Annotated in this window: 57 protein-coding genes and 3 pseudogenes (1 of these 60 only partly in view); 17 read left to right on the top strand and 43 right to left on the bottom strand. The window is 62.4% G+C overall.

All coding sequences use genetic code 11. The annotated features are described in order from the left end of the window. From X726_RS150120 to X726_RS150210, 19 genes are all read right to left on the bottom strand, one after another. Window positions 1–159: the beginning of a DUF6882 domain-containing protein gene (locus tag X726_RS150120; RefSeq protein ID WP_023670980.1), read on the bottom strand. The gene continues 318 nt to the left of window position 1, outside the view; 159 of the gene's 477 nt are visible here — the first part of the coding sequence; its start codon is at window positions 157–159; its stop codon lies off the left edge, out of view. Between the two features lie 22 nt (window positions 160–181). Beyond that, the gene (gene glpK / locus X726_RS150125; RefSeq protein ID WP_023670979.1) at window positions 182–1675 is read right to left on the bottom strand and encodes a glycerol kinase GlpK; all 1494 of its coding nucleotides are present in this window, start codon (window positions 1673–1675) and stop codon (window positions 182–184) included. 89 nt (window positions 1676–1764) lie between these two features. Further along, the gene (locus X726_RS150130) at window positions 1765–3492 is read right to left on the bottom strand and encodes an ABC transporter substrate-binding protein (protein ID WP_023670978.1); all 1728 of its coding nucleotides are present in this window, start codon (window positions 3490–3492) and stop codon (window positions 1765–1767) included. A gap of 77 nt (window positions 3493–3569) precedes the next feature. Next, window positions 3570–3857 carry a DUF2160 domain-containing protein gene (locus X726_RS150135; RefSeq protein WP_023670977.1) on the bottom strand — a complete coding sequence of 96 codons (288 nt, stop codon included), beginning with the start codon at window positions 3855–3857 and terminating at the stop codon, window positions 3570–3572. 67 nt (window positions 3858–3924) lie between these two features. Then, entirely contained in the window at window positions 3925–4839 is a 915-nt protein-coding gene (locus tag X726_RS150140) for a carbohydrate ABC transporter permease (RefSeq protein ID WP_023670976.1), read from the bottom strand. A 1-nt stretch (window position 4840) separates the two neighbouring features. Beyond that, window positions 4841–5707 carry a sugar ABC transporter permease gene (locus X726_RS150145; protein WP_023670975.1) on the bottom strand — a complete coding sequence of 289 codons (867 nt, stop codon included), beginning with the start codon at window positions 5705–5707 and terminating at the stop codon, window positions 4841–4843. Next, entirely contained in the window at window positions 5708–6799 is a 1092-nt protein-coding gene (locus tag X726_RS150150; protein ID WP_023670974.1) for an ABC transporter ATP-binding protein, read from the bottom strand. A 14-nt stretch (window positions 6800–6813) separates the two neighbouring features. Continuing rightward, complete coding sequence (locus X726_RS150155; RefSeq protein ID WP_023670973.1) at window positions 6814–7893, bottom strand: ABC transporter ATP-binding protein; 1080 nt, start codon at window positions 7891–7893, stop codon at window positions 6814–6816. Between the two features lie 38 nt (window positions 7894–7931). Then, window positions 7932–9452 carry a glycerol-3-phosphate dehydrogenase gene (gene glpD, locus X726_RS150160; RefSeq protein WP_023670972.1) on the bottom strand — a complete coding sequence of 507 codons (1521 nt, stop codon included), beginning with the start codon at window positions 9450–9452 and terminating at the stop codon, window positions 7932–7934. Window positions 9453–9569: 117 nt separating this feature from the next. Next, the gene (locus X726_RS150165; protein ID WP_023670971.1) at window positions 9570–10337 is read right to left on the bottom strand and encodes a DeoR/GlpR family DNA-binding transcription regulator; all 768 of its coding nucleotides are present in this window, start codon (window positions 10335–10337) and stop codon (window positions 9570–9572) included. 115 nt (window positions 10338–10452) lie between these two features. Further along, entirely contained in the window at window positions 10453–10614 is a 162-nt protein-coding gene (locus X726_RS1000000170545) for a hypothetical protein (protein WP_156940659.1), read from the bottom strand. Continuing rightward, window positions 10611–10898 (bottom strand): hypothetical protein, encoded by a 288-nt coding sequence (locus tag X726_RS1000000170540; RefSeq protein ID WP_156940658.1) that lies wholly within the window; start codon window positions 10896–10898, stop codon window positions 10611–10613. The genes X726_RS1000000170545 and X726_RS1000000170540 overlap by 4 nt, the downstream gene beginning before the upstream one ends. A 14-nt stretch (window positions 10899–10912) precedes the next feature. After that, window positions 10913–12328: a pyridoxal-dependent decarboxylase gene (locus tag X726_RS150180; protein WP_023670968.1), complete on the bottom strand. Its 1416-nt coding sequence runs from the start codon at window positions 12326–12328 to the stop codon at window positions 10913–10915. An 89-nt stretch (window positions 12329–12417) separates the two neighbouring features. Then, a complete protein-coding gene (locus tag X726_RS150185) occupies window positions 12418–13149 on the bottom strand; it encodes a peptidase (protein WP_023670967.1) in 732 nt (243 codons plus the stop codon). A 32-nt stretch (window positions 13150–13181) separates the two neighbouring features. Beyond that, the gene (locus X726_RS150190; protein ID WP_023670966.1) at window positions 13182–13976 is read right to left on the bottom strand and encodes a transglutaminase family protein; all 795 of its coding nucleotides are present in this window, start codon (window positions 13974–13976) and stop codon (window positions 13182–13184) included. Window positions 13977–14061: 85 nt separating this feature from the next. Continuing rightward, on the bottom strand, window positions 14062–15003 hold the full coding sequence (locus tag X726_RS150195; protein ID WP_023670965.1) for an alpha-E domain-containing protein: 942 nt from the start codon (window positions 15001–15003) through the stop codon (window positions 14062–14064). A 123-nt stretch (window positions 15004–15126) separates the two neighbouring features. Next, window positions 15127–16539: a circularly permuted type 2 ATP-grasp protein gene (locus tag X726_RS150200; RefSeq protein WP_023670964.1), complete on the bottom strand. Its 1413-nt coding sequence runs from the start codon at window positions 16537–16539 to the stop codon at window positions 15127–15129. 273 nt (window positions 16540–16812) lie between these two features. Beyond that, window positions 16813–17049, bottom strand: coding sequence for an Lrp/AsnC family transcriptional regulator (locus X726_RS150205; RefSeq protein ID WP_023670963.1), 237 nt, complete (start codon window positions 17047–17049; stop codon window positions 16813–16815). A 68-nt stretch (window positions 17050–17117) separates the two neighbouring features. Continuing rightward, a complete protein-coding gene (locus X726_RS150210) occupies window positions 17118–17729 on the bottom strand; it encodes a DsbA family protein (protein ID WP_023670962.1) in 612 nt (203 codons plus the stop codon). 192 nt (window positions 17730–17921) lie between these two features. On the opposite strand from X726_RS150210, the gene X726_RS150215 reads away from it, so the two are divergent. Beyond that, window positions 17922–18344, top strand: coding sequence for a DUF4864 domain-containing protein (locus X726_RS150215; protein WP_023670961.1), 423 nt, complete (start codon window positions 17922–17924; stop codon window positions 18342–18344). Window positions 18345–18350: 6 nt separating this feature from the next. Here the strand turns inward: X726_RS150215 and tgt are convergent, their stop codons facing one another. From tgt to coaD, 7 genes are all read right to left on the bottom strand, one after another. Beyond that, window positions 18351–19481: a tRNA guanosine(34) transglycosylase Tgt gene (tgt, locus tag X726_RS150220; protein ID WP_023670960.1), complete on the bottom strand. Its 1131-nt coding sequence runs from the start codon at window positions 19479–19481 to the stop codon at window positions 18351–18353. Continuing rightward, window positions 19474–19743 (bottom strand): hypothetical protein, encoded by a 270-nt coding sequence (locus X726_RS150225; protein WP_023670959.1) that lies wholly within the window; start codon window positions 19741–19743, stop codon window positions 19474–19476. The genes tgt and X726_RS150225 overlap by 8 nt, the downstream gene beginning before the upstream one ends. Beyond that, the gene (queA, locus tag X726_RS150230; RefSeq protein ID WP_023670958.1) at window positions 19733–20821 is read right to left on the bottom strand and encodes a tRNA preQ1(34) S-adenosylmethionine ribosyltransferase-isomerase QueA; all 1089 of its coding nucleotides are present in this window, start codon (window positions 20819–20821) and stop codon (window positions 19733–19735) included. The genes X726_RS150225 and queA overlap by 11 nt, the downstream gene beginning before the upstream one ends. After that, window positions 20821–21270, bottom strand: coding sequence for a DMT family transporter (locus X726_RS150235; RefSeq protein ID WP_023670957.1), 450 nt, complete (start codon window positions 21268–21270; stop codon window positions 20821–20823). Before X726_RS150235 ends, queA begins: the two co-directional genes overlap by 1 nt. Window positions 21271–21282: 12 nt before the next feature. Next, complete coding sequence (locus X726_RS150240; protein ID WP_023670956.1) at window positions 21283–21795, bottom strand: peptidylprolyl isomerase; 513 nt, start codon at window positions 21793–21795, stop codon at window positions 21283–21285. Window positions 21796–21838: 43 nt separating this feature from the next. Then, on the bottom strand, window positions 21839–22333 hold the full coding sequence (locus tag X726_RS150245; RefSeq protein ID WP_245270985.1) for a peptidylprolyl isomerase: 495 nt from the start codon (window positions 22331–22333) through the stop codon (window positions 21839–21841). A 169-nt stretch (window positions 22334–22502) separates the two neighbouring features. Further along, window positions 22503–23003 carry a pantetheine-phosphate adenylyltransferase gene (gene coaD / locus X726_RS150250; protein WP_023670954.1) on the bottom strand — a complete coding sequence of 167 codons (501 nt, stop codon included), beginning with the start codon at window positions 23001–23003 and terminating at the stop codon, window positions 22503–22505. A 194-nt stretch (window positions 23004–23197) separates the two neighbouring features. On the opposite strand from coaD, the gene X726_RS1000000169185 reads away from it, so the two are divergent. Then, a complete protein-coding gene (locus tag X726_RS1000000169185; protein ID WP_023670953.1) occupies window positions 23198–23344 on the top strand; it encodes a hypothetical protein in 147 nt (48 codons plus the stop codon). A gap of 56 nt (window positions 23345–23400) precedes the next feature. Here the strand turns inward: X726_RS1000000169185 and gyrA are convergent. Together gyrA and X726_RS150255 are read right to left on the bottom strand one after the other, a co-directional pair. Beyond that, window positions 23401–26180 (bottom strand): annotated as a pseudogene (gene gyrA, locus X726_RS01000000167120) (DNA gyrase subunit A). A gap of 223 nt (window positions 26181–26403) precedes the next feature. Continuing rightward, the gene (locus X726_RS150255; RefSeq protein WP_023670952.1) at window positions 26404–27255 is read right to left on the bottom strand and encodes an AraC family transcriptional regulator; all 852 of its coding nucleotides are present in this window, start codon (window positions 27253–27255) and stop codon (window positions 26404–26406) included. A gap of 87 nt (window positions 27256–27342) precedes the next feature. On the opposite strand from X726_RS150255, the gene X726_RS150260 reads away from it, so the two are divergent. The 3 genes from X726_RS150260 to X726_RS150270 all read left to right on the top strand — a co-directional run bounded on the left by X726_RS150260 (window position 27343) and on the right by X726_RS150270 (window position 29026). Next, window positions 27343–27879 carry a hypothetical protein gene (locus X726_RS150260; protein ID WP_023670951.1) on the top strand — a complete coding sequence of 179 codons (537 nt, stop codon included), beginning with the start codon at window positions 27343–27345 and terminating at the stop codon, window positions 27877–27879. A 33-nt stretch (window positions 27880–27912) separates the two neighbouring features. Next, window positions 27913–28290, top strand: coding sequence for a VOC family protein (locus tag X726_RS150265; RefSeq protein ID WP_023670950.1), 378 nt, complete (start codon window positions 27913–27915; stop codon window positions 28288–28290). A gap of 106 nt (window positions 28291–28396) precedes the next feature. Next, the gene (locus X726_RS150270; protein ID WP_023670949.1) at window positions 28397–29026 is read left to right on the top strand and encodes a MarC family protein; all 630 of its coding nucleotides are present in this window, start codon (window positions 28397–28399) and stop codon (window positions 29024–29026) included. 27 nt (window positions 29027–29053) lie between these two features. Here the strand turns inward: X726_RS150270 and X726_RS1000000169180 are convergent. The 4 genes and pseudogenes from X726_RS1000000169180 to X726_RS150290 form a co-directional block, all read right to left on the bottom strand. Then, window positions 29054–29476, bottom strand: a pseudogene (locus X726_RS1000000169180) (OsmC family protein); the annotation flags it as partial. A gap of 23 nt (window positions 29477–29499) precedes the next feature. Continuing rightward, window positions 29500–29898 carry a DUF2306 domain-containing protein gene (locus X726_RS150280; RefSeq protein WP_023670947.1) on the bottom strand — a complete coding sequence of 133 codons (399 nt, stop codon included), beginning with the start codon at window positions 29896–29898 and terminating at the stop codon, window positions 29500–29502. Window positions 29899–29935: 37 nt separating this feature from the next. Further along, the gene (gene ssb / locus X726_RS150285; protein ID WP_023670946.1) at window positions 29936–30469 is read right to left on the bottom strand and encodes a single-stranded DNA-binding protein; all 534 of its coding nucleotides are present in this window, start codon (window positions 30467–30469) and stop codon (window positions 29936–29938) included. A gap of 210 nt (window positions 30470–30679) precedes the next feature. Further along, window positions 30680–31081, bottom strand: coding sequence for a hypothetical protein (locus X726_RS150290; protein WP_023670945.1), 402 nt, complete (start codon window positions 31079–31081; stop codon window positions 30680–30682). 132 nt (window positions 31082–31213) lie between these two features. Between X726_RS150290 and X726_RS150295 the strand changes: the two genes are divergently transcribed. The 8 genes from X726_RS150295 to X726_RS150325 all read left to right on the top strand — a co-directional run bounded on the left by X726_RS150295 (window position 31214) and on the right by X726_RS150325 (window position 39509). After that, a complete protein-coding gene (locus tag X726_RS150295; RefSeq protein ID WP_023670944.1) occupies window positions 31214–31528 on the top strand; it encodes a metalloregulator ArsR/SmtB family transcription factor in 315 nt (104 codons plus the stop codon). Beyond that, window positions 31525–31998: an SRPBCC domain-containing protein gene (locus X726_RS150300; RefSeq protein WP_023670943.1), complete on the top strand. Its 474-nt coding sequence runs from the start codon at window positions 31525–31527 to the stop codon at window positions 31996–31998. The genes X726_RS150295 and X726_RS150300 overlap by 4 nt, the downstream gene beginning before the upstream one ends. Window positions 31999–32027: 29 nt before the next feature. Next, window positions 32028–32636 carry an ATP-dependent Clp protease proteolytic subunit gene (locus X726_RS150305; RefSeq protein ID WP_023670942.1) on the top strand — a complete coding sequence of 203 codons (609 nt, stop codon included), beginning with the start codon at window positions 32028–32030 and terminating at the stop codon, window positions 32634–32636. A gap of 146 nt (window positions 32637–32782) precedes the next feature. Then, window positions 32783–33004: a hypothetical protein gene (locus X726_RS13315; RefSeq protein ID WP_032891865.1), complete on the top strand. Its 222-nt coding sequence runs from the start codon at window positions 32783–32785 to the stop codon at window positions 33002–33004. A gap of 784 nt (window positions 33005–33788) precedes the next feature. Beyond that, window positions 33789–36710 (top strand): excinuclease ABC subunit UvrA, encoded by a 2922-nt coding sequence (uvrA, locus tag X726_RS150310; RefSeq protein WP_023670940.1) that lies wholly within the window; start codon window positions 33789–33791, stop codon window positions 36708–36710. 34 nt (window positions 36711–36744) lie between these two features. Beyond that, entirely contained in the window at window positions 36745–37209 is a 465-nt protein-coding gene (locus X726_RS150315) for an N-acetyltransferase (RefSeq protein ID WP_023670939.1), read from the top strand. Window positions 37210–37237: 28 nt separating this feature from the next. Then, the gene (locus X726_RS150320) at window positions 37238–38041 is read left to right on the top strand and encodes a DUF72 domain-containing protein (protein ID WP_023670938.1); all 804 of its coding nucleotides are present in this window, start codon (window positions 37238–37240) and stop codon (window positions 38039–38041) included. A 322-nt stretch (window positions 38042–38363) separates the two neighbouring features. Next, the gene (locus tag X726_RS150325; protein ID WP_023670937.1) at window positions 38364–39509 is read left to right on the top strand and encodes a GGDEF domain-containing protein; all 1146 of its coding nucleotides are present in this window, start codon (window positions 38364–38366) and stop codon (window positions 39507–39509) included. Window positions 39510–39601: 92 nt separating this feature from the next. Here X726_RS150325 and X726_RS1000000169175 read toward each other — a convergent pair whose 3' ends face one another. The 6 genes from X726_RS1000000169175 to urtA all read right to left on the bottom strand — a co-directional run bounded on the left by X726_RS1000000169175 (window position 39602) and on the right by urtA (window position 46094). Next, window positions 39602–39778, bottom strand: a complete 177-nt coding sequence (locus X726_RS1000000169175; RefSeq protein WP_023670936.1) for a hypothetical protein — start codon at window positions 39776–39778, stop codon at window positions 39602–39604. 530 nt (window positions 39779–40308) lie between these two features. Continuing rightward, the gene (gene urtE, locus X726_RS150330) at window positions 40309–41004 is read right to left on the bottom strand and encodes an urea ABC transporter ATP-binding subunit UrtE (protein WP_023670935.1); all 696 of its coding nucleotides are present in this window, start codon (window positions 41002–41004) and stop codon (window positions 40309–40311) included. Between the two features lie 69 nt (window positions 41005–41073). Then, complete coding sequence (urtD, locus tag X726_RS150335) at window positions 41074–41820, bottom strand: urea ABC transporter ATP-binding protein UrtD (protein ID WP_023670934.1); 747 nt, start codon at window positions 41818–41820, stop codon at window positions 41074–41076. Between the two features lie 4 nt (window positions 41821–41824). Continuing rightward, window positions 41825–43057, bottom strand: coding sequence for an urea ABC transporter permease subunit UrtC (urtC, locus tag X726_RS150340; protein ID WP_023670933.1), 1233 nt, complete (start codon window positions 43055–43057; stop codon window positions 41825–41827). Continuing rightward, window positions 43054–44670 (bottom strand): urea ABC transporter permease subunit UrtB, encoded by a 1617-nt coding sequence (urtB, locus tag X726_RS150345; RefSeq protein WP_023670932.1) that lies wholly within the window; start codon window positions 44668–44670, stop codon window positions 43054–43056. The genes urtC and urtB overlap by 4 nt, the downstream gene beginning before the upstream one ends. A 113-nt stretch (window positions 44671–44783) precedes the next feature. Next, window positions 44784–46094 (bottom strand): urea ABC transporter substrate-binding protein, encoded by a 1311-nt coding sequence (gene urtA, locus X726_RS150350; protein ID WP_023670931.1) that lies wholly within the window; start codon window positions 46092–46094, stop codon window positions 44784–44786. Window positions 46095–46406: 312 nt separating this feature from the next. Here urtA and X726_RS150355 point away from each other — a divergent pair, with 312 nt between their 5' ends. Further along, on the top strand, window positions 46407–46802 hold the full coding sequence (locus tag X726_RS150355) for a hypothetical protein (protein ID WP_023670930.1): 396 nt from the start codon (window positions 46407–46409) through the stop codon (window positions 46800–46802). Window positions 46803–46919: 117 nt separating this feature from the next. After that, window positions 46920–48833, top strand: a complete 1914-nt coding sequence (locus X726_RS150360; RefSeq protein WP_023670929.1) for a PhoX family phosphatase — start codon at window positions 46920–46922, stop codon at window positions 48831–48833. A 65-nt stretch (window positions 48834–48898) separates the two neighbouring features. On the opposite strand, the gene X726_RS150365 is transcribed toward X726_RS150360, so the two are convergent. The 3 genes from X726_RS150365 to X726_RS150375 form a co-directional block, all read right to left on the bottom strand. Then, complete coding sequence (locus X726_RS150365; RefSeq protein WP_023670928.1) at window positions 48899–50470, bottom strand: GMC family oxidoreductase; 1572 nt, start codon at window positions 50468–50470, stop codon at window positions 48899–48901. 50 nt (window positions 50471–50520) lie between these two features. After that, window positions 50521–51045: a twin-arginine translocation pathway signal gene (locus X726_RS150370; protein WP_023670927.1), complete on the bottom strand. Its 525-nt coding sequence runs from the start codon at window positions 51043–51045 to the stop codon at window positions 50521–50523. An 81-nt stretch (window positions 51046–51126) separates the two neighbouring features. Then, window positions 51127–51522 carry a VOC family protein gene (locus tag X726_RS150375; RefSeq protein WP_023670926.1) on the bottom strand — a complete coding sequence of 132 codons (396 nt, stop codon included), beginning with the start codon at window positions 51520–51522 and terminating at the stop codon, window positions 51127–51129. Window positions 51523–51742: 220 nt separating this feature from the next. On the opposite strand from X726_RS150375, the gene X726_RS150380 reads away from it, so the two are divergent. Beyond that, window positions 51743–52045: a ribbon-helix-helix domain-containing protein gene (locus tag X726_RS150380; RefSeq protein ID WP_023670924.1), complete on the top strand. Its 303-nt coding sequence runs from the start codon at window positions 51743–51745 to the stop codon at window positions 52043–52045. A 5-nt stretch (window positions 52046–52050) separates the two neighbouring features. On the opposite strand, the gene X726_RS150385 is transcribed toward X726_RS150380, so the two are convergent. Both X726_RS150385 and X726_RS150390 read right to left on the bottom strand, forming a co-directional pair. Beyond that, window positions 52051–52761: a DeoD-type purine-nucleoside phosphorylase gene (locus X726_RS150385; RefSeq protein ID WP_023670923.1), complete on the bottom strand. Its 711-nt coding sequence runs from the start codon at window positions 52759–52761 to the stop codon at window positions 52051–52053. Window positions 52762–52845: 84 nt separating this feature from the next. Next, window positions 52846–55416, bottom strand: coding sequence for a PAS domain-containing sensor histidine kinase (locus X726_RS150390; RefSeq protein WP_023670922.1), 2571 nt, complete (start codon window positions 55414–55416; stop codon window positions 52846–52848). Between the two features lie 205 nt (window positions 55417–55621). Here X726_RS150390 and X726_RS0135560 point away from each other — a divergent pair. Beyond that, window positions 55622–56028: pseudogene (locus tag X726_RS0135560) on the top strand (flagellar biosynthetic protein FliO); the annotation flags it as partial.

The raw sequence follows: 56028 nt of genomic DNA, 5'->3' as shown, positions 1-56028 counted from the left end.
GGTGATGCCGTTGTCCGAGAACAGAAGCTTTCCTTCTGTCAGATCATAGTCATAGCGAGGCCAACTGCCGAGTCGGAACGCCTGCTGCAAGCGTGCATTCTTTGCATCCAATTGTTCGACAGCCTCGTCGCGCCAGGCGACATACCAGTGTGGATTCATCCCCTTCCCCCGCCACGATTTACTACCGTACGCTCAGCGTCCGGCGCACCGCATCGCGCCAGCCGGCCAGTTTTGCCGAACGCACCGTGGCATCCATGTCCGGCTTGAAGCGGCGCTCGAGCGCCCAGCTGTTGGCAAAATCCTTCGCCTTCGGCCACACGCCTGCTTTCGAGCCGGCAAGCCACGCCGCACCCAGCGCCGTCGTCTCCAGAATGGTCGGGCGATCGACCGGCGCATCGAGGATATCGGCCAGCCGCTGCATGGTCCAGTCGGAGGCCACCATGCCGCCGTCGACGCGAAGCACGGTTTTGGCCGACGCCCCCTTCCAGTCCTTGCGCATTGCGTCGAGGAGATCGCGCGTCTGGTAGGCGACGGATTCCAGCGCCGCGCGGGCGAACTCCGCCGGGCCAGAGTTGCGGGTCAGCCCGAAGATCGCGCCACGCGCCTCGGCGTCCCAATGCGGCGCGCCGAGACCGACGAAAGCCGGCACCAGATAGACGTTCTGCGTGGGGTCGGCGGTTGCCGCCAAAACGCCGCTATGCTCGGCCTTGCCGATCACCTTGATGCCGTCGCGCAGCCATTGCACGGCGGCACCCGCGATGAAGATCGAGCCTTCCAAGGCATAGGTAGTCTTGCCGTTCAGCCGATAGGCGATGGTGGTCAACAGCCGGTTCTTCGAGCGCACCAGATCGGCGCCGGTGTTGAGCAGCGCAAAGCAGCCGGTGCCATAGGTCGATTTCATCATGCCTGGCTCGAAACAGGCCTGGCCGATGGTCGCTGCGTGCTGATCGCCGGCCACGCCAAGGATTTTGATTTCGGCGCCAAACAGGCTTTTTTCCGTCACGCCGTAGTCGTCGGCGCAATCCTTGACCTCAGGCAGCATCGCCACCGGGATGCGCAGGATGGAGAGCAGCTCGTCGTCCCAGACATTTTTCTCGATGTTGTAGACCAGCGTGCGCGAGGCGTTGGTGGCATCTGTCGCATGCACCTTGCCGCCGGTCAGCCGCCAGATCAAAAAACTGTCGATGGTGCCGGCGAGCAGTTCGCCCTTTTCGGCGCGCTTTCTCGCACCGTTCACCTTGTCCAGCATCCAGGCGATCTTGGTGCCGGAGAAATAGGGATCGAGCAGCAGGCCGGTTTTTCTGGTGAACTTTTTCTCCAGGCCGTGTTTCTTCAGCTTCTGGCAGAGCGGCGCGGTGCGGCGGTCCTGCCAGACGATGGCATTGTGGATCGGCTTGCCGGTCGCCTTGTCCCAGATGACGACGGTTTCGCGCTGGTTGGTGATGCCGATCGCCGCCACATCCGAGGCCTCGCGGCCGGCGGCCTTCAGCGCGCCTTTGATCGTCGCGACGACGCTTGCCCAGATCTCTTCCGGATCATGCTCCACCCAGCCGGAGGCAGGATAATGCTGCGTGAATTCCTGCTGCTTGCTGCCGGCGACCTTCATCGCGCCGTCGAACAGGATCGCCCTGGTCGATGTCGTACCCTGGTCGATTGCAAGGATGTATCCGGTCATTAGTCCTCCCGGTAGCTCGCCTATACAAACAGGGGAGACGGCAAGATGCCGCCTCCCCGTTCACTATGATCCTGGCGCGTACGCCAAGATTACTTCTGCCAGCTCTTCACCAGTTCGTCGTAGTTGATGGTGATCGGCTTTTCCTTCTCGTTCTCGATCTTCAGCTGAGGCGCGAGATTGCCGTTCTTGACCGCGTCGGCGTTCCAGTAGGCGAGGTCATGCTCTTCGGCCATCTTCGGGCCGATATCGCCCTGGACGCCCGACTTCTCGATGCGGGTCATGACTTTTTCCTGCTCGGCGCAGAGCGAGTCCATGGCTTCCTGCGCCGTCTTGGCGCCGGACGAGGCATCGCCGATCGCCTGCCACCAGAGCTGTGCCAGCTTCGGATAATCGGGCACGTTGGTGCCGGTCGGCGACCACTGAACGCGGGCCGGCGAGCGGTAGAACTCGATCAGACCACCGAGCTTCGGCGCACGTTCGGTGAAGCTCTTGTCGTGGATCGTGCTTTCGCGGATGAAGGTCAAGCCGACATGGCTCTTCTTCACGTCGACCGTCTTCGAGGTCACGAACTGCGCGTAGAGCCAGGCGGCCTTGGCGCGGTCGGTCGGCGTCGACTTCATCAGCGTCCAGGAACCCACGTCCTGATAGCCGAGCTTCATGCCGTCCTTCCAGTAGACGCCATGCGGCGACGGGGCCATGCGCCACTTCGGCGTACCGTCGTCGTTCAGCACCGCCTTGGCGCCGGCGTCGACCATCGAAGCGGTGAAGGCGGTGTACCAGAATATCTGCTGCGCGACCGCACCCTGTGCCGGCACCGGGCCGGATTCGGAGAAGGTCATGCCCTGGGCTTCGGCCGGAGCGTAGGCCTTCAGCCAGTCGAGGTATTTCTGGATCGAGTAGACGGCAGCCGGGCCGTTGGTGTCGCCGCCGCGCGCCGTGCAGGAGCCGACCGGCTGTGATTTCTCGTTGACCTTGATGCCCCATTCGTCGACCGGCAGGCCGTTCGGCAGGCCCTTGTCGCCGTTGCCGGCCATCGACAGCCAGGCATCAGTGAACCGCCAGCCGAGCGACGGGTCCTTCTTGCCGTAGTCCATGTGGCCATAGACCTTCTTGCCGTCGATCTCGCGGCCGGTGAAGAACTCGGCGATGTCCTCATAGGCCGACCAGTTGACGGGAACGCCGAGGTCGTAGCCGTATTTCGCCTTGAAGTCGGCCTTGTTCTTCTCGTCGTTGAACCAGTCGTAACGGAACCAGTAGAGGTTGGCGAACTGCTGGTCGGGCAGCTGATAGAGCTTCTTGTCCGGCGCGGTTGTGAAGGAGGTGCCGATAAAATCCTTCAGGTCGAGGTTCGGATTGGTAACGTCCTTGCCCTCGCCCGCCATCCAGTCGGTCAGGTTGCGGACCTGCTGGTAGCGCCAGTGGGTGCCGATCAGGTCGGAATCGTTGACCCAGCCGTCATAGAGGTTCTGGCCGGTCTGCATCTGGGTCTGGATCTTCTCGACGACGTCGCCTTCCTGGATGACGTCATGCGTGATCTTGATGCCGGTGATGGCGGTAAAGGCGGGCGCCAGCACCTGCGATTCATACTGGTGGGTGGCGATGGTTTCGGACACGACCTTGATGTCCATGCCGGCGAAAGGCTTCGCGGCATCGATGAACCACTGCATTTCTGCTTCCTGGCCGGCGCGGTCGAGCGTCGACAGCGGGCCGATTTCCTTGTCCAGAAACGCCTTGGCCTCATCCATTCCGGCGTAGGCGTTGCCTACCCCGAGCAACAGGACAAGGGCAGTTGTTGATGTTAAAAATTGCCGTCGCATAGGTTTCCTCCACATTTAGGTTTCAAGTGCGATCTGGAACGGCCGCCGGCACGCGGTCGATCCAACAGTTTCCCCCTCTATACGTAGCGGAACACGCCGACGGCGTAGACCACGGAGAGAGCGAGAGCCCACCACAGGTTGGATCCGACAAGACCCAGCCAAGCGAGATGGATAAAGGCGCTGCCAAGCAGCGACAGAAAAAGACGGTCGCCGCGCGTCGTCTCGAAGCGCAGGATGCCGACGCGCGGATTGCCGCCCGGCGAGGCAAATTCCCAAAACGCCATGCCGCACAGCAGCAGAAGAATGGTGCCGAAGAACGCCGCCGTCGGCCACGTCCACGCCATCCAGGTGAGGTCGAGATTCATGGTGACACCCTCCCCAGGGCAAAGCCCTTGGTGGTGATGGTGAGGATGAACCCGTGCGTTTGTTTCATCACACCCTCCCCAGGGCGAAGCCCTTGGCGATGTAGTTGCGGACAAACCAGATGACGAGCGCGCCGGGGATCAGCGTCAGCACGCCGGCGGCAGCGAGCAGGCCCCAATCCATGCCGGCGGCCGAAACGGTGCGGGTCATGGTGGCGGCGATGGGCTTGGCATCGGTGGTCGTCAGCGTGCGAGCGATCAAAAGCTCGACCCATGAGAACATGAAGCAGAAGAAGCAGGCGACACCGATGCCACTGGCGATCAGCGGCATGAATATCCTGACGAAGAAGCGCGGGAAGGAGTAGCCGTCGATATAGGCTGTTTCGTCGATCTCTTTGGGCACGCCCGACATGAAGCCTTCGAGGATCCACACCGCCAGCGGCACGTTGAACAGGCAGTGCGCCAGCGCCACAGCGATGTGGGTGTCGATCAGGCCGAAAGCCGAATAGAGCTGGAAGAACGGCAGCGCGAACACTGCCGGCGGCGCCATGCGGTTGGTCAGCAGCCAGAAGAACAGATGCTTGTCGCCGAGGAAGCGGTAGCGCGAAAAGGCGTAGGCCGCCGGCAGCGCCGCAGCCACGGAAATCACCATGTTCATGACAACATAGGTGATCGAGTTGATGTAGCCCGAATACCAGGACGCATCGGTGAAGATAGTGACGTAGTTGGCGATCGTAGGCTGATGCGGATAGAGCGTCAGCGAGGAGACGATCTCGGCATTGGTCTTGAAGCTCATGTTGATGAGCCAGTAGATCGGCAGCAGAAGCACGATGATGTAGATCGTCGGCACGATCCACCACCAGCGCGATTCCTCGCCGCGCTTGCGCATCAGCCGGGCGACCTGATCCTGCGAAAGCGTGCTCGCCAATTTTCCCGAAGCGGTGGTTTCGCTCACTCTGTCGGCTCTTTCGTTGGCGCCGCTCATCTCAGCGCTCCGCGTCGTAGTTGGTCATCACGGTGTAGAACACCCACGACAACAACAGGATGATCAGGAAGTAGACCAGCGACATGGCGGCCGCCGGACCGAGGTCGAACTGGCCGAGCGCGGTCTTGACGAGGTCGATCGACAGGAAGGTGGTCGAGTTGCCGGGGCCGCCGCCGGTGACGACGAAGGGCTCGGTGTAGATCATGAAGCTATCCATGAAGCGCAACAGCACGGCGATCAAAAGCACACGCTGCATCTTCGGCAGCTGGATATAACGGAACACCGCCCAGCGCGAGGCGCCGTCGATCTTGGCCGCCTGGTAGAAGGCATCCGGGATCGAAACCAGGCCGGCATAGCAGAGCAGCACGACAAGGCTGGTCCAGTGCCAGACGTCCATGATGATGATGGTGACCCAGGCGTCGAACGGATCCTGAACGTAATTGTAGTCGATGCCGAGCGCGTTGACGTAGTAGCCGAGCAGGCCGATGTCGTTGCGGCCGAAGACCTGCCAGATGGTGCCGACGACGTTCCACGGAATGAGCAGCGGCAACGACATAAGCACCAGGCAGACCGGCACGCCCCAGCCCTTCTTCGGCATGTTGAGCGCGATGAATATGCCGAGCGGCACTTCGATGGCCAGGATGATGAAGGAGAAGATCAGGTTGCGCACCATGGCTTCCCAGAAGCGGCTGGACGACAGCAGTTCCTCGAACCACTGGGTGCCTGCCCAGAAGAAGACGTTGTTGCCGAAGGTGTCCTGCACCGAATAGTTGACGACCGTCATCAGCGGAATGACGGCCGAGAACGCCACCAGCACCAGCACCGGCAGCACCAGGAACCAGGCCTTGTTGTTCCAGGTCTTTTCCATCTATGCCCCCATCTCGACACGCCCCATCTCAACCAGCCAGGAATCGGCATAGATGTTGATGCCGGCCGGATCGAAGCGAACCTTTGGGTCGGCCGGCACGCTCTCGTCCTCGCCGATGACGGCAGCGATCTCGCGGCCTTCGAGGCTGGCGCGCACCACCTTGTGGCGGCCGAGATCCTCGACCTTGCTTATTTTAACCGCCATGCCCTCGCGGCCGAGCCTGACATATTCGGGGCGGATGCCGAGTTCGATCGCGCCGGCGTTCCCAGCGGCGGTCTTTGGCGCGCCGGGCAGCTCGATGCGCTGGCTGCCAATGGTCGCAGTCTTGCCGTCGATCGCCACCGGCATGACGTTCATCCCGGGCGAGCCGATGAAATAACCGACGAAAGTGTGGCGCGGGCGCTCGAACAATTCGGCCGGCGTGCCGATCTGGACGATACCGCCATCATACATAACGACGACCTGGTCGGCGAAGGTCAGCGCTTCAGTCTGGTCATGGGTGACATAGACCATGGTGTAGCCGAAGCGGCGGTGAAGTTGCTTCAATTGCGAGCGCAGCACCCACTTCATATGCGGATCGATGACCGTCAGCGGTTCGTCGAACAGGATGGCATTGACATCCGAGCGCACCAGGCCGCGGCCGAGCGAGATCTTCTGCTTCTGGTCGGCGGTCAGGCCCCTCGCCTTCTTCTTCGCCCACGACGCCAGGTCGATCATCTCCAACGTCTCGCGCACCTTGCGGTCGACATCGGCCTCCGGCACGCCGCGGTTGCGCAGCGGGAAGGCCAGATTGTCGTACACCGTCATGGTGTCGTAGATGACCGGGAATTGGAACACCTGCGCAATATTGCGCTCCTGCGTCGACAGATTGGTGACGTCCTTGCCGTTGAACAGCAACTCACCGTGCGAGGGTTGCAGAAGTCCCGAAATGATGTTGAGCAGCGTGGTCTTGCCGCAACCCGAGGGCCCAAGCAGCGCATAGGCGCCGCCATCCTCGAAAGTGTGGTGCACTTCCCGCAGCGCAAAATCGGCATCCTTCTGCGGGTTGGGCAGGTAGGAGTGCCTGACATGGTTGACGTCGATGCGCGCCATCTCTTTCTTCCCCTTCAGGCCGCAAGCTTCGGCGCGGCGACGGCGCTGCCGTTGCTGTCGAAGACCATGATGTGGCGCGGATCGATAAACACCTCGATCTCGGCGTCGGGCTCGAAATCGCGGATGCCGTGGGTCAGCATGACCCAGCGCGCATCGGCGAAATCGAGATGGATGAAGCTTTCCGAGCCGGTAATCTCGGTGATCGTCACCTTGGCGCGCACCGGCACGGCGGCAGCGTTGGGCCGCTCGAGCGACAGATGATGCGGCTGGAAGCCGATCGTGTAGTTGGCGTCGGAAATGCCGGCGAGTTCGGCCGGTACCGGCAGCTTGACGCCGCCCTCGAGAAGGAAATCGGGACCTTTCTTGGCCAGCACGATGGTGTTGAGCGGCGGATCGGCAAAGGTTTTCGCCGTCACCAGGTCGATCGGCTTGCGGAAGACGTCGATGGTCGGCCCGAATTGGGTGATCCGCCCCTCGGACAGCGTCGCCGTATTGCCGCCGAGCAGCAAGGCTTCATGCGGCTCGGTCGTGGCGTAGACGAAAATAGTGCCGGCGGCGGCAAATATCTTGGGCAGTTCGGCGCGCAGCTCCTCGCGCAATTTGTAGTCGAGGTTGGCGAGCGGCTCGTCGAGCAGCACCAGACTGGCATTCTTGACGATGGCGCGGGCCAGCGCCGTACGCTGCTGCTGGCCGCCGGACAGGCTGAGCGGCGTGCGGTCGAGATAGGGTGTGAGCTTCAAAAGCCCTGCCGCGTTGCGGACTTCCTTGTCGATCTTGGCCTGGTCGTTGCCGGCGACGCGCAACGGCGAGGCGATGTTCTCGTAGACGGTCATCGCGGGGTAGTTGATGAACTGCTGATAGACCATGGCGATCTTGCGCTGCTGCACCGGCATGCCGGTGACATTCTGGCCGTCGAACCAGACTGAACCGGTGGTCGGCACGTCGAGTCCGGCCATCAGCCGCATCAGGCTGGTCTTGCCCGACAGTGTCGGCCCGAGCAAAACGTTGAGCGAGCCGTGCTGAAGCGTCAGCGACACGTCGCGGATATGCTCCACCGCGCCGACCATCTTCGTCACGTTTCTCAGTTCCAGCATGATGCCTCCTCCCAGGCTTTGTGCATCAATCGCCTTCCCTATTCCGCTGCCGCGACATGGCGCCGGCTTATGCCGCGCATGAATTCGTCAAGCGCCGAGGCCTGTTCGCGGCTGAGATGCAGACCGCGCTTGGTGCGACGCCACAATACATCTTCGGCGGTCAGCGCCCATTCGTTTTCGCAGAGGTAGCGTACCTCGGCCTCATAGAGATCGGCGCCGAAATTGCGGCCGAGATCGGCGTTCGACCTGGCGAGGCCGAGCAACACTTGCGCGCGCGTGCCGTAAAGCCTGGTCAACCGACGCGCCAGGCGCTGGTCGAGGAAAGGATAGGCGCTCTTCAGCTTCGCCACCTGGGCGTCGAAACCGGTGGCCGGGAAATCGCCGCCTGGTAAGGGCGCGTTCGCCGTCCACGGCTTGCCGCGCTTGCCGAGAAAACCTTCGACCTTTTCCAGCATCGATTCCGACAACCGGCGGTAGGTGGTGATCTTGCCGCCGAAAGCGTTGACGATCGGCGCCTTGCCCCCGCCGCCATCGGCTTTCAGCACATAGTCGCGGGTCGCTTCCTGCGCCTTCGAAGCACCGTCGTCATAGAGCGGGCGCACGGCAGAATAGGTCCAGACGATATCGGGACGCGTCACGGCTTCAGCAAAATATTCGCTCGCCGCCGCGCAGAGATAGTCGATCTCGGTGTCGCTGATCTTCACGTCATGCGGATCGCCGGGATAGTCGCGATCGGTGGTGCCGATCAGCGTAAATTCTTCCTCGTAAGGGATGGCGAAGATGATGCGCCCGTCCTTGTTCTGGAAGAAATAGGCGCGCGGATCATCGAACTTCTTTTTGATAACGATATGACTGCCCTGCACCAGGCGCACATTGTGCACGTCGTTCTGGCCCACGGTGGTCGACAGGACGTGGTCGACCCACGGACCGGCGGCATTGACCAGCAGCCGGGCCTTGACCTCCTCGGCCTCTCCCGTCTGCACGTCTTCCACGCGGATCGCCCACAGATCGCCTTCGCGCCGCGCCCCGACGACTTTCGTGCGGGTGCGGATGGTGGCGCCGCGGTCGGCTGCGTCACGCGCGTTCAACACCACCAGCCGGGCATCGTTGACCCAGCCGTCCGAGTACTCGAAGGCCTTGTGAAATAGCGGCTTCAGAGGCTTGCCGGCCGGATCCTTGGACATGTCCAGTGTCCGGGTAGCCGGCAGCAATTTGCGGCCACCAATATGATCGTAGAGGAACAGGCCGAGCCGGATCAGCCAGGCCGGGCGCAGGCCCTTGGCATAGGGCAGCACGAAGCGCATCGGCCAGATGATGTGCGGCGCGTTCTTCCACAGAACCTCGCGCTCCATCAGCGCCTCGCGCACAAGCCGGAACTCGTAGAATTCGAGGTAGCGCAGGCCACCATGGATCAGCTTGGTCGAACCGGAGGAGGTTCCGCTGGCGAGGTCGTTCATCTCGGCGAGAAATACCGAAAAGCCCCGCCCAACGGCGTCGCGGGCGATGCCGCAGCCATTGATGCCGCCACCGATGACGAAGATGTCACGGACTGCGTCCACAAATCCCTCCCGCGATTTCGCATTGCAGCATTTTTGAGTTGTTACGAAACCGTATCGGGATTATTTCGAAATAAGAACGAATGTCAAACGAAATGTAACGGGACCGTGATCGATAGCCTAGCCGAGCGACGTTTCGATCAATTGAACCTCCGCTTCCTCGCAGATCTTACGCACCGACGGGATGTCGCAACGGTCGGTGATGAAGGTGTTGACTTGCGAGAGATGGCCGATGCGAACCGGCGCGGTGCGTTCGAACTTGGTCTGGTCGGAGACCAGGATGACATGCCTGGCATTGGCGATAATGGCTTGCGCCACTTTCACTTCGCGAAAGTCGAAATCGAGCAACGCGCCGTCATGGTCGATGGCCGAGGCGCCGATCACTGCATAGTCGACCTTGAACTGCCTGATGAAATCGACCGCGGCCTCGCCGACAACGCCGCCGTCGGAGCCACGCACGACGCCGCCGGCGATTACCACCTCGATCGAAGGATAGATGCGCATCCTGTTGGCAACATTGATATTATTGGTGATGACCATCAGCCCGGTATGGTCGAGCAGCGCCTTGCTGACCGACTCGGTCGTGGTGCCGATGTTGATGAACAGGGAGGCGTTGTCGGGTATCAGCCTGGCCGCCGCGCGGCCGATGGCCTCCTTCTCGTCGGCGGCAATCTTGCGGCGCGCCTCATACTCCATGTTCTCGATGCCGGACGGGAACAGGGCCCCGCCATGGATGCGCGTCAGCAGCCGCTGGTCGCAGAGATCGTTGAGGTCCTTGCGGATGGTCTGTGGCGTCACGTTGAAATGCGTGGCGAGGTCATCGACCAGCACACGGCCATGGTCCTTCGCCATCTGGATGATCTCGGCATGGCGCGGCGACAAATACACTGAGAACCTCCCGTTTTCGTTTTTCTTGTTTGTAGCTGAAAACGAAAGCAATGAAAAGGGAGACGCCGGCTAATGAAATATCGATGATTGCAAAGGCGAACCGGGCAGATACGGCTCAGACCCGCTCCGCCACCTTGCGGGTGACAGCCGCGACTTTACCTGGCGAGCGGATCATCAGGAAATTGCCGGACCAGTATCCCGGGATTCGCCAAGTGCCTTTGATCTCGGTTGCATCACCGTTGATGATGCCGCTGTAGTGAATCGGGTGCGCCTTCAATTCGGCCTTGTCGTATGTCTTGGTAAAGGAGACGGCGTTGCCCTCTCGCTGCCCTGCAGGCTTGCGTATCTTGCCGTGCTGGTCGCCGCCGGTTCGTGGGTCATCCCCGTCAAGCTGGTTGCCGTCTCGATCAGCGTTGCAACGAAGGAAACCGGCGGCAGTTCGCGCGGATAGAAATAGCGCCCGCTCCAGACGCCCGTCAGATTCTGGCTAACCCCTTCAGCCCTTCCGGCCATATGCTTGCTCGCAAGTCCTTGCTGGCTTGCCCCGGCGGCGGCAACCACCCGGGCAATCCCTGTCAGTCCTTCGGGGATCTTGCACACTCGCAGATGACAGTGAAGGCGGTATCGACATCGGCCGCGGTTGTCTCGAACTGGCCTGCCTGGAAGCGGATGGCGACCCGCCCATCGACACGCGTCTGCGTCAGGTAGATACGGCCGTCATTGTTGATGGCGTCGACCAGACGCAGATTGTGCTCGTCGCAGTCAGCGCCGGATGCGGCGCGATGCCGGAACGAGAACAGCGACAGCATCGGCTGGCTGGCGAGCTCGAAATCCTCCTCCTCGGCCAGGCGCGCTGCTATGCCTTCGCTCCAGGCGACGTGATTGCGGATCATGGTGCGCAGCGCCTCGAGGCCATGGGCGCGCAGCAGGAACCACAGCTTCAGCGCCCGGAAGCGACGGCCGAGAGGCACCGACCATTCGGAGTAGTTGATGATGCCGTCATGGCCGCGAGTTTTCAGATAGTCCGGCTTGATCGCCAGCGTGCGCACGAGATCCTCCGGCTGACGGACGAACTGGATCGAGCAGTCGAATTGCGCGCCCAGCCATTTGTGCGGGTTGAAGACGATCGAGTCCGCGCCCTCGACACCGGTCCAGAAATGCCGGTATTCCGGACAGATCATCGCCGATCCGGCCCAGGCGGCGTCGATATGCAGATAGAGCCCCTGGCGTTTGGCCACCGCGGCCACTTCAGCGATGTCGTCGGTGCCGCCGGTGCTGGTGCCGCCGACGCAAGCGATGATGCCGGCCGGCAAAAGGCCGGCCGCGCGGTCGGCAACAATCGCCGCTTCCAAAGCCGCGGTATCCATGGCGCGGTAGGTGCCGGCGACGGGAATGCGGACGAGGTTTTCCTCGCCAATGCCGGCGACCCAGATGGCGCGGTCGATCGAGGTGTGCACCTGGTCGGAGGAATAGACGCGCAGCCTGCCCTGCGCGGAAAGGCCCTTCTTGTTGCCCTGCCAGTCGAGTGCGCGCTCGCGCATGGTCAACACGGCGGCCAGCGTCGCCGATGATGCGGAGTCCTGGATCACACCGGAAAAGCCTTCGGGCAGGCCGAGCGCCTGGCGCATCCAGTCGACGATGCGCGTCTCAAGCTCTGTCGCCGCCGGCGAAGTCTGCCACAGCATGCACTGCGCGGCCATCGCAGAGACCAGATATTCGGCAACCACCGAGACGGGTGCTGCATTGGCCGGGAAATAAGCAAAGAAACGCGGATGCTGCCAATGCGTCATGCCGGGCACGATCTTGGCTTCGAAATCGGCGAAGATCGTCTCCATCGATTCCGCAGCCTCCGGCGGAGAAGCTTCGATGCTCCTGAAGATCTCGCCCGGCGCTATGGCAGGTCGCACGGGCCGATCGCGAAGGCCGGCGCGGTAATCAGCGCCCCATTCGGCGGCGCGCCTCGACCAGTCGCGGAATTGCTCGTTGTCCATGGATCCTCCCGACGCGCCGATCAGCCAGCCGTTTGAATTTTGATTAACATGTTAAATAGAGACAGGCAACCGCGACGAAGGTTCCCGCGCTACCCCGGAAAATCCGGCAGGCTGGCAAAGGCCGTCTTCAACGCGTTCGACCAGCCCTCGGAAATAGCACGATAATATCGATCGTCCTGGCCGATGCGCTTTTTCAAACCCACCGTGAACGTGTCCTCCTCCAGGAACAGCAGGTCGAGAGGCAGGCCGACGGACAGGTTCGATTTCAGCGTCGAATCGAACGATACCAGCAAGAGCTTGACCGTTTCAGCCAGGCTCATCGTCCTTTCATAGGCACGGATGATGATCGGCTTGCCGTATTTGGTCTCGCCGATCTGGAAGAACGGCGTGTCGTCGGTCGATTCGATGAAATTGCCCTCGGGATAGATCATGAACAGCCGTGGCGGGCTGCCCTTGATCTGGCCGCCGAGGATGAAGGAGGCGTTGAAATAGGAATCCGCCCTTTCGCCGGCAGGCGACGAGCTGGCGATGACTTCCTTGACGGTGTCGCCGACCAGCCGCACCGTCTGGTACATGGATGGGGTCTCGAGCAGCGTCGCGTGGCGTTCCGCCACCGCCTTGGTGCGCTCGTCGAGCAGGCTGACCACGGCCTGCGTCGTAGCCAGATTGCCGGCCGACATCAGTACGATGACGCGCTCGCCTGGCTCTTCCCAGACATGCATCTTCTTGAAAGTGGAGATCGAATCCATCCCTGCATTGGTGCGCGTGTCCGACATGAACACGAGCCCACGATCGATCTTGAGGCCGACGCAATAAGTCATGGAATCTCTTCAGGCAGCAATCTTGCCGGAGACTACTGCTCTACCGTGACGGTGACTGCAAGCTGTTCCTCCGCCTGTCCCAGTCGAATTCCCGACACCGGCGAGGCGTCGCGATAATCACGGCCGGTGGCTACCCTGACATAGCGTTCATCGGGGGAAATGCCGTTGGCGGCGTCGAAGGCGACCCAGCCGAGACCCTGAACATGGGCTTCGGCCCAGGCATGGCTTGCCGCCTGCTCGATGGCCGCATCCATCATCAGATAGCCACTGACATAGCGGGCCGGAAAACCCATGACGCGGGCTGCGGTGACAAAGATGTGGCTGTGATCCTGGCAAACGCCGGTCTTCAGCGCCAATGCCTCTTCCGCCGGGGTCGTCACGCTGGTGGTGCCCGGCGTGTAGGCGACGCGCTCGACGATCAGCGCCATCAGCCGATGCAGCCTTTCGATGTCGGTACCTTTGCCGACCGCCGCGGCAAGCTCGCTTATGCCCTCGCCGGGGATGGTCAAAGCTGTCTCCTGGCTGAACAGCCACAGTGGCGCAAAGCCGTGATGCGGACCCGAGACGCCCGCTGTGTCGCGGGTGACAACCTCGCCGGAGGCCTCGACGGTGATGAAGTCGCGCTCGCCCTCGACGCTCAACAGCCTGTTATCGTTGCCGAAATGGTCGTTAAAGCGGACTTCCTCGCGCGCGCCCTCGATCTTCAGCGCCCAGGACAGCACGGTCTGCGTCGGGCCACTGACCGGTAACAGGCGTAGCCGCTGCAACAGATAGTGCACCGGCGCGTCGTAGCGGTATTCGGTACGGTGGGTGATCTTGAGCCGCATGCCTATTTTCCGTTTGTAAGCATGATCTTATCCGAAAACCGGGTCTCACTTGTCGCTAGCGCGGTCCTCCGGTTCGCGATCATGCTCAATTGAACCGGTAATCTTGTGCGATCTCTTCGCCAAGCTTGGTGTTGTCTTGAATGAACCTGGCCAGGAATTCGTGCAGGCCGGTGTCGAATATGTCCTTGATCGACCCTGCCTGCAGCATCGCCTGTGTCCTGTCGACGGTGGCGTGGCAGGCATGACGGTCGCCATAATCGTCGCCGAGGAACTTCAGATGCTCGGCGAGAAAACGATAACAGAAGGTCAGCGAGCGCGGCATGCGCACATTGAGGATCAGATAGTCGGCAATGTTGGTCGGTTTGTAGTCGGCCTCATAGACCCAGCGATAGGAACGGTGCGCCGACACCGAGCGCAGGATCGATTCCCACTGGTAGTTGTCGAGGCTCGAGCCGACCCAGGAGATCGACGGCAGCAGCACGTAGTATTTCACGTCGAGGATGCGTGCCGTGTTGTCGGCCCGCTCGACATAGGTGCCGAGTTGCGAGAAGTCGAAGATCTCGTTGCGCAGCATGGTGCCGTAAAACGAGCCCCGGATCAGCGCCGTCTCGCGCTTGATGGCGTCGAGCACACTCGGCAGGTCGCGCTCGTCGATCGGCTTTGCCAGCATGCGCTTCAGTGCCATCCAGGCTTCGTTGATGCTCTCCCACGTCTCGCGCGTCAGCGCGGTGCGCACCATGCGGGCATTGTTGCGAGCGGTCTCGATCGCCGACATCGTGCTCGACGGGTTCGAGGTGTCGCGCAGCAGGAAGTCGGCGACATTGGCGGCGGTATAGTCCTTGTATTTCTGCGTGAAGGTGACGTCGGAGCCGGCGCTGAGCAGCACCGAATTCCACTCTTCCGACGCGCTCTGGGTGCGGGTCAGCGCCATGCGAAGGCCGGCATCGACCAGACGCGCCATGTTTTCCGCCCGCTCGATATAGCGGTTCATCCAGTAGAGCCCGTTGGCGGTGCGGCCGAGAAGCATGGCAAGGCCCTTCGGGTTAGTGAGTAGGGATTAGTGAGTAGGGATTAGTAAACATTTGAATCTCTGTGGAATACGGCATTTCTTGTCCCTCTACTGCCTACTGCCTACTGCCCTATTCCCTACCTAATCGTCCAACACCCACGTATCCTTCGTCCCGCCGCCTTGCGAGGAATTCACGACCAACGACCCCTCCTTCAGCGCCACCCGCGTCAAGCCGCCGGGCACGATCTGAATACGGTCCGACACCAGCACATAGGGTCGCAAGTCGACATGGCGCGGCGACAGGCCTTTTTCTGTCAGGATCGGGCAGGTCGACAGCGCCAGCGTCGGCTGGGCGATGTAGTTGGAGGGCTTCGCCTGCAGCTTCTTGGCGAAATCCTGGCATTCCTTCTTGGTCGCAGCCGGGCCGACCAGCATGCCGTAGCCGCCGGAGCCGTGCACTTCCTTGATGACCAACTCATGGATGTGTTCGAGCACGTATTTCAGGCTGTCGGGCTCCGAGCAGCGCCAGGTCGGGATGTTGCCGAGGATGGCCTTGCGGCCGGTGTAGAACTCGACGATGTCGGGCATGTAGGAATAAATCGCCTTGTCGTCGGCGATGCCGGTTCCCGGCGCGTTGGCGATGGTGATGTTGCCGGCGCGGTAGACGTCCATGATGCCGGGCACGCCAAGGGCCGAGTCCGGCCGGAAGGTCAGCGGATCGAGGAAGGAATCGTCGACGCGCCGGTAAAGCACGTCGATCTGCTTGTAGCCTTCGGTCGTGCGCATAGCAACGTGGCCGTCTACAACGCGCAGATCCTGGCCTTCGACCAGTTGCACGCCCATCTGGTCGGCGAGGAAGGCATGTTCGAAATAGGCGGAGTTGAAGCTGCCCGGCGTCAGCACGGCAATAGTCGGTGCGCCCTTGGTGCTTTGCGGCCGCACTGCCGCCAGCGACTGGCGCAGCAATTGCGGATAATTCTCCACCGGCCGCACCTTGATCTGCTGGAACAGCTCGGGAAAGAGCTGCATCATCGTCTCGCGGTTCTCCAGCATGTAGGAGACCCCCGACGGCGTGCGCGCATTGTCCTCCAGCACGTAGAACTCGTTCTCCGAGATCCGGACGATATCGACGCCGATAATGTGGGTGTAGACGCCGGCCGGTGGCCGCACTCCGATCATTTCCGGCAGGAACGCCTCGTTCCTGGCGATCAGCTCCCTCGGCACGCGGCCGGCGCGCAGGATTTCCTGGCGGTGGTAAATGTCGTCGAGGAAAGCGTTCAGCGCCTGCACGCGCTGCTCGATGCCTTGCGTCAGCCTTCGCCATTCATTGCCGGAGATGATGCGCGGCACGATGTCGAAGGGGATCAGCCGCTCGGAGGCTTCCTGCTCGCCATAGACGGCGAAGGTAATGCCGGTCTTGCGGAAGACGCGCTCGGCGTCCTGCATCTTTTCGGTAAGCCTGGCCGGGTCCTGCTCCTTCAGCCAGCGGTCGTAAGCCGTATACGGTTGTCTAAGCCCGGAAACTTCCGGAAGCATTTCATCGAACGCTGCCAATCGCATACTCCCCTGTGACGCCATTTCACTGGCGTCGCGGGAGAAAATCAAGCGCAATCGGTGATTTGGAGGATATCGGCGATCAGTATGTTTCGACTGCCCAAAATTCGGGCAGTCGGAACGGGACCTTAATCAGGCTCTGCCTTGTCGCCGGGCAAGTGCCTGATGCGGCCATAGCAGTTCACCGTTTCATGGAAACGGCGACCTGCCATGGCTTTTTGCTTTGCCGCAATTCCGGACGGAAAACCGCTTCACACTTTTCCTGGAATTGCTTTAGAATGCGCGGAAAGTGACGACCGTGAAGGTGTCCTTGATTCCGGGAATAATCTGCACTTTCTCGTTGACGAAGTGGCCGACATCTTCCTCGTCGTCGACGTAGAATTTGGCAAGCAAGTCGTAATTGCCGGCGGTCGAGTAGATCTCCGAGGCGATTTCGGCATCGGCGAGCGCGCTGGCGACCTCATAGGACTTGCCCAGATCGCACTTTATCTGCATGAAAAACGTCTTCATTGCCGGTCCCGATCAAGCTTCAGCACTCAAGCGGCCCTTGTGGCAGACTGCCGCCCGGCTTTCAAGCATCAGGCGGAGCGGGCCTTGGCGACGGCTTGTCTCAGTTCGGACACGGGCATGCCGCGCCGGTACAGGTTGCCGCCGATGACCAGGGCTGGCGTGCCGCGCAGCTTGAAAGCCGTCGCCTGGGCTTCGGTGCGGACAAGCGCAGCGTCGATGTCGGGTTCACGGATGGCGAGGTCGGCACGCACCATCGCCACATCGACACCGACGGAAGAAAGGATGTCGTTGGTGCGGCGTTCCGAAAGGCCGCGCTGGTTGGTCATCAGCGCATCGACCGCCGCGGCATAGTGTTCGCCGCTCAGCAGCGTCACCCGCGCCGCGTCGCGCGACACGTCGCCGAAGATCGGCCAGTCCTTCATCACAAGCCGAATGCCGCTGTCCTCGTCCATTAACTTCTTCAGCTCAACGAAAACGAGTTTGCAGATCGGGCACTGATAGTCGACGAATTCGGCGATGGTGACGTCGCCATCGGGGTTGCCGAGCCCTGGAATGGCGGGATCGAAGGCGACTTCCGTGACGGTCGGCCCAGTGCTTGCCCAGGCGGGCAAGGGAGCCAAAACTGCAAGACTTGCCGCGCCTTTCAGCAAAAGGCGCCGGTCGATCGGCTGCTTGAACATGGTCGTCCCCTGGTTGCGCGAACGGGTCCCCACCCGTCCCTACGATGCGCGCCTCGCGTTAAAGGAGGCTTAAGCATGATCTTGTGGCACTTGCGTGGCAAATATTGCGGTTGCTGAAACCGTGAGGCTCCGCCAAGCGTATGGTATGATGCGTCCTGGGACAGGTTTTGTTGAGGACAATGGAGACAGGCCATGCGCCGCATCGCATTCGCAGTCGTTTCATTGCTGTTCGCGTTGTTCGTCTCGGCAGCCCTTGCCGGTGATGCGGAAGTCAAGGCCGGCCAGGCCGTCATCGATGGTCAGTTGAAGGCACTCATCGCCAATGATGGCGCCAAGGCGTACAGTTTCGCCGCTCCGAATGTGAAGCGCATCTTTCCGACCGTCGACACCTTCATGAACATGGTGACCAACGGCTATCCGCCGGTGCGCCAGCCGCAGAGCTATTCCTTCGGCAAGGTCGAGCAGATGGGGCCAACTTCGCTAATCCAGCAAGTGCTGATCGTTGGGCCCGACGGCAAGGACTATGAGGCGGTCTACACGCTGGAACAGCAGCCCGACGGCAGCTTTCAAATCACCGGCTGCAGCTTGCGCGCAGCGAATTCGCTCAGCACCTAGATGTGCTTATAGCACCGGAATATCGCCCCTCGCCCATCCCTCTGAAATGTCTGATGTGCGCGCCTCGAAGGCCTTTGCCTCGATCGCGGCGCGAATGTCCTGCATCAGCTTCTGATAGTAAGACAGGTTGTTCCAGGTCAGAAGCATCGCGCCCAGCGCCTCCTGCGAGCGCACGAGATGATGCAGATAGGCGCGTGAATAGTCGCGTGCCGCCGGGCAGTCACTCTCCTCGTCCAGCGGCCGCGGATCGTCCGCATGGCGGGCATTCCTGAGATTGACCTTGCCGCGCGTGGTATAGGCCAGGCCATGGCGGCCGGCGCGGGTCGGCATCACGCAGTCGAACATGTCGATGCCGCGCGCCACCGATTTCACGATGTCGTCCGGCGTGCCGACGCCCATGAGATATCGAGGCTTGTTGTCAGGCAATTCCGGACAGGTGATCTCCAGCATATTCAGCATCACCGCTTGCGGCTCGCCGACGGCCAGGCCGCCGACGGCATAGCCCTTCAGCTCCATCGCGCTCAGCGCCTGCGCCGAGCGCACCCTGAGTGCTGCGTTGTCGCCACCCTGGACGATGCCGAACATGGCCTTGCCGGGCTGGTCGCCGAACGCTGTCTTGCAGCGCTCGGCCCAGCGCAGCGACAGCTCCATCGCGCGCTCGATCTGCTTGAGGTCGGCCGGCAGCGCTGTGCATTCGTCGAGCTGCATCTGGATGTCGGAATCGAGCAGGCCCTGGATCTCGATCGAGCGCTCCGGCGACATCTCGTAGGCAGCGCCGTCAATGTGCGAGCGAAAGGTGACGCCCTTCTCGGTCAATTTTCTGAGCTTCGACAGCGACATGACCTGAAAACCGCCACTGTCGGTCAGGATCGGCTGCGGCCAGCGGGCGAATTCATGCAACCCACCAAGCCGCGCCACGCGCTCGGCGCCGGGGCGCAGCATCAGATGATAGGTATTGCCCAGGATGATGTCGGCGCCGACGCCGCGCACCTGGTCCATATACATGGCCTTGACCGTGCCGCCGGTGCCGACCGGCATGAAGGCCGGCGTGCGGATTTCGCCGCGCGGCATGTCGATGACACCGCGCCGCGCCTTGCCGTCGGTGGCGAGAATCTTGAAGGTGAATGTCTCAGCCATTGAATTCCCTGTCATGGACAGGCGCGCCTGGCGCCTGCCTGTCGAGCGACTGCCGGTATTGGATGCAGCCGCGCATGAATTTCGGCCATGGCGGCACAGCAATCGATGGATCGGTCTTTTCCGGCAGCAGGTCCCACAGGTTGGGATGATGCCAGCATAAATCATGGCCGGTAGAATCTCGGTGCTGGCGAATGCCGGCACGCAATTTCTTCACTTCGGCGATCAGGCTTTCGCGATCAAAGGCCTGCAGGTCATCGTCCATCGCTCATCTCCGCTCGATAAAGCAGGCTTGCATCTCCGTAGGAATAGAACCTGTAATCGTTCCCGATGGCATGAGCATAGGCCGCACGCATCGTATCTAGGCCGCTGAAGGCCGAAACCAGCATGAACAGCGTCGAACGCGGCAGATGGAAATTGGTCATCAGCAGGTCGGCGGTCTTGAACCGATAGCCCGGCGTGATGAAGATGTCGGTCGGGCCGGACCAGGCGGTCAGCGAGCCATCAGGCCGTGCCGCGCTCTCCAGCAGGCGCAGCGAGGTCGTGCCGACAGCGATGATGCGCCCGCCCCGCGCCTTGGCGCCATTCAGAGCGTCGGCTGTTGCTTCGCTGACCGAGCCGGTCTCGGCATGCATCTTGTGGTCAGCGGTGTCGTCCGCCTTGACCGGCAGGAAGGTGCCGGCGCCGACATGCAAGGTGACGAAGCGGCGTTCGATGCCTTTTGCATCCAGCGCGGCAAACAGCTCCGGCGTAAAATGCAGGCCTGCGGTGGGGGCAGCGACTGCGCCCTCCTCCTTGGCATAGATTGTCTGGTAATCCGTCAGGTCGCGTGCGTCGTCGTCGCGCTTGGAGGCGATATAGGGGGGCAGCGGGATGTGGCCGACGGCGCGCAGCGCTTCGTCGAGAAATGGGCCGGAGAGGTCGAAGCCGAGCAACGCCTCGCCGGCGTCGCCCTTCTCGATCACCGTGGCGTCGAGTTGGCCGAGAAAACAGGAATTGCCGTCATGGCCGAAATGGATGCGGTCGCCGGCGGCGATGCGCTTGCCCGGCCGCATGAAGGCCAGCCAGCGGTCCGGCGCCATGCGCATATGCAGCGTGGCGTCGACCTGCGCCTGCGCTTCGCCGCGCCGCCTGATGCCTCTCAACTGGGCAGGAATGACCTTGGTGTCGTTGAAGACCAGCACGTCGCCGGCATTGAGCAAGGACGGCAGGTCGCCAACCGTGCGGTCCGAAAGCGCCTCGCCCGGCCTGACCACCAGCATTCTAGCACTGTCGCGCGGCTCGGCCGGGCGAAGCGCGATACGCTCCTCCGGCAAGTCGAAGTCGAAGAGGTCGACGCGCATCAGTAGAGCCGAACGAGCAGCGCTCCGGCCAAGAGCAGCACCGCGCCGGCGATGCGGCCGAGCGAAATCTCGCGCACCGCCACGCCGAGGAAGCCGACGCGGTCGATCAGCATGCCGGCCAGCAACTGGCCGGCAACCAGGAACGCCATCAGCGCAGCTGCACCAATGCGCGGCGTAAGAATGGTCGAGAGCGTGACATAGAAACCGCCGAGCATGCCGCCGGCGATGAACAGCCAGGGCGCCGGCGCCTTCCAGTCGAGCGAGATGTCCTGCAGCCGCACAACGGCGACGGAGATGATGCCGAGCACAACCGCACCCGACAGGAACGAAAACGCAGCAGCCGCGACCGGGAGCCCCAGGCCGCGCGCCAGCTGCGAGTTGATCGGCGCCTGGACGGCGATGAAGGCGCCTGACAGGATGCCGAGCAGCGACCAGACCACGCCCATCATCTTCGTTTGTCCTTACCTGACGTCGGCCGCGACCTTCAGCGACACTATCTTGTCGGGATCGACCACCGGCTCGCCGCGCTTGATCTTGTCGACATTGTCCATGCCTTCGATGACCTGGCCCCAGACCGTGTACTGGCGGTTGAGGAAGGCGGCATCGTCGAAGCAGATGAAGAACTGCGAATTGGCGGAGTTCGGGTTCTGCGAACGGGCCATCGAGCAGGTGCCGCGACCATGGTTGGCGTTGGAGAATTCAGCCTTCAGGTCCGGCTTTTCCGAGCCGCCCATGCCCGCGCGGGAGGGGGCAAAAGTGGGCTTGGTCGAATTGCCGAACTTCACGTCGCCGGTCTGCGCCATGAAGCCTTCGATGACGCGGTGGAAGACCACGCCATCATAGGCGCCTTCACGCGCCAGTTCCTTGATGCGGGCGACGTGGCCGGGAGCCAGGTCGGGAAACAGTTCGATGACGACCTTGCCCTTGGTCGTTTCCAGGATGAGCGCGTTTTCGCGGTCCTTGATCTCAGCCATGTCGTATATCCTTTATCTCAGAAAACAGATTGATTTGATTGGTTTACTTGTCGGCGGCGATGCGTACCTTGATCATGCGGTCGGGCTCGCTGACCGTGCCGTTGTCGGCCTCGTCACCCTTCTTGATCTTGTCCACCAGTTCGATGCCGCTGACGACATTGCCGACGATGGTGTACTGGCCATCGAGGTTCGGCGCCGGCGCGAACATGATGAAGAACTGCGAATTGGCGGAGTTCGGGTCCTGCGAGCGGGCCATGCCGAGCGTGCCGCGCTTGAAATGTTCGCTCTGCGAGAATTCGGCCGGCAGGTCGGGCAGGTCTGAACCGCCGGTGCCGACGGCCTCGGGGCTGAACCCCTTCTTCATGTTGCCGAACTTGACGTCGCCGGTCTGCGCCATAAAGCCGTTGATGACCCGGTGGAATGCGACATCGTTATAAGCGCCTTCACGCACCAGCTTCTTGATCTGCGCGACATGCTTGGGTGCCAGGTCGGGGCGTAGCGCGATGGTGACGTCGCCGTTCTTCAAGGTGATGACCATGGTGTTTTCCGGTTCGGCGGCGAAGGCCGAAACGGATGCGGTCACGAGACCGGCAAGCACGACGAGGAACGAGGCGAGCTTTTTCAGCTGCATAAGGGATCTCCGAAGGTCTTTGTTAGGGTGCATGTCGTTGCCCCAAAAACCGGCATCCACTTTGGGGCGACATGCACTATTTCGCGAATTTGGCGGTGAGCGCACCGGCAACGGCGGCCGGTACGAAGGGACGGATGTCTCCGCCCATCGAGGCTATCTGGCGCACAAGTGTGGCGGTAATGGTGCGTACCGATGGGCTGGCGGGCAGAAAAACCGTCTGCAGTTCCGGCGCCATGGTCTCGTTCATGCCGGCCATCTGCATCTCGTAATCGAGATCGGTGCCGTCGCGCAGGCCGCGGATCATGATCGAGGCGCCATGCTTGCGGGCCGCGTCGATGACCAGCCCGTCAAAGGCGACGACCTTGATACGGTCGCCGTCGCGGCCAAATTCGGCCTTGGTCGCGGCCTCGATCAGCTTCACCCGTTCGTCGAAGGAAAACAGCGGCGTCTTGCCGGGGTGGGTGCCGATCGCCGCATAAACCGTGTCGGCGACAGCCAGCGATGCCTTCAGCACATCGAGATGGCCGTTGGTCAGCGGGTCGAAGGAGCCGGCATAAAGGGCGATGCGATCGGTCATGGGAGGTGCTTCTAGCGGGGCATTGGGCGGAAGGCAAATGCGATTGGGAACATCTGCGTGAACCTTTTCGCAGACATGAACGACAGATGAATGCCTTGATCACGAAGACTTCACGCCGCGTTCGCTAGTTTGCACTTCGGAAGATGAAACCAAAACCCGATCTAACCGTTGGATAGGCGCAGGAGAACACGCACATGCTGATCTACATGCTCGCCACCGCAATGACCGTCGCCATGCTGATCGCCACCGCATTCGGATTGCATAGCGAGGCAGAGCGCGTCCGTGTCCGCACAAAGCGGTTCGAAGGTTTCGGCGCTCGCTGGCCCCACCGTCGCCCCTGATTTATTGCTAGTTTCTTGTTTGCGCCGGCCCATCGGGCCGGCGTTGTTGCTCAAACCTATTCGGTGCTGTCCGGTACGGCATCTCCGGCGCCGGCCTCAATGACACCCTCTTCGACATCCTCGTCGGCCTGCGGCTCCGAAATCCGTTCGACCGAAACCACCTTCTCGCCTTCGGCGGTGTTGAAGATGGTCACGCCCTTGGTGGCGCGGCTGGCGAAACGGATACCGTTGACCGGCACCCGGATGACCGTGCCGCCATCCGAAACCAGCATGATCTGGTCGTCATTGCCGACCGGGAAAGTCGCCACCAGCTGGCCGATCTCGGCCACCTTCGACACGTCGGTGGCGCGGATGCCTTTGCCGCCGCGTCCGGTCAGGCGGAAATCGTAGGATGACGAGCGCTTGCCGTAGCCATATTCGGTCACCGTCAGCACATACTGCTCATGCGCCTTGAGCTCTTCGTAACGGCTGTCGGAAAGCTCGGTCTCCTCGCCAATCTCCTCATTGGTGAGTGCAATCTCTTCTTCCTCGCCGGTCACCTCGGCGGCAAGCCGCCGCTCCAGTGCTGCCCGCTTGAGGTAGGCGGAGCGTTCCGCCGGTGAAGCATCGACATGCTCGATCACCGACATGGAGATGATGCGGTCGGTCTCGGCCATGCTTATGCCGCGCACGCCGACCGAATTGCGGCTCTGGAAGACGCGCACATCGCCAACGCGGAAGCGGATGCACTGGCCGGAGCTGGCGGTCAAAAGCACATCGTCATTGTCTGTGCAGGTCTCGACGCCGAGGATCTCGTCGCCCTCCTCCTCCAGCTTCATGGCGATCTTGCCGTTGCGGTTGACCTGGACGAATTCGGACAGCTTGTTGCGGCGCACGGTGCCGCGCGTGGTGGCGAACATGACGTCGAGTTCGCCCCAGCTGGTCTCGTCCTCGGGCAGCGGCATGATGGTGGTGATGCGCTCGCCCTGCTCCAGCGGCAGCATGTTGATCAGCGCCTTGCCGCGCGACTGCGGATTGCCGATTGGCAGCCGCCAGACCTTTTCCTTGTAGACGATGCCGCGCGAGGAGAAGAACAGCACCGGCGTATGCGTGTTGGCCACAAACAGCCGGGTGACGAAATCCTCTTCCTTGGTCGACATGCCGGAGCGGCCCTTGCCGCCGCGGCGTTGCGCCCGGTAGAGCGACAGCGGCACGCGCTTGATGTAGCCGGAATGGCTGACGGTGACGACCATGTCCTCGCGCTGGATCAGGTCCTCGTCTTCCATGTCGGCGCCGCCGTCGGTGAGCTCGGTGCGGCGCGGCGTGCCGAACTCGTCGCGCACGGCGGCAAGCTCGTCCTTGACGATCTGTTGGATGCGGGCGCGGGACGACAGAATGTCGAGGTAATCCTTGATCTCGTCGCCGATGGTGTTCAGCTCGTCGGCGATTTCGTCACGGCCGAGCGCGGTCAGGCGCTGCAGGCGCAGTTCGAGGATTGCGCGCGCCTGTTCCTCGGAGAGGTTGTAGGTGCCATCCTCATTGATGCGATGGCGCGGATCGTCGATAAGCAGAATCAATGACTCCACGTCCCCGGAGGGCCAGCGTCGCTCCATCAACTGCTCGCGCGCCGTCTGCGGATCGGGCGCGGTGCGGATCAGCTTGATCACTTCGTCGATGTTGGCGACGGCGATGGCGAGGCCGACCAGCACGTGGGCGCGGTCGCGCGCCTTGCGCAGCAGGAATTTCGTGCGCCGGCTAATCACCTCTTCGCGGAAGCTGACAAACGCCTTCAGCATGTCGGTCAGGTTCATCACTTCCGGCTTGCCGCCGTTCAGCGCCACCATATTGGCGCCGAAGGAGGTCTGCAGCGGCGTGAAGCGGTAAAGCTGGTTGAGAATGACGTCGGCGACAGCGTCGCGCTTCAGCTCGATGACGACGCGGTAGCCCTGGCGGTCGCTTTCGTCGCGAATGTCGGAAATGCCTTCGATGCGCTTGTCGCGCACCAGCTCGGCCATTTTCTCGATCATCGAGGCCTTGTTCACCTGGTACGGGACTTCCGTGATGATGATCGATTCACGGTCGTTTCCGCGCTGTTCGACATTGACCTTGCCGCGCATGACGATGGAGCCACGGCCAGTCGCATAGGCGCTGTAGATGCCGGNCAGACGTGTGCTCTTCCGATCTCGGGACCCGGAATGATCTCCATCAGCGCCGGCAAATCGATCGCCGGATTGTCGATGATGGCGATGGCGCCGTTGCAGATCTCGGCCAGATTATGCGGCGGAATATTGGTGGCCATGCCGACGGCAATGCCGCCGGAACCGTTGACCAGAAGGTTGGGGAAGCGAGCCGGCAGCACCTTCGGCTCGGTGTCGGAGGCGTCATAAGTCTCCTGGAAATCGACGGTTTCCTTGTCGATGTCCTCCAGCAGCTCATGTGCGACCTTGGTCAGCCGCGATTCGGTGTAGCGCATCGCCGCCGGCGGATCGCCGTCGATGGAGCCGAAATTACCCTGCCCGTCGATCAGCGGAACGCGCAGCGACCAGTCCTGCGCCATGCGCACTAAGGCGTCGTAGATCGAGGCGTCGCCATGCGGATGGTATTTACCCATCACGTCGGCGACCGGGCGGGCCGACTTCACATATTTGCGGTTCCAGTGGTAACCGCTCTCATGCGCCGCATAGAGAATGCGGCGGTGCACCGGCTTCAGGCCGTCGCGCACATCGGGCAGCGCACGGCTGACGATCACGCTCATGGCATAAGAGAGGTAGGAGCTCTGCATCTCCTCGATGATGGAGATGGGCTCGATGCCGGTGGGGCCGCCGTCGGCGCCGCGCGGGGGTTTTTGGTCGGTCAAATCGGATCACAATCTAATCAGGAATCACTGACCGCTTATATAGGAAGCACGGCCGAAACTCCAATATTCGTGCTGCTTTTCCAACGACAATTTCAGTGGTAAATTCAAATGGATACCTCTGATTGCGACGATTTGGCCATAACGCATTCGCCGCCGCCAGGGGCAAAAGCCTGCGAAGGACAGTTTTCCAAGTCAAGAGCGTATCTGGAGGCAGACAGACGCGTCAGCGGGTAGCCACCCGCCGGGAGCGATAGTGGCCAGGCGTCTCACCCATGACGCGCCGGAAACGGCGGTTGAACGTCGACAAATCGTTGAAACCGGCCTCGAAGGCGATTGCCGAGATGGCATCGCCTGACATGCGCAGCCGCACCGCCGCGCGGTGCAGCCGGGTTCTCAGCAGAAACTGATAGGGCGTCATGCCGGCGACCTGCCGGAAGGTGCGCAGGAAATGATACGGGCTGGTCGCCGTCGCGCAGGCAAGCTCGGAAAGCGAGACCGGCCTGTCGGCATTGAGCTCGATCTGCCGCACCGCCTCGGCAACCCGTTTCTGGTCGCGGCGGCTCGGCGGTCGAACGCCAGGCACCGCATCGCTGGCGACGGGCAGTGCTGCGCCGGCAACTGCCAGTGCTGCGCCGGCAATTCGCAGGCCAAGCTCCTCAAAGGCGTCGATGTCGACCATCTCGCGCGCCGCTTCCGCCTCGGCCAGCAGCGATGTCAGCGCCGGCAAGGGCGGCATATGCGGCACGCCGAAGGCGAGCTTGCTCGCGCCGGGCACGTCGCTGGCGATGCGGTCGAGATAGGCCGGAGCGAAGTGGAAGGACAGGCAACGGTCGCCGGCGCCATGCTCATGCCCGCATTCATAGCAGGCGCCGACATTGCCGAGCAGGATCGCGCCCGGCGCCAGCATGGCGGCGCCTTGCCTGGTGCGGTAGCGGAAGGTGCCGCTGGTGACAGCGGCAACGCAGAAGGTGTCGTGCGCCTCCTCGAACGGGCGGTCGCCGGCGCCGGCCGTGCACAGCACGTCACAGACATACCAACCCTGCCCCGATGCCAAGTTTTGTTCGCTCGTCGTCATGGCTTGAAAGATAGCAATTTTTCCCAAGCGCGACACCCGGTCGGGGCCTATCGCTTGCAGCCTCCTGACACTACGAAGGCAGCAAGTATGATCGGTACATCCTCCTTTGCCGAAGCGCTCCACAGCGACGGCCCCAATTCCGGCCTGGCTGAAAAGCTGGATCTCTACGGCCGCTTCGTCGGCGCCTGGACATTCGATGCCACGCGCCATCTCGAGGACGGCACGGTTCTCACCGGAGGCGGCGAGGTGCATTTCGGCTGGGTCCTGGAAGGCAGGGCGATCCAGGATGTATGGATCCTGCCCGCGCGGGATGCCGGCCCCTCGCCTTCTCTCGGCAAATGGACTTTCTATGGCACAACGCTGCGGGCCTATGATCCCGGCTCGGATGCCTGGCACATCTTCTGGAGCGACCCGCGCAACCAATACTACAGCCGCCAGCTTGGTCGCGCCGAAGGCGACACGATTGTGCAGGTCGGCGCCGACGGCACTGGTTCCTCGGTCCGCTGGAGCTTTTCGCGCATCACCAAGGACAGCTTCCGCTGGCTCGGCGAGCGTTCGCACGACGATGGCAAGACATGGCGTCTCGAAGTCGAGTTCCTGGCGCGCCGCGTCGCCCAGGACTGATGACGCAACATATTGCAAAAAAGGTGAAAAAACATGCTTGACCATGTCTCGATCGGCGTCCGCGACACCAACGTTCCGAAGCCCTTCTACGATGCCGCGCTAAAGCCGCTCGGTTATTCCTGCCTCGGCCAGTCGCCAGGCTCACTGGGTTATGGTGCGCAAGCCGTCGCGCTGTGGGTGAACGACGCGGAGCGGCCAGTGCCATCGGACGAGAAGTCCGGTCTGCATTTCTGCTTTACCGCGCCGACCAGGCGGAGCGTCGACGCCTTTCACGCCGACGCCTTGCGTGCAGGCGGCAGCGACAATGGCGCGCCGGGGCTGCGCGCCGACTATGGCGAGAACTATTACGCTGCCTTCATCGTCGATCCCGACGGCTATCGCCTGGAGGCCTGTTGCAACGCTGCCGCCTAACACTGCCGGCGTCTCCGGTATCGCCATCTCAGACGGTTCCCACCGGCCAGGCTTTGCTCTACCACTATCGTGGCGCAGGGGTCCGGCCCGGCGGGAGGGGTCAGCGATGCCGAGTTTCGACAGCCTGTTCAACGCCTTCGTCACCATTCTGGTGACCATCGACCCGCCAGGTCTCGCGCCGCTCTTCCTCGCGGTGACACGCGGCATGAACCGCGAGGAACGTCAGCAGGTTTCGGTGCGCGCCTCGATCATCGGCTTCCTGGTGATGGCGCTGTTTGCGGTGGCCGGGGCCTCCATCCTGTCGGTGTTCGGCATCACGCTGCCGGCTTTCCGCGTCGCCGGCGGGTTTTTGCTGTTCTTCATCGCGTTCGAAATGGTGTTCGAGCGCCGCCAGGACCGCAAGGAGAAGATCGGCGACGTCGCCATCACCAAGGACATGATCCACAACATCGCGGCCTTCCCGCTGGCGATCCCGCTGATCGCCGGCCCCGGTGCGATTTCGGCGACCGTGCTACTGTCGGGCTCGTTTCAGGGTTTTGCAGCACAAGCGGCGCTGGTCGGCATCATCTTCGTCTGCCTTGCCATCACCTATCTGGTGTTCGTGCTGTCGGAGCGCATCGACCGCATCCTCGGCCAGACCGGCCGCTCGATCCTGACCCGCCTGCTCGGCGTCATCCTGGCCGCGCTTGCGGTTCAGTTCGTCGCGGATGGCATCAAGGCGCTGATGGCGGGGTAAACGGCAGCCCCTGCTCCCTGCTCCCTGCTCCACCGCCGTATCGACGACCTCGAAATCGTGGGTGATGACAGCCGTCTTGGCCAGCATAGCCGAGGCCGAGCAGTATTTCTCGATCGACAGGTTGATGGCGCGCTGGACCTTGTCGTGCGACAGCGCGTGGCCCGTGACGATGAAATGCATGTGGATGCGGGTGAAGACTTTCGGGTCGGTTTCGGCCCGGTCGGCGTCGAGTTCGACAACACAGTCCTCGATCGCCTCGCGGCCTTTTTCGAGGATGTGAACGACATCATAGGCCGAGCAGCCGCCGGTGCCGATCAGCACCAGTTCCATCGGGCTCGGACCCGGCGTCTTGCCTTCCGGCCCGGAGGCGGTTCCCAGCACAACCTTGTGGCCGCTGCCGGACTCGCCGACGAAGGTGCGCTCCTCGACCCATTTGATCCGGGCTTTCACGGCAATCTTCCTTTCAGAAAGCGTCACTGGCCGAAGACGACCGTGTGCATGATCCGCCCCGGCAGCAGCGTGAACACGCCGGCGCCGATCAGGGCGAAAACATACAGCGATATCATGACCCTGCGATGTTTGGCGACCCGATGCATATGCGCGTGCCAGACCGCCAACGGCACGGCGATCAACACTAAAATCGATAAGAGATGGATCGGGCTGAACGGACCGACGAGGCGTATCTGCTGGATCCAGAAACTGGAGACGGCGACGACCAGCATCAGCGCCGCCCAGGCATAGCCGACGACACGATGACGCGTCGTGCCTTTCGGCAGCGCCAGTTGCGTAGCGCCAACGGCCAGCGCGGCAAGGGCCGCGAAGGCGTGCCATGGAATGGGAGGGCTCGCTGACAGAAGCGGTCCGAGCGACACCGCACCCTCTCCTCAGATATCGCTGACTATCGTCAGCTCAGAACGGGATTTCGTCGTCCAGTTCGCGCGACGAGCCGCCGCCACCGCCGCCCTTGGAACCGCCGCCACCGCTATTGCCGCCGCGGTTGAAGCTCTCATTGGGGCCAGACTGGCCGAAATCCGAGCCACGGCTCGCGCCGCCGCCGCCGGCATAGTTGCCGACCTGACCGCCGCCCTCGCCGCGAGAATCGAGCATCTGCAGCTCGCCCCGGAATTTCTGCAGCACGACTTCGGTCGTGTACTTGTCGGCGCCGGTCTGGTCTTGCCATTTGCGTGTCTGCAGCTGGCCTTCGACGTAAACCTTCATGCCCTTCTTCAGGTACTGCTCGGCGACCTTGGCGATCTGGTCATTGAAAATGACCACGTTGTGCCATTCGGTCTTTTCCTTGCGCTCGCCGGAGTTCTTGTCGCGCCAGCTTTCCGACGTGGCGATGCGGATGTTGACGACCGGATCACCGGAATTCAGGCGGCGGATTTCAGGGTCCGCGCCGAGGTTACCGACCAGAATGACCTTGTTGACGCTACCCGCCATGACACTTCTCCGTGCTCATCCGAAACAAATTTCAAGTCGTTCACCTTACAGGCCGCGCACAATCCTGGCTTGCCGCGGCTGGCTTTTCCCACAAGGTTTTTGTTCCCTTTTCGTTCCTATACTGTTAACCACGGATTGTCAAGGAATGGCAGCAATCGCCGACGCGGGCGCGTGGATTTAGCTGACACGCAGCGGCGAGAAGCGGTGTCGTCAGCGCCGTTTTTTCGCTGGTCGCAACGGACCGAAAAAGCCGCTCCACTCCATGCCCATGGCATGGGCGCGCTGTGCGATCACGGTTGGTGCCGACATCAGCCCGACTGCAGGTTCAGATTTCAGAGCCGGGTCATTCAGCAATTTCCCGATCGCGCGCCCGTGCCACCAGACCTGAGCGACGAGCGCCGCTACCACCGCGATCAGGCCCCAGGTCCCCAATCCTTCGCCGAAGATGTAAATCCCGTATGGCGGCGATAGCGCCGTACCCAGCTTGGCCAACAAGATCACGGCCACGAAACCGATGACGGCGATGGCGCCTATACCGAGGACGAGGCGGCGATAGAGCCTCAGAGCCTCGTTGAGGTTCTCGGCGGACGAAAGATCGACGTTGGAATTCATAAATACTACTCCTGCCTCGCGATGATCGGCCCATCTTGTTCCCCATGGATTAGAGGCCCGGCAGGATCCAATCAATACGGGGCATTCAAAACACCCCTTGCCAAATCGATAAGTATCGACTTATGCTTTGCCATGATCGAAGCAGAGATTTTTCGCGCCCTGGCCGACCCGACGCGACGCGCCGTCTACGAGCGGCTGACTTCCGGCGAGATGAGCGTGTCGGAGTTGCGCACCGGCATGAGCGTGTCGCAGCCGGCGGTGTCGCAGCACCTTGCCGTGCTGCGCGGCGCAGGCCTGGTCAGCGAAAGACGCGCCGGCCGCAACGCCTACTATCGCGCCGATCCGCAAGGGCTCGAGCCGCTGCTCGGCTGGATCGAACGCTACCGCGCATTCTGGCCGGAGCGCATCGAAAGACTGAAGGCCGTTTTGAAGGACATGGACCAATGACCGACGAAAAGCAGACGCAGACCGCCAAGGATGCCCTCGCCTTCGAATGCGATCTGCCGGCCGCACCGGAAAAAGTGTGGCGGGCGCTGACCGTGCCGGAGCTTTTGGCGGAATGGATGATGCCGAACGACATCAAGCCGGAAACCGGCAGCCGCTTTGCCTTTGCCGGGCCTGAGAAGCCGATCGAGTGCGAAGTGCTCGATGCCGAACCGGGGCGCCTGCTGCGCTATTCCTGGCGCGAGCGTTCTGAAACCGGCGATGCCAATGGGCTGGACAGTATCGTGACCTTCACGCTTGCCCGCACTGTTTCCGGTGGCACGCATTTGCGCATTGTTCATGACGGGTTTGCCGCGGCGGCAACGCCTGCGGTGGCGATGGCGGGCGCCGCCTGCCGGCTCTCGCTGCGCGCATACAAGCCCAAGCCGCCAGTCGCCGCCAACGCGCCGCGCCTGTTGCTGCGCGCTGCCTGAACCGGAAAAATCAAAACGGAGACAATGAGATGAGCGGCTTTGCCAATCTGGTGCCGATGGTGATCGAGCAATCGAGCCGCGGCGAACGCGCCTTCGACATTTTCTCGCGGCTGCTGCGCGAGCGCATCATCTTCGTCAATGGCGAGATCAATGACGGCATGTCGGCGCTGGTCTGCGCCCAGCTCCTGTCGCTGGAATCGGACAATCCCGACAAGGAGATCTCGCTCTACATCAACTCGCCGGGCGGCGTGGTGACCAGCGGTTTCGCCATCTACGACACGATGCAATATGTCAGCTGCCCGGTGTCGACCGTGTGCATGGGCTTTGCCGCGTCGATGGCCTCCTTCCTGCTGATGGCGGGAACGCCGGGGCGGCGCATCGCGCTCCCCAACGCCAGCATCGTGCTGCACCAGCCTTTGGGCGGCTTCCAGGGCCAGGCCTCCGACATCCAGCGTCACGCCGAAGGCATTTTGCGCACCAAGCGGCACATGGCCGACCTCTACGCTCACCATTGCGGCCGCACCCACGAAGAGGTCGAACGCACGCTCGACCGCGATTTCTTCATGACCGCGAAGGAGGCCAAGGACTGGGGCCTCGTCGACCATGTGTTCGACACCCGCAAAAAGGCGGCGGCCTGATCGGCGGATTGAATGCAGGCCGGTGTTCCCTCAATTTCAACGCCGCTGGTCTGGCCTCGCCTTGAGCGCGGCACTATAGTCTTGCCATGCGCTACCACCTGAACAGACTGACCATAGCCATTGCCATCACGGCGGCGACATCGAGCATGGCCTTTGCCGGGGGCAGCACCAGCACGTCGCGGAAAGGCGCCCTGCCCGGCGTGACCGGCGACTACCGCATCGCCAAGCCCGCGCCGCAGCCGGAGCCGGACGACGCGCTGCCTGCCGGCGAGAACGGCACGTTCAAGATCGGCGACACCGATGTCAGGATTTCCGGCAGCATCACTGTCGATGTCGGCACGGGTGGGATCAAGCCGCCGCGCCGGTAGCCCCTTTTCCCAGTTACTATACGGGAGAGAAAGCCTGCGCCGACGACTTCCTCACAAAAGAACAGCCCCGCCGTTGCTTCCGCTAACGGTCGGGGCTTTTTTTGGATTCCAAATCCAAACTGCCGGTAGTGTTATACCGACTTTGATTTCGGATGCTTCGCGGCGTTCAGCCGACGATCCGACTAGCCGTCTCTAATTTTTGTGGGATTCGGCAGGTCACGGTTTGTCGGGTGGTTTGTTGGATTGTCGCGATGCGTCCATTTGGACACATACACTTCAATGCCTCGAAACTACCTGGCACTTATGCCCGCCGCGGCTCCACTAGCAGGTGGAGCCTCAAGGGACTATCCGGTGGCGTCATGCTCCGCTCCTATGTCCGTTGCGACAGGTGTCAATCCGAAGCACAAATCGCAAAAGCCTGCGGCGTCTCGCAGGCCGCTATGGGCGGCGAGGCCATCAAAGACGGCCGGCTCCGTTGACTCCGGCAGAGTGCGCCCCCGATTCGACGACGTCAACCTTGAATAGCCGGTTACGGAAAATGTGATCGCCGGGAGCTTGCGTCACGGTCAGTTTCTGAAACACCCTTGTCAGTTTCTGCACAGCTTTGTCAGGAGCGTGTTCGGTCTTTGTTCTTTCCGCTTGCCCCTTCGCGCGAAAGACGGTTAAACGGCTTTTGGTCGAGAAGTGTGGCGTCTCTCGACGTGGCGGCAAAAATACCTACATAGGGAATGGCCGGGAAAACCCGCCGATCCCACTGACACCAGACCTGAGGCGGCGACCGGCGATGGCCGACCATAAATACCTTTCCATTCGCGGGGCACGCGAACACAACCTGAAGAATGTCGATCTCGACCTGCCGCGTGACAGCCTGATCGTCATGACCGGCCTGTCGGGCTCCGGCAAATCGTCGCTTGCTTTCGACACCATCTATGCCGAGGGCCAGCGCCGTTACGTCGAGAGCCTGTCGGCTTATGCGCGCCAGTTCCTCGAAATGATGCAGAAGCCGGATGTCGACCAGATCGACGGCCTGTCGCCGGCCATCTCGATCGAGCAGAAGACCACGTCGAAGAACCCGCGTTCGACGGTCGGCACCGTCACCGAGATCTACGACTACATGCGCTTGCTGTTCGCGCGCGTCGGCATCCCCTATTCGCCGGCGACCGGCCTGCCGATCGAAAGCCAGACGGTCAGCCAGATGGTCGACCGGGTGCTGGCGGTCGAGGAAGGCACGCGCCTTTTCCTGCTGGCGCCGATCGTGCGCGGCCGCAAGGGCGAATATCGCAAGGAACTGCTGGAGCTGCAGAAGAAGGGCTTTCAGCGCGTCAAGGTCGACGGCGTCTTCTACGAGATCGCCGACGTGCCGGCGCTGGACAAGAAGTACAAGCACGACATCGACGTCGTCGTCGACCGCATCGTCGTGCGCGGCGACCTGGCGACACGGCTTGCCGATTCCATCGAAACGGCGCTGAAGCTCGCCGAAGGGCTGGCGGTGGCCGAGTTCGCCGACCGGCCGCTCGACGCCAGCCAGACCGGCGAGGACTCGGTCAACAAATCGAAGAACGAGACGCATGAGCGCATCCTGTTCTCGGAAAAATTCGCCTGCCCGGTTTCCGGCTTCACCATTCCGGAGATCGAGCCCAGGCTGTTCTCGTTCAACAACCCGTTCGGCGCCTGCCCGACCTGCGACGGCCTCGGCAATCAGCGCGCCATCGACGCCAGCCTGATCGTGCCGGACGAAAACGTCTCGCTGCGCGACGGCGCCGTCAGCCCGTGGGCGAAATCGACCTCGCCGTATTATGCGCAGACGCTGGAAGCGCTCGGCAAGGCATACGGCTTCAAGCTCGGCGACAAGTTCAAAGACCTGACCGAAGAGGCAAAGGATGCCGTCCTGCGCGGCACCGGTGAGCGCGAGGTCACCTTCCAGTATGATGACGGCCTGCGCTCCTACAAGACGACCAAGACGTTCGAGGGCGTCATTCCCAATCTCGAACGGCGCTGGAAGGAAACCGAATCCGCCTGGATGCGCGAGGAGATCGAGCGCTTCATGTCGGCGACGCCCTGCCCGGTCTGCAAGGGATACCGGCTGAAGCCGGAAGCGCTGGCGGTGAAGATCGCCGGCAAGCATATCGGCGAAGTCACAGAGCTGTCGATCCGCAAGGCCGACCAGTGGTTCACCGAACTGCCGCCACATCTCAACGACCAGCAGAACGAGATCGCGGTGCGCGTTCTCAAGGAGATCCGTGACCGCCTGCGCTTCCTCAACGATGTCGGCCTCGACTATCTGACGCTGTCGCGCAATTCCGGCACGCTGTCGGGCGGCGAGAGCCAGCGCATAAGGCTGGCGTCGCAGATCGGCTCCGGCCTCACCGGCGTGCTCTATGTGCTGGACGAGCCGTCGATCGGCCTGCACCAACGCGACAATGCCCGCCTGCTCGACACGCTCAAGCATCTGCGCGACATCGGCAACACGGTGATCGTCGTCGAGCATGACGAAGACGCCATCCTGCATGCCGACTACGTCGTCGACATGGGTCCGGCCGCCGGCATCCATGGCGGCGAGATCATCGCCCAGGGCACGCCGCAGCAGGTGATGGCCAATCCTAATTCGATCACCGGTAAATATCTGTCGGGCGCGCTCGAAGTCGCCACGCCCGGTGTCAGGCGCGAGGCCAAGAAGAACCGCCGGCTGAAGATCGTCGGCGCGCGCGGCAACAATCTCAAGAACGTCACTGCCGAAATCCCGCTCGGCACCTTCACCGCCGTCACCGGCGTGTCTGGCGGCGGCAAATCGACCTTCCTGATCGAGACGCTGTTCAAGGCGGCGTCGCGCCGCATCATGGGCTCGCGCGAGCATCCGGCCGATCACGACCGCATCGAGGGCCTCGAATTCCTCGACAAGGTCATCGACATCGACCAGTCGCCGATCGGCCGCACACCGCGTTCGAACCCGGCCACCTACACCGGCGCCTTCACACCGATCCGCGACTGGTTCGCCGGGTTGCCCGAGGCCAAGGCCCGCGGCTATCAGCCGGGCCGCTTCTCCTTCAACGTCAAGGGCGGCCGCTGCGAGGCCTGCCAGGGCGACGGCGTCATCAAGATCGAGATGCACTTCCTGCCCGACGTCTACGTCACGTGCGACGTCTGCCACGGCAAGCGCTACAACCGCGAGACGCTCGACGTCGTGTTCAAGGGCAAGTCGATCGCCGACGTCCTGGACATGACGGTCGAGGAAGGCGTCGATTTCTTTGCCGCCGTGCCCGGGGTGCGCGACAAGCTTGATACGCTGAAGCAGGTCGGCCTCGGCTACATCCATATCGGCCAGCAGGCGACGACGCTGTCGGGCGGCGAGGCGCAGCGCATCAAGCTCGCCAAGGAATTGTCGCGCAAGGCGACCGGCAAGACGCTCTACATCCTCGACGAGCCGACCACCGGCCTGCACTTCCACGACGTCGCCAAGTTGCTGGAAGTGCTGCACGAACTGGTCGACCAGGGCAACACGGTGGTGGTCATCGAGCACAATCTCGAAGTCATCAAGACCGCCGACTGGGTGCTCGACCTCGGCCCCGAAGGCGGCGATGGCGGTGGCGAACTGGTGGCACAGGGCACACCGGAAGCCATCGTGCGCGAAAAGCGCAGCTACACCGGCCAGTTCCTGAAGGAGCTTTTGGAGCGGCGGCCCGGAGGCAAGCGCGAAGCGGCGGAGTAACTGACAGACCGGTCGGGCGCCTGGAGAGCTTTGAATGACAGTCCGACAGGCGCTTGCCGGTGATCTCGACGCAGTCGTCTCGCTGACGCAGACCGCCTATGAGCACTACACGCCCCTGTTAGGCGCGCCGCCGCTCCCAGTCACCGAGGACTATGCGCCACGCATCGAGCGTGGCGAGGTCTGGCTCTTGGAGAGCGGCGCGGAACTCGCCGGGCTGATCGTTATTGAGCGCCATCCCGATCATGCGATGATCTTCAGCGTCGCGGTCTCCCCCGCTTTCCAGGGCAGGAAACTCGGCACCGCGCTGCTCGACTTCGCCCAGGAACAGGCGCGGCTATGGGGTGTGCCGGAGGTGCGGCTCTACACCAATTCGCGCATGGAGCGGAACATCGAGATCTATACGGCCTATGGCTTCCACGAAACGGGCCGCCGAGCCAATCCCCACCGTCCCGGATGGACCGCGGTCGACATGATCAAACCGGTTGGAAAAATAGCCTGACCGCATTTTTAGAACTGGGAGGAAGACGATGATCAGCCAAGGAACAATCCGCGCCGGGATGGGCGGCTGGACTTTCGAACCCTGGGATACGTCTTTCTACCCGGACAAGCTTTCCAAGGCCAAACAGCTAAGTTACGCCACCCGCCAGGTACCGAGCATCGAGGTCAACGGCACCTACTATTCCAGCTTCAAGGAGCCGACCTTCGTCAAATGGGCGGGCGAGGCGCCGGACGGTTTCGTCTATTCGCTGAAGGGCAATCGCTTCGTCACCAACCGGCGCGTGCTTGGCGAAGCCGGCGAGTCCATGACGCGCTTCCTCGGCTCCGGCATTGCCGCGCTGGGCGACAAGCTGGGCCCGATCCTTTGGCAGTTCGCGCCGACGAAAAAGTTCGACGCCGACGATTTCGAGGCCTTCCTGAAGCTGCTGCCGGAAAAGCAGGATGGCGTGGCGCTGCGCCATGCGCTGGAAGTGCGCAACGACAGTTTCAGCGTGCCGGAATTTGTGGGCCTGGCGCGCAAATACAAGGCGGCGATCGTCTATGCCGACCATGCCAAATATCCTGGTATCGCCGACATCACCGGCGATTTTATCTATGCGCGGCTGCAGACCGGCAGCGACGACAATCCGGATTGCTATACGCCGAAGGGCCTGGACGAATGGGCAGCGCGGGTGAAGACCTGGGCGCAAGGCAAGCAGCCGGCCGATCTGCGGCGCGCCGATCCGACTTTCGACGCGCCGGTGAAACCGCGCGACGTGTTCGTCTACTTCATCACCGAGGGCAAGGTGCGCGCGCCGTTCGGCGCCATGGCGCTGATGAAGCGAGTGAGCTGATCGGTTAAAGCGCGTCGCGCTGAAACGGATTCATACGGCGCGATTTAAGTCTTAAGTCTTTGTCTTGATGCATGCCGTTGTCCCAGAACCGCGGCACACTTCTGGGCGACATGCATTAGGAGCAATTCCAGGAAAAGTGCGGACCGGTTTTCCCGGAAATCCGGGTAGCGCTTTCCCTTGAAAAGGGTTTCAACCCAGAATTGCTACGATCAACAGAAGCGTGATAGCTTATGCGCATCGTAACCTTATCGATACCTCCTTCCTGCATAAATCCGGTGCGGGTCCTTTCTATAGGCCGGCCGCCGCGCGCAAGGACGAGGGCATGTCGCTCGACTACAGTTCCCTTCTGTTGGCTGTCGGGTTTTCCGCCGCTTGCCTCGGCCTGACGCTGTTCGGCATTTGGCTTACCGCGCGCTCGGAAAAATTCCTGCTGACCTGGGCGGTCAGCGTGCTTCTGATCGTCGCCGACGTCTTCGCCTACCAGGCCTATATCGACGCGCCCGGACGCCTGCTCGGCCTCGCCAGCTTCACGTTCCTGCTGCTCGGCTTCGCGACCATGCTGGGCGCTGCCCATCAGTTCACGACAGGGAGGTCACCGCTGCCCCGCATTGCTGTCGGCGCCGGCGTCTCGCTGGCAGTCGCCTTGCCGCCGATGGCGCTTGGCTATGACGGGCTGGGCTTCATGCTGGAGAATGCCTTCGCCGCGCTGCTTTTGTTTGCGACGGCCTATGAATACTGGAAGGGCCGCACCGAATTCCCTGCCCCGATCCTCGGCATTGCCGGGCTCTACACAGCCACCGCAATTTCCTTCGTGCTGTGCTCCGGTGCACTTGTCTGGGATGGCAGGCTGGTGCTTGGCCATGCGCCGAGCAACTGGGCCGAGGATTTCAGCCTCATCGTCGTCATCGCGTGCATGACCGGCATCGGCGCGCTCTCGCTGGCGCTCAACCAGGGACGCCTGGCGCAGCATCATCGCCGCGAAGCGCTGACCGATCCGCTGACCGGACTGCTCAACCGGCGCGCTTTGTTCGATCTGCACGGCAAAACACCTGTCCGGTCCTTCACCGCCGTGATCGTGTTCGATCTCGACGGCTTCAAGGCGATAAATGACGAGTTCGGCCATGCCACCGGCGACGAGGTGCTGAAACTGTTCGCCAAGGATTTGACCGCCAATCTCCAGCCGGGCGATGTCGCCGCGCGCATGGGCGGAGAGGAATTTGCATTGGTGCTCGATCGCACCTTGCCTGAAAAGGTGGAATTCATAGCCGAGCGCATCCGGGCCAGTTTTGCCATGCGCCGGATCGATACCGAGACCCGCCTGCTCTCCTGCACCGTCAGCGCCGGCTACGCCTTCGGCAGCGAGGGCGGCACCAAATTCGACAAGGTGCTCAGCGCCGCCGACAAAGCGCTTTACGGCGCCAAGCGCGGCGGCCGCAACCGTGTGCTCGCCTTCCGGCGCGCCGGGTAGGCTGGGCTGATATTCAGCCGGCCTGAACCTCACCACACGTAAAACAACACCCCAAAGCGCGTCGCATGAGGCCGTTCAGGCGCGACGCGCTTTTAGGCCGCTATGACGATCTCGTTGTAAGTGTCGAGGTCGACGTAGAAAACCTTGGTGATTTCGCCGATCAGCTCATCCTGCTGGTAGCCTTGCGAGCGCAGAATGTTGATGGCGGTGATGATGTCGACACGCTCTGTCAGCCGTCGTTTCTGGTGGTCCTCGACGAACCGTTCCATAGCCCTATTCTCCTGGCAAGATTATCTGAACGCATCGACCGACAATCAGAACTGCGAGGGAAGCTAGGGTGGCTTGCTTGCGTGGAACTTGCAGGCTGAGCCAGCATATTCCCTCGATCTGCTACAGAACCAGACTGATACGGAAGCGGCCGACTCACCGAGGCCTAGGAAAGACTAGCATGCAGTATTCGGCGTGCCAGAGGTGGCGGCCTCGGACGAAAGTCCGACGCAACGGGCGCGGATCTTCGCGACTTCATCATCCTTGGGCGTAGCGACGCGAAGCGGAGCGAAGACCCAGGGATCCATGCCGGGACGAAGAAGCGTCATTAACGGTGCAGAATTTGGAATGCCAATGTGCCGCAGAAGCGATCTTGTTCTGCATCGCGGCACTCTTTGGCTGATGTCGCGGCATGGATTCTAGGATCTGCGCGCGTCGCTCCGCTCCTTGGCTCCGCCCTAGAATGACGAAGTGGTTGTGGGCATTTCAGCCAATCTTCGACGTGTACGATCCGTGCAGCCGTCGACCTGCGTTAAACCGTCAGAAACTTCCTGACGTCCGCCCGGTCGAGATCTTCGGCCGGGCCGGTGTGGACGATCTGGCCGCGGTCCATGATGTTGACCTCGTCGGCGAGCTCGCGGCAGAAATCCAGATATTGCTCGACCAGCAGAACGGCGATACCGGCCTGGTCGCGCAGATAGCGGATGGCGCGGCCGATGTCCTTGATGATCGAGGGCTGGATGCCTTCGGTCGGCTCGTCGAGCACCAGCAGTTTCGGCCGCATGACGAGCGCCCGGCCGATGGCGAGCTGCTGCTGCTGGCCGCCTGAGAGATCGCCGCCGCGGCGCCCCACCATCTGCTTCAGCACCGGAAACAGTTCGAAGACATGCGCCGGCACGTTGCGGTCGGCGCGCTTCAACGGCGCAAAGCCGGACTCCAGATTTTCGCGCACCGTCAGCAGCGGAAAGATCTCCCTGCCCTGCGGTACGAATGCGATGCCCGACCGGGCGCGATCATACGCCGCGCTCCGGTCGAGCGCCTTCCCCTCGAAGGCAACGCTTCCGCTCGTCAGCCGGTGGTGGCCGACGATCGATCTCATCAAACTGGTCTTGCCGACGCCGTTGCGGCCGAGCACGCAGGTGATCTTGCCGGCACCCGCCGTCAGCGACACACCGCGCAGCGCCTGAGCAGCGCCGTAATGGAGCGTGGCGTTGGAAACTTCGAGCATGTCAGCGCCTTCTCCAGAAGCGGAGGAACGGAAAGTCGAAGCGATGGAATTGCACCCGCCAGACCATGCTCATCTCCCGAGATAAACTTCGACGACCCGCTCGTCGGCCGAGACGAAATCGAGCGAGCCTTCCGACAGCACCGAGCCCTCATGCAGGCAGGTGACCTTGACGCCGAGTTCGCGCACGAAATGCATGTCGTGCTCGACGACGATGACCGAATGCTCGCGCGCTATGTCCTTGAGCAGCCGCGCGGTTTCCTCGGTCTCGGCATCGGTCATCCCTGCGACCGGCTCGTCAACCAAAAGCAGCTTCGGGTCCTGCGCCAGCAGCATGCCGATCTCCAGCCACTGTTTCTGGCCATGGCTGAGATTGGCTGCCAGATCGTGGCGCTTGTCGCCCAGCCGGATGATGCCGAGGATGTCGTCGATCTGTCTGGCTTCGGCGGCCGAGCGGCGATGGAACAGCGCCGGAAAGATCGAGCGCGGGCCCTTCAGCGCCAGCATCAGATTGTCTTCGACGCTGTGGCTTTCGAAGACGGTCGGCTTCTGGAATTTGCGGCCGATGCCCATCATGGCGATCTCCGCCTCGTCGTGCCGGGTCAGATCGACCTGGCCGTCGAAGAACACTTCGCCCTCGTCGGGCCGGGTCTTGCCGGTGACGATGTCCATCATCGTCGTCTTGCCGGCGCCGTTGGGACCGATGATGGCGCGCATCTCGCCCTTGTCGAGCACCAGCGACAGATTGTTGATGGCGCGGAAACCGTCGAAGGAGACCGAGACGCCGTCGAGATAGAGGATGGTGTTGGACTTCGACATCGCTCTATTCCGCCGGCTGCGGTTCAGGCCCGGACGCGGACCAGGCACCGGGCGTTGTTGCTGCGCTGCGCACGATCTTCGATGGCGGCGGGGCATCAGGGTCTGTGCCCGCTTCCTCTGCAATCGCTGCAGCCCGCATCGCCCGAGCGTTACCGCGCCAGGAATCCCACATGCCGACGATGCCCTTGGGCAGGAACAGGGTTACGGCGACGAACAGGCCGCCGAGCGCAAACAGCCAGAACTCCGGCAGCAGGCCGGTGAACCAGGATTTGCCGGCGTTGACCAGCAGCGCGCCGACGATCGGGCCGACAATGGTGCCGCGCCCACCGACGGCTGCCCAGATCACGACTTCGATGGAATTGGACGGCTCGAATTCGCCGGGATTGATGATACCGACCTGCGGCACATAGAGCGCGCCGGCGATGCCGGCCATGACAGCCGAGACGGTGAAGGCAAACAGCTTCACGTTCTCCGCCCGCCAGCCGAGGAAGCGGGTGCGGCTCTCGGCGTCGCGCACCGCCATCAGCAGCTTGCCGTATTTGGAGCCGACGATCGCCCAGGTGATGAAGACGGCGAGCGCGAGTATGATGGCGCTGGCGGCAAACAGGGCCGAGCGGGTGGCGTCGGCCTGCACGTTGAAGCCCAGAATATCCTTGAAATCGGTCAAGCCGTTGTTGCCGCCGAAACCCATGTCGTTGCGGAAGAAGGCGAGCAGCAGCGCGTAGGTCATCGCCTGGGTGATGATGGAGAGATAGACGCCGGTGACGCGGCTGCGGAAGGCGAACCAGCCGAAGACGAAGGCGAGCAGGCCGGGCACCGCCAGGACCATGATGGCGGCGAACCAGAAATGGTCGAAACCGGTCCAGAACCAGGGCAATTCCTTGTAGTTCAGGAACACCATGAAATCGGGCAGGATCGGATTGCCGTAAACGCCGCGCGAGCCGATCTGGCGCATGAGGTACATGCCCATCGCATAGCCGCCGAGGGCGAAGAAGGCGCCATGGCCGAGCGAGAGGATGCCGCAATAGCCCCAGACGAGATCGAGCGCCAAGGCAAGCAATGCATAGCAGAGGTACTTGCCCGTCAACGCGACGATGTAGGACGGAATATAGAACGCGCTTTGCGGCGACACTGCGAGGTTGAGCAGCGGCACGATAATGGCGGCCGTCAGCAGGATGAAAATAGTGATGGCGATGCGACGGTCGGCACCCGCGGCGAAGAAGCGTCCCGTGATCATGTTTCCACCGCCCTGCCCTTGAGCGCGAACAGGCCGCGCGGGCGCTTCTGAATGAACAGGATGATCAGCACCAGCACGACGATCTTGCCGAGCACCGCGCCGGCATAGGGTTCGAGAACCTTGTTGACGATGCCGAGCGACAAGGCGCCGACCAGCGTGCCCCAGAGATTGCCGACGCCGCCGAAGACCACGACCATGAAGCTGTCGATGATGTAGCCGCGGCCGAGATTGGGCGAGACATTGTCGATCTGGCTGAGCGCGACGCCGGCAATGCCGGCAATGCCGGAGCCGAGCGCAAAGGTCAGCGCATCGACCCAAGGCGTCCTGATGCCCATCGAGGCGGCCATGCGGCGGTTGGCGGTGACGGCGCGCATCTGCAGGCCCCAGGGCGTGCGCTTCATGACAAAGAGCAGCACGCCGAAGACGGTGAGCGCGAAGACCAGGATCCAGAGGCGGTTCCAGGTGACGGCGAGTTGGCCGACATCGAACGATCCCGACATCCAAGAGGGGTTGCCGACCTCCTGGTTGGTCGGTCCGAAGATCGAGCGCACCGCCTGCTGCAGGACAAGCGAGACGCCCCAGGTTGCGAGCAGCGTTTCCAGCGGCCGGCCGTAGAGGAAACGGATGACGCCGCGCTCGATGATCAGGCCGACGGAAGCGGCAACCAGGAAGGCGAGCGGCAGCGCGATCACCAGCGACCAGTCGAACAGGCCGGGGAATGAGGTTCGGATCACCTGCTGGACGACGAAGGTGGTGTAGGCGCCGAGCATCACCATCTCGCCATGCGCCATGTTGATGACGCCCATGACGCCGAAGGTGATGGCGAGGCCGATGGCGGCCAGCAGCAGCACCGAGCCAAGCGAGATGCCGTACCATATGTTCTGGCCGGCATCCCACAGCGCCAGGCTCGAATTGATGCTGGCGATTGCCGCCGTCGCGGCATCCTTGACCGCGCCTTGCGCATTGGCCTCGACCGCGGTGAGCAGCGAGACCGCGTCGCGGTCGCCGCGCGCGCCGATCAGGGCAATGGCGGCAAGCTTGTCGGCCTCCGGCTTGTCGGAGACCAGCACCGATGCCGCGCGCGCCTGTTCGAACAATGCCTTGACCTTGGCGTCGGTCTCGGCGGCAATGGCTGCATCGAGCGGCTCGATATTGGCGGCATCGGGGGTCTTGAACATGGTGTCGGCGGCGGCGATGCGAACAGAAGGATCTTTCGCGCGCAACGTCAGCGTTCCCAGCGCATCGCGGATGACGCGGCGCAGCGTGTTGTTGACCTTGATCTTCGTGATGTCGGCCTTGGCGGCACCGCCGGCTTTCTCGCCGCTCAGCGGGTCGAGCAGCGTGACGCTGTCGCCGGCCTCAGCGCCGACGAAAACCATGGAATCGGCTTTGCGGACGTAGAGGTTGCCCTCGGCAAGCGCGGCAAGCGGTCGTTCGACCAGCGGATCGCCGGTGGCGGCAAGCTCGCGCACCACGGCCTCCGTGGCGGAAAAGCCGGTGCCGGTGGCGAATTTGGCGACGATGGCGCGCAGATCGGCTTCGGCTGCGTTCGACGGCAAAAGACTTGCCACCAGGAACACCAGCATGAGGCCGAGAGTGCGCGACAGGATCATCCGTTCAGATACTTTCCGAGAGGGTGGAATTGGCGTCCGGGCGGGCTGAAGCGCCCGGACGCTTGGCGGTACCGATCGTGGACGCGTCCACGATCGGTCAGTCCCGGGAGGGATCAGTTCGTGCCCTTGCCGCCGCATTTGCCGGTGGCAACGTTGAAGTTGCCGCAGGACAGAGGCGCGCGCCAATCCGAAATCAGGTCCTTGGAATCGGGCAGATAGTCGGACCATTCGTCGCCCATCACGAGGCCGGGCGTCTGCGACACGGTCTCGAACTGGCCGTCGGCCTGGATCTCGCCGATCAGCACCGGCTTGGTGATGTGATGGTTCGGCATCATGGTCGAATAGCCGCCGGTGAGGTTCGGCACGGACACGCCGACCATGGCGTCGATGACCTTGTCGGGATCGGTGGTGCCGGCCTTTTCGACCGCCTTCACCCACATGTTGAAGCCGATATAGTGAGCTTCCATCGGGTCGTTGGTGGTGCGCTTGTCATTCTTGATGAACTTGTGCCAGTCGGCGATGAACTTCTTGTTTTCGGGTGTGTCGACGCTCTCGAAATAGTTCCAGGCAGCGAGATGGCCGACCAGCGGCGCGGTATCGAGACCGGCCAGTTCTTCTTCGCCGACCGAGAAGGCCATGACCGGGATGTCCTCGGCCTTGATGCCCTGGTTGCCGAGTTCCTTGTAGAACGGAACGTTGGCGTCGCCATTGACGGTCGAGACGACGGCGGTCTTCTTCCCGGCCGAGCCGAATTTCTTGATTGCGGAGACTTCGGTCTGCCAGTCGGAGAAGCCGAACGGCGTGTAGTTGACCATGATGTCTTCGGCGGCGACGCCCTTGGCCTTCAGATAGGCCTCGAGGATTTTGTTGGTGGTGCGGGGATAGACGTAGTCGGTGCCTTCCAGCACCCAGCGCTTCACCGAGCCACCGTCCTCGCTCATGAGATAGTCGACAGCGGGAATCGCCTGCTGGTTCGGGGCGGCGCCGGTGTAGAACACGTTGCGCTCGCTTTCCTCGCCCTCATACTGGACGGGGTAGAACAGGATGTTGTCGAGTTCCGAGAACACCGGCAGCACCGATTTGCGCGACACCGAGGTCCAGCAGCCGAACACGGCGGCGACCTTGTCCTTGGAGATCAGCTCGCGCGCCTTCTCGGCGAAGAGCGGCCAATTGGAGGCCGGATCGACAACGACCGCCTCAAGCTTCTTGCCGAGCAGGCCGCCCTTGGCGTTCTGCTCTTCGATGAGCATCAGCATGGCGTCTTTCAGCGTCGTCTCCGAAATCGCCATGGTCCCCGACAGCGAATGCAGAATGCCGACCTTGATCGTGTCTTCGGCGGCCTTGGCCGGAGACGACATCGACAGGCCGGCGGCGACCACGCCGGCCGAAAACATTTTTGTTATTGTGGAGAAATTACCCCTCATACCGAAGACTCCCAAGCTGGTTGATTGCACCGCGATAAAGCAATGCAACTGCCGTGCCAAACGCAAAGGCGCCGCTCACAAGAAGGGAATAGCCGAGCGTTATCAACTGGTTGGTATATTAGCCTGGAGAAAACAATGGCAGCCAGTGAAAATTGATTGAGCCAAATTTGCGCAGCGCACACGACTTTTGCCTAATTTTCGCCCAAATAGGACAAATGCCTAGTTTTTGATCTCCGGCCGTGGATTCCGGGCGAACAATGTTGCGGCACCGCGCAAAAATAGGGCAAGCTCGCCATTCAAAAGAGAGACGTCATGGCATCTCGCATCTCACGGATTTCCGGCATCCTGCTGCTGATGGCAACGAGCGGCGGCGCGCGCGCCGATTTCAGCGAGGGCAAGCTTCCGGACGGCACCTATCATTGCGAGGTCTACCTGCTCGGCGCCTTCCTCAACCTCGGCGACATCACCATCAAGGGCAATGTCTATACCGGCCCGGTGACGTTCGGAACGGCGCTGCAAGGCTACAATTATCAGATGAACGCCAATGGCGAGATCACCTGGCTCGGGCCGCTGGGCGGCTATACCACCGGTGGCAACTCCGTCTCCATGACACAGGCAACACTGGACGGCGAGACTGCCCCGTCATTCGACATCATTCTGAAGCAGCCCGACGGCGCCTTCACCGCCTCGACCTGCACCAAGGGCTGAGCGATGCGTAGTGCCGCGCCCAGTTGCGGCAAAACCTTCCTCTTATGTCATGTGAATGTTGCCTAAGCAGACTAGGGCAACGGTGCGCCGTAACATCCACCCTGAGAGGCAGACACCATGGCCAATGCACCGTCTTCATCCTCCCCCGTCATCCGCGAAATCATTGCCGAGCGCGTCTCGCGCCGGTCTCTTTTGAAAGGCAGCCTCGCCTCCGGCGCGCTGATTGCCGGCGGCAGTTTTGTCGGCTCCTTGTTTGCCGGCGAAACGCATGCCGCCACAGCGCAGTCGACGCTCGGCTTTCCCGAGCTGAAACGGGTCTACGGCAAGACCCATGCCGCCGCCGAAGGCTATGAGACGACCATCGTCGCGCGCTGGGGCGACCCGCTTGCAGCCGGCCTCGCCGAATTCGACGGCAACAAGGTCGCGGCGGAGGAACAGGAAAAGCGCTTCGGCTACAATTGCGACTACATCGCCTTCATGCCGCTGCCCAAGGGTACGGTGAATTCTGATCATGGCCTGCTCTGCGTCAACAACGAATACATCTCGCCCAATGTGATGTTTCCGGGGATGACCGAGGGCGATGCCGGCAAGACGATGACCAGGGAACAGGTCGATCTCGGCATGGCCGCGATGGGCCATTCGATCGTCGAGGTGCAATTGAAGGACGGCAAGTGGGAAACCGTAGCCGACAGTCCGCTGAACCGCCGCATCACCGCCAACACCGAAATGACCGTTTCCGGACCGGTTGCCGGCCATGCGCTGATGAAGACCTCGGCCGACGCGACTGGCACCAAAGTGCTCGGCACCAGCTACAACTGCAGCGGCGGTTTCACCCCCTGGGGTACGGTGCTGACCTGCGAGGAAGGCGTGTCCGACATTTTCGGCGGCGACCCGAAAAGGGCGCCGACCGCCGACCTGCTTGACCGTTACGGCTTCGACGGCTCCGACATCTATGGCCGCGGCCGCTTCCATGACCGCTTCAACCTCGACAAGGAACCGAACGAGGCCAACCGCTTCGACTGGGTGGTCGAGATCGACCCTTACGATCCTCAGTCCAGGCCGGTGAAGCGCACGGCACTTGGCCGCATGTCGCATGAGGCCTCGACCGTGGTCCTCAACAAGGACGGCCGCGTTGTCGTCTATATGGGTGACGACGACTATTTCGAATATATGTACCGCTTCGTCTCGGCCAAGGCCTATGACAAGGCCAACCCGGCCTCCGGCGCCGATCTGCTCGACGATGGCGTGCTGTCGGTCGCCCGCTTCGATGCCGATGGCTCGATGACGTGGCTGCCGTTGGTGCACGGCCAGGGCAAGCTTACCGTCGAGAACGGTTTTGCCGACCAGGCCGAGGTGCTGTTGAAGACGCGGTTTGCGGCAGATGCGCTCGGCGCCACGCCGATGGACCGGCCCGAGGACATCGAGACCAATCCGGTGACCGGCCGCGTCTATGCGGTGATGACCAAGAACAAGAAGCGCGACCAGTCAAAGGTCAATCCGGCCAACACGCGGCCGGAAAACCTGTGGGGCCATATTGTCGAACTGATCCCGCCCGGCGGCCGCGGCGCGGATGCCGACCACACGGCGGAAAAGTATGCCTGGGACCTGTTCGTGCTCTGCGGCAACCCGAAAGATGCCAAGGTCGGCGCCACTTTTCATCCGGATACGTCGGACAATGGCTGGTTCGTCTGCCCCGACAACATCACCTTCGACCCGGCGGGGCGGCTGTGGGTGGCGACGGACGGCGCCAATGATTTCGACCTGCCGGACGGCGTCTATGGCGTCGACACCGAAGGTGCGGCGCGCGGCCTGCCGAAGCTGCTGTTCACCTGCCCGCATGGCGCCGAAGCGACCGGCCCATGCTTCACGCCGGACGGCACGACTTTGTTCCTGTCGGTGCAGCACCCTGCGGAAGATGCAGAGACGCTCGACAAGGCGCAGACGCTGTGGCCCGACTTCAGGGATGGCCAGCTGCCGCGACCGTCCGTCGTCGCCATCCGCCGCAAGGACGGACAGCCGGTCGGCGCATAGTGAGTCCTAGGAAAAAAGGGCGGAACGCGCCATGCGCGTTCCGCGTAGCGATCCGGGAGGACGGCTCAGATCGTCTTGGCCGACATTTGCGAAGCGATGTATTCGGCCTGGCGGATAGCCAGCGACACGATCGTCAGCGTCGGATTTTCAGCCGCACCGGTGGTGAACTGGCTGCCGTCCGACACGAACAGGTTTTTGATGTCGTGCGCTTGGCCGTGCTTGTTGACGACGCCGTCTTCCGCCTTTTCGCTCATCCGGTTTGTGCCGAGATTGTGGGTTGAGGGATAGGGCGGCGTCGGGAAGGAGCGCGTCGCGCCGACCGCATCGTAAAGCGCTGTGGCCTGCTTGTAGGCATGGTTGCGCATCGCCGTGTCGTTGGGATGATCATCGAAATGCACGTCGGCGATCGGCATGCCGTGCGCGTCCTTCTCGTCCTTGTGCAGCGTGATGCGGTTTTCCGCGCGCGGCATGTCCTCGCCGACGATCCACAGGCCAGCCATGTGATCATAGTGGTCGAGCGCGGTGGTGAATGAACGGCCCCAGCCGCCGGGGTTGAGGAAGGCGGCCATGAAGGGCAAGCCGAGCGACAGCGTCTCGAATTCATAGCCGCCGACAAAGCCGCGTGAGGGATCGTGCCGCGCCTCGTCGCGGATAATGCCGGCCATGGTGGTGCCGCGATACATGTGCACCGGTTGGTCGAAAATGGCGTAGACCGAACCGGTGGTGTGGCGCATGTAGTTCTTGCCGACCTGCCCCGACGAATTGGCAAGCCCTTGCGGAAACTTCGCTGACTCGGAGTTTAGCAGCAGGCGCGGGCTTTCGATCGAGTTGCCGGCGACGGCGACAATGCGGGCCTTCTGTTCCTGCAGCTTGCCGTCCTTGTCGGCATAGACGACGCCGGTCACCTTGCCTGAGGCGTCGTGGTTGATCTTGATCGCCATGGCATTCGGCCGGACTTCGAGATGGCCGGAGGCCTCGCCCTTGGGGATCTCGGTATAGAGCGTCGACCATTTGGCGCCCCATTTGCAGCCCTGGAAGCAGAAGCCGGTCTGTTGGCAGGAGTTCCGGTCATCACGCTCGACCGAATTGATTGCCATGTTGCCGGTATGACATTCCTTGTAGCCGAGCTTGTCGGCGCCGGCCTTGAGCACCTTGAAATTGTTGTTGCCGGGCAGCCGCGGCCAGCCATTGGTGCCGGTGACGCCCATCTTGGCTTCCGCCTTGGCGTAGTAAGGCTCCATCTCGGCCAATGTGACCGGCCAGTCCAGCAGGTTGGCGCCTTCCAGCTTGCCGTAGGTCGAGAGCGTCTTGAACTCATGCTCCTGGAAGCGCAGCGAGGCGCCGGCCCAGTGCGTGGTCGAGCCGCCGACCGATTTGACGATCCAGGCCGGCAAATTCGGGAAATCCTTCGACACCCGCCAGTCGCCGGACGTCGTGCGCTTGTCCGTCCAGGCGAGTTGGCTGAAGGAACCCCACTCGTCATTGATGAAATCCTCGTATTCGTGACGCGCGCCGGCCTCGAGGATGACGACATCGACGCCTTTCTGGGCGAGTTCGTTGCCGAGCGTGCCGCCGCCGGCGCCGGAGCCGATGATCACGACCACGCCGTCGTTGTTGAGATCAAATGAAGCTGCCATGGTTTCCTCCCATGAATTCCTGTTTGCGGGGTTTCAAAACGACGGAGGGCTCAGAGCCACTCTATGTCGTCGAAACCGCGCGCGATGTAGCCGCCCTTGGAGTAGGATTCGCCCTCGTAGCCGAAGATCGGCCACACCTCCTGCTGGTTGTAGAGGCTGACGACGAGGCCGCCGCGGATGGACTGGAAGAACGGCGTCGCCTCGATCTGCTGCAGCACGGCGACGCGCTGCTCCTCCCAGCCGAGGCCGCGATAGCCGCCCTCGCCCGATTTCTTGTCGAGGTCGGCGATGCCGTCTTCGATCATCGTCTTGTAGGCAGCGTCCTTGCCGGCCTGCTCATCATGCCCTTTTACGGCGATGGCGTAGTATTTGTCGGGCACCTGATCGTGCGGATAGATGTCGCGCGCCATCTGGATCAGCGTTGCCATGGTTTCGGGCTTGAGCGCCGATGTCTCGAGCCCCCAGGCATTTTCAGGGCTGATGACGGCGCTGCCGGAAATGACGAGCAACGCGCCGATGCCGCCGCGTTTGAGAAGTTCACGACGTGAGAGCCTCGCGTCATAGATCGTGACCATTTTGTTCCTCCCTGCTTGCTGTTTGCGCCCTTGAACAGCGCCGTTGCTGGCGTCGCGCGGCTGAATGCGGCCGATAATCCCCTACTGGAAGCGCCCTCCACGCTGCAGAACCTCGATCTTGTAGCCGTCGGGGTCCTCGATGAAGAAAAAGCGCGCGATCAGCGATCCGTCGCGGTTGAATTCGACGATCTTCTTGGGGTTGAGGCCGAGCGCGCCGATCCGGTCGTGTTCACTGTCGAGATCGGACACCGAGACCGCCAGATGGCCGTAACCGTCGCCTAGCTCATAAGGCTCGGTGCGGCCCTTGTTCACGGTGAGTTCGAGCTCGAACCCCGTTTCGGCGTTGGCAAGGTAAATCAGCGTGAATGTCTCGAAATCCAGCCTGTCGGCGACATCGAGCCCGAAAGCGTTTCTGTAGAAATCGACGGATCTGGCCTCTTGGAGAACCCGGATCATGGAGTGGATTGCCTTCGCCAAATCAGTCTCCGCCGCTGCATGCTGGAGGCGATTATGGGCGGCACGCGCGAAAGGTGGTGGCAGCCGGTTACCACGGCTAAATTTGCAATCGCTGCTATGCCTGCGCCTAAAGACGAAAGTCCGATTGCCGATTCGGCCCACAAGGCCGAACATGCAGGGACAACCACAACTTGAAGGCGCGACACGCTGCGCCCAAAACCAACAATATCGGGAGGTAAGGATGTGCAGGGTTTTTGCCGGGCAGGATCCGGAAGGCTATCGACAGATCAACCGGTCGATCCGCATCGACGGTCACTCTACGAGTATCCAGCTTGAAGGAACGTTCTGGGCGCTGCTTGACGAAATTGCCGACAGCCAGGGCCTGACGACGCCGAAGTTCATCTCAAAACTCTATGACGAGGCGATCGAGATCAACGGCGCCATTCCCAATTTCGCGTCGATGCTGCGTACCACCTGCGCGCTCTATCTGCGCGGTCACCGGCCAGACATGGATGAGCTGACGCCGAAGCGCGAAGCGGCCTGAGGAAGCTAGCCTTCCGCCGCAACGTCGAGCCCGAGCCGCGCCATATCGGTGAACAGCGCCTGACGTTCGGAATAGGCAGTCTGTTCGCCGGTCACGATGTTGTCGACGACGGTCAGCAGCGACAGCGCGCGGGCGCCGAAATGCGCCGCGATTCGGTAGAGTGCGCTGGTTTCCATATCGACAGCGAGAGCCCCAAGCGCCTGCGCTTCGGCAAAGCGGTCGCGCCCTTCAGGGTGGTAGAAGACATCGCTGCAGATGGTCAGCCCGGCCTGGTGGTCGATGCCGAGCTGGGCGGCGCAGGCCAAAGCGTGGGCGAACAGGCCGGGATCGGGCCCGGCGGCAGCATCGTAGAGGCCGAAGACCTGGCCGCTTTGGTCGCTTTCGGCGCGCACCGACTGCGAGATCACCAAGGAGCGCAGCGGCACGCGGGGTGTCAGGCCGCCGCAGGTGCCTGTGCGGATTAGCGTTTTTACGCCGTGAACATCCAGGAGTTCATGCGCATAGACCAGGAAGGACGGGACACCGATGCCGGTGGCCTGGATGCTGATGGGACGGCCGCGATAGAGACCGGTGAAGCCGAGTGCGCCCCGGCGGCGGTTGACGCAGCGCGGCGCCTCAAGAAATGTCTTTGCCATCCACTCGGCGCGTTGCGGATCGCCCGGCAACAGCACCGTTGCGGCATAGTCGCCCCTGGCAGCCTCGTTGTGCGGCGTCACGACATGCTCCCCAAAACCCGCCGCCCGTTTCGCCTGCAATCATGGCAGTGTCACGTCATTGCGCAACCTTTGAATTAGGGCGCCCTAGGACTCCAATACATCCTTGACCACGGTGGCCAGTTGCTTGAGGGAGAACGGCTTCGGCAGGAAGCCGAATTGCGCGTCCGGCGGCAGGTTTCTGGCGAAAGCGTCTTCGGCATAGCCGGACACGAAGACGAACTTGATGTCGGGCTGGCGCTTGCGCAGTTCGCCGAGCAGCGTCGGTCCGTCCATTTCCGGCATCACCACGTCGGACACGACGATATCGACTTTGCCGCCGAGCGCTTCGAAGACTTCCAGCGCCTCGACGCCCGAGGAGGCCTCATGGACGGTATAGCCGCGCGAGGTCAGCGCCCGCGAGCCGCCCATGCGCACGGCGTCTTCGTCCTCGACGAGGAGCACAGTGGCCGAGCCCGACAGGTCCTTGGCGCTGTCGGCGGCTTTCACCGGCGCAGCCGGCGCCTCGCTGACGTCGCCGGGCTTCTTCGCCTCCACGATATGGCGCGGCAGGAAGATGCGGAAGGTCGAACCCTTGCCGACTTCGGAATCGCAGAAGATGAAACCGCCGGTCTGCTTGATGATGCCATAGACCATCGACAGGCCAAGGCCGGTGCCTTTGCCGACTTCCTTGGTGGTGAAGAACGGCTCAAAAATCTTCTTCAGCACGTCCGGGGCAATGCCCGAGCCGCTATCCTCGACCTCGACCACGACATAGTCGGCAGGCGTGAGCTCGCGGTAGGAGAAGCTCTTGCATTGTTCGGCGGTGACGTTGCGGGTGCGCACGGTGAGGTCGCCGCCGGCCGGCATGGCGTCGCGCGCGTTGACGGCCAGGTTGACCACCACCTGCTCGAACTGGCCGATATCGACCTTGACCGGCCACAAATCGCGGCCGTGGTCGACCTTCAGCTTGATCTCGTTGCCAACGAGGCGGGCAAGCAGCATCCGGAGATCGGCAAGCACGTCGGTCAGGTTCAGCACTTCCGGCCGCAATGTCTGCTTGCGCGAGAAGGCGAGCAACTGCCGCACCAGCGAGGCCGCCCGGTTGGCATTCTGCTTAATGTTCATGATGTCGGGGAAGGATGGGTCCGACGGCCGGTGATTGGTCAGCAAAAGATCCGACGCCATGATGATGGCGGTCAGCACATTGTTGAAGTCGTGGGCGATGCCGCCGGCGAGCTGTCCGACCGCCTGCATCTTCTGGCTCTGCGCCATCTGGCCCTCGAGCGCCTTCTGCTCGGTGGTCTCGACGGCATAGACGATGGCCGATTCCTCGGCGCCCTCGCCGGTGCCGTCGGCGACGGCGTTGACGTAGAAGCGGATGTGACGCTCCTCATTGCCGGGCAGCAGCGTGTCGATCGGCTCGATGTCGGCCTGCCTCAGCCGCGCCTTTTCGAACGCGGCGGCAAAGGCCGGCCGGTCGCGCTCGTGGATCACGGTGTCCAGCCGCACGCGGCGGTCGACCGCGTCGCCGTCGACGACGGAGGAAAACAGCGACAGGAACGGCGCATTGGTGCGCAGGATGCGGCCGCCATTGTCGACGGCGGCAATGGCCATCGGCGTCGAATTGAAGAAGCGAGTGAAGCGTACCTCCGAAGCCCGAAGATCGGCCGATGCGTCCTCGCCCTGCGTGCGGTTGAGCACGATGGTGCGGGTGGGACCGTTGGTCCCCTCGCGGCTGGCCGAGACCCGATGCATGAAGCGCACCGGCAGCGCCTCGCCGGTCGTCGTCGTAAGATCGAGATCGATGACGGCGTTGCGGGTGGTGCCGGGATCGGCCTTGACCGAGCGCACCAGCGCCATGCCATCGCCGGCGACGATTTCCGGGAGTGTCACGGCGCCAGGGGTGAAGCTCGCCAGATCGATGCCCAGCCATTCGGCGAGCGTGGCGTTGATGTAGGTGACGCGGCCTTCCTGGTCGGCCGAGAAGAAACCGGCCGGCGCATGGTCGAGATGGTCGATGGCCTTCTGCAAGTCGAGGAAGAAACGCTCCTGCTCGGCCCGTTCCTGCGAGATGTCGGCAAGCTGCCAGGCAAGCATCGGCAGGCGCTGACCGGGAACGCTGAAGGTCCGGGCCCGCGCCCGGTACCAGCGCGCGCCGGGTTCGGCGCCCGGCCGGATCGACTGCGCCAGCCGGAATTCGCCGTCGCCGGCCTGGCCGTCGCGCAAACCCGAGGCCAGCCGGTATATGGTCACCGAAGCTTCGGGGACATCGGAAAGCAGGCCTTCGACCGTCTTCAGATCGGCGGCCGACGCAGCCCCGGTCATCTCGGCATAGGCCCGGTTGGCGTAGACGACGCGGCCCTTGGTGTCGGTGACGATCAGGCCCTGCGACATCGAATCGACGAAGGCCTTCGACAGTTCATCCCCGGTCGAACGCGGCGCGATCTGCACGAAGCCGATGGCCGTGGCGAACAGGAAGCCGACGCCGATCATGGCAAGCACGCCCAGCATGCCGAGCAGGAACGGATCGCCAAGACGCTCGCGGAAAATGCCGAAAACGATCGCGGCCCCGGTCAGGACGATGATGAACACGATGAGCCGGGTAACCGCGCCTGGCCGCGTGTTCTGATCGACGATCGGTACCGGATAGAAATCGCCGCGCGTTTCCCTGGCCATATGCCCCCTGCTCGTGAGTTGTCCGACACCGCCCCCGGCCGGTTGAATCACATTCTCCTAATCCGGAAAAGGCCTTGGCGGCAAATGTCGGATAAAAATGACGCGTCGGTGTTTTCAAGCTGTTCACGAAGCGTGAAGGCAACTTGCGGTGGCTGGCCGCAACGGTCTAGTGTCCCTCCACTTCAAAAGCCGATTGGGGGCACCGATGCAGTGGCTGGATAATGTGGCGGGTCCCGGATATGCCGCAGCGCTGCTGTGGACGTTTGCTGCCCTTGTCCTGCTGGTCATCGTGCTCATCATCATCAGGCTGGTCCGCAACCTGACCTTCGGCACCTTCGTTGCCGGCGGCAGGAACCGCAAGACACGGCTGGCGGTCATGGACGCCACGGCGGTCGACAGCCACCGCCGGCTGGTGCTCATCCGTCGCGACGACATCGAACACCTGCTTTTGATCGGCGGCCCAACCGACGTTGTCGTCGAGCGCGATATCAGGCTTGCAGCGCCACGCCGTCCGGCATTGACCGGCGATGGCGGTGTTGGCCAGCAGCAACAGGCGCCGCGTCCGCGCGCAGCACAACCCGCTCCCGCCGCGCCCGCAAGGCAGGCGCCGCC

Origin of the sequence: Mesorhizobium sp. LSJC285A00, assembly GCF_000503155.1 — a bacterium.
Lineage (GTDB): Bacteria > Pseudomonadota > Alphaproteobacteria > Rhizobiales > Rhizobiaceae > Mesorhizobium.
The sequence above is the reverse complement of the archived record's forward strand: the minus strand, read 5'-3'. Positions and strand labels throughout refer to the sequence as shown.

Excerpts from the sequence above, each read along its gene's own strand:
- glpK (WP_023670979.1), bottom strand. The coding sequence starts at position 1,675 with ATGACCGGATACATCCTTGCAATCGACCAGGGTACGACATCGACCAGG.
- X726_RS150130 (WP_023670978.1), bottom strand. The coding sequence starts at position 3,492 with ATGCGACGGCAATTTTTAACATCAACAACTGCCCTTGTCCTGTTGCTC.
- X726_RS150135 (WP_023670977.1), bottom strand. The coding sequence starts at position 3,857 with ATGAATCTCGACCTCACCTGGATGGCGTGGACGTGGCCGACGGCGGCG.
- X726_RS150140 (WP_023670976.1), bottom strand. The coding sequence starts at position 4,839 with ATGAGCGGCGCCAACGAAAGAGCCGACAGAGTGAGCGAAACCACCGCT.
- X726_RS150145 (WP_023670975.1), bottom strand. The coding sequence starts at position 5,707 with ATGGAAAAGACCTGGAACAACAAGGCCTGGTTCCTGGTGCTGCCGGTG.
- X726_RS150150 (WP_023670974.1), bottom strand. The coding sequence starts at position 6,799 with ATGGCGCGCATCGACGTCAACCATGTCAGGCACTCCTACCTGCCCAAC.
- X726_RS150155 (WP_023670973.1), bottom strand. The coding sequence starts at position 7,893 with ATGCTGGAACTGAGAAACGTGACGAAGATGGTCGGCGCGGTGGAGCAT.
- X726_RS150180 (WP_023670968.1), bottom strand. The coding sequence starts at position 12,328 with ATGGACAACGAGCAATTCCGCGACTGGTCGAGGCGCGCCGCCGAATGG.
- X726_RS150185 (WP_023670967.1), bottom strand. The coding sequence starts at position 13,149 with ATGACTTATTGCGTCGGCCTCAAGATCGATCGTGGGCTCGTGTTCATG.
- X726_RS150190 (WP_023670966.1), bottom strand. The coding sequence starts at position 13,976 with ATGCGGCTCAAGATCACCCACCGTACCGAATACCGCTACGACGCGCCG.
- X726_RS150195 (WP_023670965.1), bottom strand. The coding sequence starts at position 15,003 with ATGCTTCTCGGCCGCACCGCCAACGGGCTCTACTGGATGAACCGCTAT.
- X726_RS150205 (WP_023670963.1), bottom strand. The coding sequence starts at position 17,049 with ATGAAGACGTTTTTCATGCAGATAAAGTGCGATCTGGGCAAGTCCTAT.
- X726_RS150210 (WP_023670962.1), bottom strand. The coding sequence starts at position 17,729 with ATGTTCAAGCAGCCGATCGACCGGCGCCTTTTGCTGAAAGGCGCGGCA.
- X726_RS150215 (WP_023670961.1), top strand. The coding sequence starts at position 17,922 with ATGCGCCGCATCGCATTCGCAGTCGTTTCATTGCTGTTCGCGTTGTTC.
- tgt (WP_023670960.1), bottom strand. The coding sequence starts at position 19,481 with ATGGCTGAGACATTCACCTTCAAGATTCTCGCCACCGACGGCAAGGCG.
- X726_RS150225 (WP_023670959.1), bottom strand. The coding sequence starts at position 19,743 with ATGGACGATGACCTGCAGGCCTTTGATCGCGAAAGCCTGATCGCCGAA.
- queA (WP_023670958.1), bottom strand. The coding sequence starts at position 20,821 with ATGCGCGTCGACCTCTTCGACTTCGACTTGCCGGAGGAGCGTATCGCG.
- X726_RS150235 (WP_023670957.1), bottom strand. The coding sequence starts at position 21,270 with ATGATGGGCGTGGTCTGGTCGCTGCTCGGCATCCTGTCAGGCGCCTTC.
- X726_RS150240 (WP_023670956.1), bottom strand. The coding sequence starts at position 21,795 with ATGGCTGAGATCAAGGACCGCGAAAACGCGCTCATCCTGGAAACGACC.
- X726_RS150245 (WP_245270985.1), bottom strand. The coding sequence starts at position 22,333 with ATGGTCATCACCTTGAAGAACGGCGACGTCACCATCGCGCTACGCCCC.
- coaD (WP_023670954.1), bottom strand. The coding sequence starts at position 23,003 with ATGACCGATCGCATCGCCCTTTATGCCGGCTCCTTCGACCCGCTGACC.
- X726_RS1000000169185 (WP_023670953.1), top strand. The coding sequence starts at position 23,198 with ATGCTGATCTACATGCTCGCCACCGCAATGACCGTCGCCATGCTGATC.
- X726_RS150255 (WP_023670952.1), bottom strand. The coding sequence starts at position 27,255 with ATGACGACGAGCGAACAAAACTTGGCATCGGGGCAGGGTTGGTATGTC.
- X726_RS150260 (WP_023670951.1), top strand. The coding sequence starts at position 27,343 with ATGATCGGTACATCCTCCTTTGCCGAAGCGCTCCACAGCGACGGCCCC.
- X726_RS150265 (WP_023670950.1), top strand. The coding sequence starts at position 27,913 with ATGCTTGACCATGTCTCGATCGGCGTCCGCGACACCAACGTTCCGAAG.
- X726_RS150270 (WP_023670949.1), top strand. The coding sequence starts at position 28,397 with ATGCCGAGTTTCGACAGCCTGTTCAACGCCTTCGTCACCATTCTGGTG.
- ssb (WP_023670946.1), bottom strand. The coding sequence starts at position 30,469 with ATGGCGGGTAGCGTCAACAAGGTCATTCTGGTCGGTAACCTCGGCGCG.
- X726_RS150290 (WP_023670945.1), bottom strand. The coding sequence starts at position 31,081 with ATGAATTCCAACGTCGATCTTTCGTCCGCCGAGAACCTCAACGAGGCT.
- X726_RS150295 (WP_023670944.1), top strand. The coding sequence starts at position 31,214 with ATGATCGAAGCAGAGATTTTTCGCGCCCTGGCCGACCCGACGCGACGC.
- X726_RS150300 (WP_023670943.1), top strand. The coding sequence starts at position 31,525 with ATGACCGACGAAAAGCAGACGCAGACCGCCAAGGATGCCCTCGCCTTC.
- X726_RS150305 (WP_023670942.1), top strand. The coding sequence starts at position 32,028 with ATGAGCGGCTTTGCCAATCTGGTGCCGATGGTGATCGAGCAATCGAGC.
- X726_RS13315 (WP_032891865.1), top strand. The coding sequence starts at position 32,783 with ATGGCCTTTGCCGGGGGCAGCACCAGCACGTCGCGGAAAGGCGCCCTG.
- uvrA (WP_023670940.1), top strand. The coding sequence starts at position 33,789 with ATGGCCGACCATAAATACCTTTCCATTCGCGGGGCACGCGAACACAAC.
- X726_RS150315 (WP_023670939.1), top strand. The coding sequence starts at position 36,745 with ATGACAGTCCGACAGGCGCTTGCCGGTGATCTCGACGCAGTCGTCTCG.
- X726_RS150320 (WP_023670938.1), top strand. The coding sequence starts at position 37,238 with ATGATCAGCCAAGGAACAATCCGCGCCGGGATGGGCGGCTGGACTTTC.
- X726_RS150325 (WP_023670937.1), top strand. The coding sequence starts at position 38,364 with ATGTCGCTCGACTACAGTTCCCTTCTGTTGGCTGTCGGGTTTTCCGCC.
- X726_RS1000000169175 (WP_023670936.1), bottom strand. The coding sequence starts at position 39,778 with ATGGAACGGTTCGTCGAGGACCACCAGAAACGACGGCTGACAGAGCGT.
- urtE (WP_023670935.1), bottom strand. The coding sequence starts at position 41,004 with ATGCTCGAAGTTTCCAACGCCACGCTCCATTACGGCGCTGCTCAGGCG.
- urtD (WP_023670934.1), bottom strand. The coding sequence starts at position 41,820 with ATGTCGAAGTCCAACACCATCCTCTATCTCGACGGCGTCTCGGTCTCC.
- urtC (WP_023670933.1), bottom strand. The coding sequence starts at position 43,057 with ATGATCACGGGACGCTTCTTCGCCGCGGGTGCCGACCGTCGCATCGCC.
- urtB (WP_023670932.1), bottom strand. The coding sequence starts at position 44,670 with ATGATCCTGTCGCGCACTCTCGGCCTCATGCTGGTGTTCCTGGTGGCA.
- urtA (WP_023670931.1), bottom strand. The coding sequence starts at position 46,094 with ATGAGGGGTAATTTCTCCACAATAACAAAAATGTTTTCGGCCGGCGTG.
- X726_RS150355 (WP_023670930.1), top strand. The coding sequence starts at position 46,407 with ATGGCATCTCGCATCTCACGGATTTCCGGCATCCTGCTGCTGATGGCA.
- X726_RS150360 (WP_023670929.1), top strand. The coding sequence starts at position 46,920 with ATGGCCAATGCACCGTCTTCATCCTCCCCCGTCATCCGCGAAATCATT.
- X726_RS150365 (WP_023670928.1), bottom strand. The coding sequence starts at position 50,470 with ATGGCAGCTTCATTTGATCTCAACAACGACGGCGTGGTCGTGATCATC.
- X726_RS150370 (WP_023670927.1), bottom strand. The coding sequence starts at position 51,045 with ATGGTCACGATCTATGACGCGAGGCTCTCACGTCGTGAACTTCTCAAA.
- X726_RS150380 (WP_023670924.1), top strand. The coding sequence starts at position 51,743 with ATGTGCAGGGTTTTTGCCGGGCAGGATCCGGAAGGCTATCGACAGATC.
- X726_RS150390 (WP_023670922.1), bottom strand. The coding sequence starts at position 55,416 with ATGGCCAGGGAAACGCGCGGCGATTTCTATCCGGTACCGATCGTCGAT.